50 protein-coding genes and 1 riboswitch (2 of these 51 running past the window's edge) are annotated in these 57671 nt (G+C 72.2%); of the genes, 16 read left to right on the top strand and 34 right to left on the bottom strand.

The window, feature by feature from the left end; all coding sequences use genetic code 11:
• Nucleotides 1-1536, top strand: the 3' portion of a protein-coding gene (locus OHA99_RS27705) for an alkaline phosphatase D family protein (RefSeq protein WP_405698281.1). Its footprint begins 138 nt before the window's first position; 1536 of the gene's 1674 nt are visible here — the last part of the coding sequence; the start codon falls outside the window, past its left edge; it ends in the stop codon at nucleotides 1534-1536.
• On the opposite strand, the gene OHA99_RS27700 is transcribed toward OHA99_RS27705, so the two are convergent.
• Complete coding sequence (locus tag OHA99_RS27700; RefSeq protein WP_381503106.1) at nucleotides 1521-2156, bottom strand: dienelactone hydrolase family protein; 636 nt, start codon at nucleotides 2154-2156, stop codon at nucleotides 1521-1523. The two genes, OHA99_RS27705 and OHA99_RS27700, sit on opposite strands and share 16 nt — an antisense overlap.
• Before the next feature lie 60 nt (nucleotides 2157-2216).
• On the opposite strand from OHA99_RS27700, the gene OHA99_RS27695 reads away from it, so the two are divergent.
• A complete protein-coding gene (locus tag OHA99_RS27695; protein ID WP_381550420.1) occupies nucleotides 2217-3371 on the top strand; it encodes a mechanosensitive ion channel family protein in 1155 nt (384 codons plus the stop codon).
• A gap of 72 nt (nucleotides 3372-3443) precedes the next feature.
• On the opposite strand, the gene OHA99_RS27690 is transcribed toward OHA99_RS27695, so the two are convergent.
• The 5 genes from OHA99_RS27690 to OHA99_RS27670 form a co-directional block, all read right to left on the bottom strand.
• A complete protein-coding gene (locus OHA99_RS27690; protein WP_366472057.1) occupies nucleotides 3444-5030 on the bottom strand; it encodes a Na+/H+ antiporter in 1587 nt (528 codons plus the stop codon).
• A gap of 88 nt (nucleotides 5031-5118) precedes the next feature.
• Entirely contained in the window at nucleotides 5119-5619 is a 501-nt protein-coding gene (locus tag OHA99_RS27685) for a GNAT family N-acetyltransferase (RefSeq protein ID WP_087791398.1), read from the bottom strand.
• Nucleotides 5616-6560: an RluA family pseudouridine synthase gene (locus OHA99_RS27680; RefSeq protein WP_153180295.1), complete on the bottom strand. Its 945-nt coding sequence runs from the start codon at nucleotides 6558-6560 to the stop codon at nucleotides 5616-5618. The genes OHA99_RS27685 and OHA99_RS27680 overlap by 4 nt, the downstream gene beginning before the upstream one ends.
• A gap of 60 nt (nucleotides 6561-6620) precedes the next feature.
• Nucleotides 6621-7235: a signal peptidase II gene (gene lspA, locus OHA99_RS27675; RefSeq protein ID WP_109031836.1), complete on the bottom strand. Its 615-nt coding sequence runs from the start codon at nucleotides 7233-7235 to the stop codon at nucleotides 6621-6623.
• Nucleotides 7236-7312: 77 nt separating this feature from the next.
• Nucleotides 7313-8065, bottom strand: a complete 753-nt coding sequence (locus tag OHA99_RS27670; protein ID WP_405698280.1) for a TraR/DksA C4-type zinc finger protein — start codon at nucleotides 8063-8065, stop codon at nucleotides 7313-7315.
• A gap of 553 nt (nucleotides 8066-8618) precedes the next feature.
• Here OHA99_RS27670 and ileS point away from each other — a divergent pair.
• Entirely contained in the window at nucleotides 8619-11762 is a 3144-nt protein-coding gene (gene ileS / locus OHA99_RS27665; RefSeq protein ID WP_405698279.1) for an isoleucine--tRNA ligase, read from the top strand.
• Nucleotides 11763-12021: 259 nt separating this feature from the next.
• Here the strand turns inward: ileS and divIVA are convergent, their stop codons facing one another.
• The 16 genes from divIVA to rsmH form a co-directional block, all read right to left on the bottom strand.
• Nucleotides 12022-13221: an apical growth/hyphal branching protein DivIVA gene (divIVA, locus tag OHA99_RS27660; RefSeq protein ID WP_153180291.1), complete on the bottom strand. Its 1200-nt coding sequence runs from the start codon at nucleotides 13219-13221 to the stop codon at nucleotides 12022-12024.
• 55 nt (nucleotides 13222-13276) lie between these two features.
• Complete coding sequence (locus OHA99_RS27655; RefSeq protein WP_007448661.1) at nucleotides 13277-13561, bottom strand: YggT family protein; 285 nt, start codon at nucleotides 13559-13561, stop codon at nucleotides 13277-13279.
• Nucleotides 13562-13642: 81 nt separating this feature from the next.
• Nucleotides 13643-14284, bottom strand: coding sequence for a cell division protein SepF (locus OHA99_RS27650; protein ID WP_007448662.1), 642 nt, complete (start codon nucleotides 14282-14284; stop codon nucleotides 13643-13645).
• Between the two features lie 128 nt (nucleotides 14285-14412).
• Nucleotides 14413-15132, bottom strand: coding sequence for a YggS family pyridoxal phosphate-dependent enzyme (locus tag OHA99_RS27645; protein WP_108987045.1), 720 nt, complete (start codon nucleotides 15130-15132; stop codon nucleotides 14413-14415).
• A gap of 6 nt (nucleotides 15133-15138) precedes the next feature.
• Entirely contained in the window at nucleotides 15139-15867 is a 729-nt protein-coding gene (gene pgeF / locus OHA99_RS27640; protein ID WP_405698278.1) for a peptidoglycan editing factor PgeF, read from the bottom strand.
• The gene (gene ftsZ / locus OHA99_RS27635) at nucleotides 15864-17063 is read right to left on the bottom strand and encodes a cell division protein FtsZ (protein WP_007448665.1); all 1200 of its coding nucleotides are present in this window, start codon (nucleotides 17061-17063) and stop codon (nucleotides 15864-15866) included. Before ftsZ ends, pgeF begins: the two co-directional genes overlap by 4 nt.
• A 288-nt stretch (nucleotides 17064-17351) precedes the next feature.
• Nucleotides 17352-18146 (bottom strand): cell division protein FtsQ, encoded by a 795-nt coding sequence (gene ftsQ, locus OHA99_RS27630; RefSeq protein ID WP_405698277.1) that lies wholly within the window; start codon nucleotides 18144-18146, stop codon nucleotides 17352-17354.
• 26 nt (nucleotides 18147-18172) lie between these two features.
• Nucleotides 18173-19267: an undecaprenyldiphospho-muramoylpentapeptide beta-N-acetylglucosaminyltransferase gene (murG, locus tag OHA99_RS27625; RefSeq protein ID WP_153180288.1), complete on the bottom strand. Its 1095-nt coding sequence runs from the start codon at nucleotides 19265-19267 to the stop codon at nucleotides 18173-18175.
• 6 nt (nucleotides 19268-19273) lie between these two features.
• Nucleotides 19274-20644, bottom strand: coding sequence for a putative lipid II flippase FtsW (gene ftsW / locus OHA99_RS27620; RefSeq protein ID WP_366472053.1), 1371 nt, complete (start codon nucleotides 20642-20644; stop codon nucleotides 19274-19276).
• A gap of 77 nt (nucleotides 20645-20721) precedes the next feature.
• Nucleotides 20722-22137, bottom strand: coding sequence for a UDP-N-acetylmuramoyl-L-alanine--D-glutamate ligase (murD, locus tag OHA99_RS27615; RefSeq protein WP_153180286.1), 1416 nt, complete (start codon nucleotides 22135-22137; stop codon nucleotides 20722-20724).
• 8 nt (nucleotides 22138-22145) lie between these two features.
• The gene (mraY, locus tag OHA99_RS27610) at nucleotides 22146-23237 is read right to left on the bottom strand and encodes a phospho-N-acetylmuramoyl-pentapeptide-transferase (RefSeq protein ID WP_042825995.1); all 1092 of its coding nucleotides are present in this window, start codon (nucleotides 23235-23237) and stop codon (nucleotides 22146-22148) included.
• Complete coding sequence (gene murF / locus OHA99_RS27605) at nucleotides 23237-24667, bottom strand: UDP-N-acetylmuramoyl-tripeptide--D-alanyl-D-alanine ligase (RefSeq protein WP_153180285.1); 1431 nt, start codon at nucleotides 24665-24667, stop codon at nucleotides 23237-23239. Before murF ends, mraY begins: the two co-directional genes overlap by 1 nt.
• Before the next feature lie 73 nt (nucleotides 24668-24740).
• Nucleotides 24741-26261 carry a UDP-N-acetylmuramoyl-L-alanyl-D-glutamate--2,6-diaminopimelate ligase gene (locus tag OHA99_RS27600; protein WP_153180284.1) on the bottom strand — a complete coding sequence of 507 codons (1521 nt, stop codon included), beginning with the start codon at nucleotides 26259-26261 and terminating at the stop codon, nucleotides 24741-24743.
• Between the two features lie 264 nt (nucleotides 26262-26525).
• Nucleotides 26526-28490, bottom strand: coding sequence for a cell division protein FtsI (gene ftsI / locus OHA99_RS27595; RefSeq protein ID WP_164385106.1), 1965 nt, complete (start codon nucleotides 28488-28490; stop codon nucleotides 26526-26528).
• On the bottom strand, nucleotides 28487-29068 hold the full coding sequence (locus OHA99_RS27590) for a septum formation initiator family protein (RefSeq protein WP_164385105.1): 582 nt from the start codon (nucleotides 29066-29068) through the stop codon (nucleotides 28487-28489). Before OHA99_RS27590 ends, ftsI begins: the two co-directional genes overlap by 4 nt.
• 73 nt (nucleotides 29069-29141) lie before the next feature.
• Complete coding sequence (rsmH, locus tag OHA99_RS27585) at nucleotides 29142-30098, bottom strand: 16S rRNA (cytosine(1402)-N(4))-methyltransferase RsmH (RefSeq protein ID WP_078581791.1); 957 nt, start codon at nucleotides 30096-30098, stop codon at nucleotides 29142-29144.
• Nucleotides 30099-30526: 428 nt separating this feature from the next.
• On the opposite strand from rsmH, the gene OHA99_RS27580 reads away from it, so the two are divergent.
• The 4 genes from OHA99_RS27580 to OHA99_RS27565 all read left to right on the top strand — a co-directional run bounded on the left by OHA99_RS27580 (nucleotide 30527) and on the right by OHA99_RS27565 (nucleotide 36178).
• A complete protein-coding gene (locus tag OHA99_RS27580) occupies nucleotides 30527-31075 on the top strand; it encodes a carbonic anhydrase (protein ID WP_042825966.1) in 549 nt (182 codons plus the stop codon).
• A gap of 287 nt (nucleotides 31076-31362) precedes the next feature.
• Nucleotides 31363-32430: an AAA family ATPase gene (locus tag OHA99_RS27575; RefSeq protein ID WP_381502411.1), complete on the top strand. Its 1068-nt coding sequence runs from the start codon at nucleotides 31363-31365 to the stop codon at nucleotides 32428-32430.
• Nucleotides 32430-33791 (top strand): DUF58 domain-containing protein, encoded by a 1362-nt coding sequence (locus tag OHA99_RS27570; RefSeq protein ID WP_366472050.1) that lies wholly within the window; start codon nucleotides 32430-32432, stop codon nucleotides 33789-33791. The genes OHA99_RS27575 and OHA99_RS27570 overlap by 1 nt, the downstream gene beginning before the upstream one ends.
• Nucleotides 33788-36178 (top strand): transglutaminaseTgpA domain-containing protein, encoded by a 2391-nt coding sequence (locus OHA99_RS27565; protein ID WP_405698276.1) that lies wholly within the window; start codon nucleotides 33788-33790, stop codon nucleotides 36176-36178. The genes OHA99_RS27570 and OHA99_RS27565 overlap by 4 nt, the downstream gene beginning before the upstream one ends.
• Nucleotides 36179-36404: 226 nt before the next feature.
• Here the strand turns inward: OHA99_RS27565 and OHA99_RS27560 are convergent, their stop codons facing one another.
• From OHA99_RS27560 to OHA99_RS27550, 3 genes are all read right to left on the bottom strand, one after another.
• Nucleotides 36405-36809, bottom strand: a complete 405-nt coding sequence (locus OHA99_RS27560; protein ID WP_153180278.1) for a spore wall synthesis complex protein — start codon at nucleotides 36807-36809, stop codon at nucleotides 36405-36407.
• Between the two features lie 276 nt (nucleotides 36810-37085).
• Entirely contained in the window at nucleotides 37086-37913 is an 828-nt protein-coding gene (locus OHA99_RS27555; protein ID WP_194280116.1) for a methyltransferase, read from the bottom strand.
• A 149-nt stretch (nucleotides 37914-38062) separates the two neighbouring features.
• The gene (locus tag OHA99_RS27550) at nucleotides 38063-38650 is read right to left on the bottom strand and encodes an SAV_6107 family HEPN domain-containing protein (RefSeq protein ID WP_405698275.1); all 588 of its coding nucleotides are present in this window, start codon (nucleotides 38648-38650) and stop codon (nucleotides 38063-38065) included.
• Nucleotides 38651-38832: 182 nt separating this feature from the next.
• On the opposite strand from OHA99_RS27550, the gene OHA99_RS27545 reads away from it, so the two are divergent.
• Both OHA99_RS27545 and OHA99_RS27540 read left to right on the top strand, forming a co-directional pair.
• Nucleotides 38833-39462, top strand: coding sequence for a TetR/AcrR family transcriptional regulator (locus OHA99_RS27545; RefSeq protein WP_381550437.1), 630 nt, complete (start codon nucleotides 38833-38835; stop codon nucleotides 39460-39462).
• Nucleotides 39463-39881: 419 nt separating this feature from the next.
• Nucleotides 39882-41402 carry an NAD(P)/FAD-dependent oxidoreductase gene (locus tag OHA99_RS27540; protein ID WP_153180276.1) on the top strand — a complete coding sequence of 507 codons (1521 nt, stop codon included), beginning with the start codon at nucleotides 39882-39884 and terminating at the stop codon, nucleotides 41400-41402.
• Between the two features lie 16 nt (nucleotides 41403-41418).
• Here OHA99_RS27540 and OHA99_RS27535 read toward each other — a convergent pair whose 3' ends face one another.
• The 6 genes from OHA99_RS27535 to OHA99_RS27510 form a co-directional block, all read right to left on the bottom strand.
• A complete protein-coding gene (locus OHA99_RS27535) occupies nucleotides 41419-42435 on the bottom strand; it encodes a hypothetical protein (RefSeq protein WP_405698274.1) in 1017 nt (338 codons plus the stop codon).
• A 56-nt stretch (nucleotides 42436-42491) separates the two neighbouring features.
• Nucleotides 42492-43415 carry a methylenetetrahydrofolate reductase [NAD(P)H] gene (metF, locus tag OHA99_RS27530; RefSeq protein ID WP_153180274.1) on the bottom strand — a complete coding sequence of 308 codons (924 nt, stop codon included), beginning with the start codon at nucleotides 43413-43415 and terminating at the stop codon, nucleotides 42492-42494.
• A 133-nt stretch (nucleotides 43416-43548) separates the two neighbouring features.
• Nucleotides 43549-44220, bottom strand: coding sequence for a thiamine phosphate synthase (gene thiE / locus OHA99_RS27525; RefSeq protein ID WP_108987037.1), 672 nt, complete (start codon nucleotides 44218-44220; stop codon nucleotides 43549-43551).
• 258 nt (nucleotides 44221-44478) lie between these two features.
• Nucleotides 44479-44844, bottom strand: coding sequence for an Rv2175c family DNA-binding protein (locus OHA99_RS27520; RefSeq protein ID WP_153180272.1), 366 nt, complete (start codon nucleotides 44842-44844; stop codon nucleotides 44479-44481).
• Between the two features lie 41 nt (nucleotides 44845-44885).
• Entirely contained in the window at nucleotides 44886-46163 is a 1278-nt protein-coding gene (locus tag OHA99_RS27515; RefSeq protein WP_366472045.1) for an FAD-dependent oxidoreductase, read from the bottom strand.
• 32 nt (nucleotides 46164-46195) lie between these two features.
• The gene (locus OHA99_RS27510) at nucleotides 46196-46546 is read right to left on the bottom strand and encodes a hypothetical protein (RefSeq protein ID WP_164385096.1); all 351 of its coding nucleotides are present in this window, start codon (nucleotides 46544-46546) and stop codon (nucleotides 46196-46198) included.
• Between the two features lie 52 nt (nucleotides 46547-46598).
• Nucleotides 46599-46710, top strand: a riboswitch (TPP riboswitch).
• On the opposite strand from OHA99_RS27510, the gene thiO reads away from it, so the two are divergent.
• From thiO to OHA99_RS27485, 5 genes are all read left to right on the top strand, one after another.
• The gene (gene thiO / locus OHA99_RS27505; RefSeq protein WP_405698273.1) at nucleotides 46708-47934 is read left to right on the top strand and encodes a glycine oxidase ThiO; all 1227 of its coding nucleotides are present in this window, start codon (nucleotides 46708-46710) and stop codon (nucleotides 47932-47934) included. Its footprint overlaps the riboswitch before it by 3 nt.
• On the top strand, nucleotides 47931-48131 hold the full coding sequence (gene thiS / locus OHA99_RS27500; protein WP_164385094.1) for a sulfur carrier protein ThiS: 201 nt from the start codon (nucleotides 47931-47933) through the stop codon (nucleotides 48129-48131). The genes thiO and thiS overlap by 4 nt, the downstream gene beginning before the upstream one ends.
• Before the next feature lie 2 nt (nucleotides 48132-48133).
• A complete protein-coding gene (locus tag OHA99_RS27495) occupies nucleotides 48134-48928 on the top strand; it encodes a thiazole synthase (protein WP_164244071.1) in 795 nt (264 codons plus the stop codon).
• A 222-nt stretch (nucleotides 48929-49150) separates the two neighbouring features.
• Nucleotides 49151-51103, top strand: coding sequence for a Stk1 family PASTA domain-containing Ser/Thr kinase (gene pknB / locus OHA99_RS27490; protein WP_194280114.1), 1953 nt, complete (start codon nucleotides 49151-49153; stop codon nucleotides 51101-51103).
• A gap of 34 nt (nucleotides 51104-51137) precedes the next feature.
• A complete protein-coding gene (locus OHA99_RS27485; RefSeq protein WP_405698272.1) occupies nucleotides 51138-52055 on the top strand; it encodes a deoxyribonuclease IV in 918 nt (305 codons plus the stop codon).
• A gap of 22 nt (nucleotides 52056-52077) precedes the next feature.
• Here OHA99_RS27485 and OHA99_RS27480 read toward each other — a convergent pair whose 3' ends face one another.
• Nucleotides 52078-52725, bottom strand: coding sequence for a sulfite oxidase-like oxidoreductase (locus tag OHA99_RS27480; protein WP_007448508.1), 648 nt, complete (start codon nucleotides 52723-52725; stop codon nucleotides 52078-52080).
• A 192-nt stretch (nucleotides 52726-52917) separates the two neighbouring features.
• Here OHA99_RS27480 and bfr point away from each other — a divergent pair, with 192 nt between their 5' ends.
• Nucleotides 52918-53421, top strand: a complete 504-nt coding sequence (bfr, locus tag OHA99_RS27475; protein WP_007448529.1) for a bacterioferritin — start codon at nucleotides 52918-52920, stop codon at nucleotides 53419-53421.
• 5 nt (nucleotides 53422-53426) lie between these two features.
• Here bfr and OHA99_RS27470 read toward each other — a convergent pair whose 3' ends face one another.
• Both OHA99_RS27470 and OHA99_RS27465 read right to left on the bottom strand, forming a co-directional pair.
• Nucleotides 53427-53660 (bottom strand): bacterioferritin-associated ferredoxin, encoded by a 234-nt coding sequence (locus tag OHA99_RS27470; protein WP_030869393.1) that lies wholly within the window; start codon nucleotides 53658-53660, stop codon nucleotides 53427-53429.
• 164 nt (nucleotides 53661-53824) lie between these two features.
• Nucleotides 53825-55177, bottom strand: coding sequence for a class II 3-deoxy-7-phosphoheptulonate synthase (locus tag OHA99_RS27465; protein WP_003976701.1), 1353 nt, complete (start codon nucleotides 55175-55177; stop codon nucleotides 53825-53827).
• Between the two features lie 169 nt (nucleotides 55178-55346).
• On the opposite strand from OHA99_RS27465, the gene OHA99_RS27460 reads away from it, so the two are divergent.
• Nucleotides 55347-57671: the 5' portion of an N-acetylmuramoyl-L-alanine amidase gene (locus OHA99_RS27460; protein ID WP_405698271.1), read on the top strand. It continues 504 nt past the right edge of the window; only the first 2325 of its 2829 coding nucleotides appear in the window; it begins with the start codon at nucleotides 55347-55349; its stop codon lies beyond the right edge, outside the window.

The following is a 57671-nucleotide window of genomic DNA, read 5'->3' as shown; positions in this document are numbered from 1 at the left end:
GCCGCCGACGCGGCCCCCGCCTTCCTGCACGGCGTCGCCTCCGGCGATCCCCTGCCCGACGGGATCCTGCTGTGGACCCGGGTGACACCGGTGCCCGAGGCCATACCGGGCTCCGGAACCGGCCCGGACACCGAGGTGAGCTGGGTCGTCGCCACGGACAAGGCCCTCACGAACGTCGTCGCCAAGGGCTCCGTCACCGCGACGGCGGCCTCCGACCACACCGTCAAGGCGGACGTGCGCGGCCTCGCGCCCGCCACGGACTACTGGTTCCGCTTCTCCGCGGGCCCCACCGACTCCCCCGCCGCCCGCACCCGCACGGCCCCCGCGCACGACGCGGCCGTCACCGGCCTGCGCTTCGGCGTGGTCTCCTGCGCCAACTGGGAGGCCGGGTACTTCTCCTCGTACCGGCATCTCGCGGCCCGCGGCGACCTGGACGCCTGGCTGCACCTGGGCGACTACATCTACGAGTACGGCACCGGCGAGTACGGCACCCGCGACACCGTCGTGCGCCCGCACGCCCCCGCCCACGAGATCCTCACGCTCGCCGACTACCGGATCCGGCACGGCCGTTACAAGACCGACCCCGATCTCCAGGCGCTGCACGCGACGGCGCCGGTGGTGGCGATCTGGGACGACCACGAGATCGCCAACGACACCTGGTCCGGGGGCGCCGAGAACCACACCGAGGGCGCCGAGGGGCCCTGGGCGGAGCGGCAGAGCGCCGCCAAGCGGGCCTACTTCGAGTGGATGCCGGTACGCCCCGCGATCGCCGGCACCACCTACCGGCGGCTGCGGTTCGGCAAGCTGGTCGACCTGTCGCTCCTGGACCTGCGCTCCTTCCGCTCGCAGCAGGTGGCGCTCGGCAACGGCGACGTCGACGACCCGGACCGCACCCTCACCGGCCGCGCCCAGCTCGACTGGCTCAAGTCGGGACTCGCCTCCTCCGACGCCACCTGGCGGCTGGTCGGCAACCCGGTGATGATCTCGCCGTTCGCGGTGGGCGCGCTCCCCGCCTCGCTGCTCGGGCCGCTCGCCGAGCTGCTCGGGCTGCCGAAGGAGGGCATCGCCCTCAACACCGACCAGTGGGACGGCTACACCGACGACCGGCGTGAGCTGCTGGCCCACCTGCGCGCGCACGCGATCCGCAACACGGTGTTCCTGACCGGCGACATCCACATGGCGTGGGCCAACGACGTGCCGCACCACGCCGGGACGTACCCGCTGTCCGCCTCGGCGGCCACGGAGTTCGTCGTCACGTCGGTGACCTCGGACAACCTCGACGACATCGTGAAGGTCCGCGAGGGCACCGTCTCGGCGATCGCCGCGCCGGTGATCCGGACCGCGAACCGGCACGTCCACTGGGTGGACACCGACCGGCACGGCTACGGCGTGCTGGACGTCACCGCGGAACGGACGCAGATGGACTACTACGTCGTCTCCGACCGCACCGACGCGGACGCCACGTCCGCCTGGGCCCGCTCCTACCGCACCCGCAGCGGCACCCAGCGGGTCGAGCGCGTCTACGCCCCGGTCTGAGCCTCCTGAAGGGACTCGAGGAAGCCGAGTGCCACCCGCCAGGTGGCCTCGGCCGCCTCGGCGTCGTAGTCGTCCAGCTCCGGGTCGGTGTACAGATGACCGGCGCCGGGATATCTGTGCACCTCGACGTCGGCGCCGATCCGGCCCATCTGGAGATACCAGGCGCTGAGCCAGTCGTCCGTCTCGAAGGGGTCCGGCTCGGCCACGTGCAGCTGGACCGGCAGCTCGTCGACCGAGGCGTTGGGCGCGAGGTCCGAGGTGCCGTGCAGGAGCAGCAGTCCGCGCGCCCGGTGGTCGCCGAGGGCGAGGGTCTGGGCGATGGAGGCGCCGAGCGAGAACCCGGCGTACACCAGCCCGCGCTCGGAGTAGGGCGCGGCGGCCAGCACGGCCCGCTTCAGCAGCTCCTCCCGGCCGATGCCGTCCTGATGGGCCATGCCCTCCTCGACCGAGTCGAAGGTACGGCCCTCGAAGAGGTCCGGGGTCCACACCTGGTGCCCGGCGTCGCGCAGCCGGTCGGCGGCCTGCCGCACCGCGGGCCTCGGTCCGAGGGTCGAGTGAAAGAGCACGATGTTCATGAGGCCATGGTGCCAGCCGGGGGTGACAGCGCGGCGCCGGGCGATACCCGGGGCAGGACGTAAGTCACAGGTTCACCGCACGGCGGTGGCGGTTACGTTCGAGGGATGGAGACGATACTCCGCCCGCTGATCGTGGTCGGCGGCTCGGTGCTGCTGACGCTGGTCATCGGCTGGGCCACCGACCTGTTGCTGCGCAAGGCCGACGGACGCCACCCCGAGACACCGCTGTGGGGACTGCTGCGGCGCGCCCGCGTGCCCTACCAGATCGCGCTCTGCGCGGGCCTGCTGAGAGGGTCGTACGTCGAGGCCGAGGTGTTCCCCGAGCACCAGACCGGGGTCGGCCGGACACTGACACTGCTGCTGATCGGCTCGGTGGCCTGGCTGGTGGTCCGGATCGCCGCGGCGGTCGTCGAGACGTCCTACTCCCGTTACGCGCACGCCCACGCCGAGCGCGACCCGGCCCGGGTGCGGCGCGTGCGGACCCAGGTGTCGCTGATCATGCGGGTGGTCACGGCGGTGGTCGGCGTGGTCGCCGTGTCGTCGATGCTGCTGACGTTCCCGGCGATGCGCGCGGCCGGCGCCTCGCTGCTGGCCTCGGCCGGGATCATCGGCATCGTCGCCGGTGTGGCGGCCCAGTCGACGCTGGGCAACCTGTTCGCCGGGTTCCAGATCGCCTTCGGCGACATGGTGCGCATGGGCGACACGGTCGTGGTGGACGGGGAGTGGGGCACCGTCGAGGAGATCACCCTGACGTATCTGACGGTGCGCACCTGGGACGAGCGCCGGATCACGATGCCGGTGTCGTACTTCACCTCGAAGCCGTTCGAGAACTGGTCGCGCGGTACCCCGCAGATGACCGGGACCGTCTACTGGCACCTCGACCACTCGGCGCCGACGGACCTGATGCGCGAGCGGCTGCGCGACCTCCTGCGCGAGTGCCCGGCCTGGGACGGGCGCAACTACAACCTGACCGTCACGGACACCACCCCGACCACCATGGAGGTGCGGGCCCTGGTGACGGCGAAGGACGCCGACGACATCTGGACGGTGCGGGTCACGGTCCGCGAGGGGATGATCCGCTGGCTGGCCGACGAGCACCCGTACGCACTGCCGCGGGTCAGTACGGCGGAGGCGGCGCCGCGTCCGCCGCGCGACGGCCTCCCGCACGCCCGCCGCTCCCCCGACGCGCGCTCCCACCCCTCCCCGGAGCCGTCCTCCCGCCACTTCACGGAACGGCCGACGAAGAGCCGGAGCCGGTGACCGGCGCCCGGCCGCTTCGGTGGGCCGGCGAAGGGCGGTGCCGGTGCCCGGCGCGGGGGCCGCGCCCGCGGGTCAGCGCAGGCTGCGTACGTCGAGGTGGCGCAGGACCCGGTCGACGATCTCCGGGTCGGCGCCGGGCTCGCTGCGGGCCGCCAGCACCTCGTGCCGGGCGGCGCTCAGCATCTCGCCCTGGATGCGCCGGACCCGTTTGATCCGCCGGGCCCGCTGCTCCTGCGCCTCCCGCCGTTCCTCGTCCCCGAGGTCCGGGCTGATGCGTATGCCGATGTCGAAGGCGCGCCGCAGCATCTGCTCGGACAGCTCCTCCGGCAGTTCCTCCACCGACTCGATCTCCTTGAGCCGCTGCTTGGCCGCCCTGGCCGCCCGCAGCGCGAGGTCCCGCTCGAACTCCTGCTCCCGCTCGGTGTCCGCCCGTACCCCGAGCCGGCCCACCAGCCAGGGCAGGGTCAGACCCTGTAGCAACAGGGTGCCCATGATCACGCCGAACGCGATGAAGACGATCTCCTCCCGGTGCGGGAAGGCCGCTCCGTCGTCCGTCTCCAGCGGGATCGCCAGGGCCAGCGCGACCGAGGCCACGCCCCGCATCCCGGCCCACCACATGACCACCGTCTCCCGCCAGCTCGTCGGGATGTCCTCGTCCTGGTCGCGTCTGGCGTGCAGCCGCTGGGTCAGCCAGGTGGCCGGCAGCAGGTACAGCAGCCGGACCAGGACGACGACGGCGAGGACCGCCGCCGACCAGCCGAGCAGTTCGGTCCACCGGCCGGAGGCGGTGCGGACGGCGTTGTGCAGTTCGAGTCCGATCAGCCCGAAGGCCACCCCGGTGACCAGGGTGTCGACCACGTCCCAGACGGTGTGGCCACCGAGCCGGGTCATCACGTCGTCGGCGTCCGAGGCGTACTCGGCGAGGAACATGGCGGTGGTGAGTACGGCGAGCACGCCCGAGCCGTGCAGTTCGTCGGCGGCGACGTAGCTCACGAACGGCACCAGCAGGGTCAGCCCGATCTGCAGCGTCGGGTCGCCGAGGACGCTCATCAGCTTGTTGGAGCCCCAGCCCAGGGCGAGCCCGATCGCGACGGCGACGACGGCGGACAGCACCAGGTCGAAGCCGGCCCGCCACGGCGAGAAGGAACCGCCGACCGCGGCGGCGATGGCCACGTGGTAAAGGACGATGGCCGTCACGTCGTTGAAGAGTCCCTCGCCCTCCAGGATGGACACCAGGCGGCGCGGCAGTCCCAGTTGCCCGGCGACGGCGGTCGCGGCGACCGGGTCGGGCGGCGCCACCAGCGCGCCCAGCGCGAAGGCGGCGGCGAGCGGCAGCCCCGGCACGATCGCGTGGGCCACGGAGGCCACGCAGACCATGGTGATGAAGACCAGCGCGACGGCCAGCAGGAAGATGGGGCGCTTGTTGGCCGCGAACTGCCGCCAGGAGGTGCGCCGCACGGCGGCGTACAGCAGCGGCGGCAGCAGCGCGGGCAGGATCAGTTCGGGCGGGATGTCGACGTTGGGCACGAAGTCGAGCAGGGCCAGGACGATCCCGAGGAGCGTCATCAGGACCGGCGCCGGCAGTCCGAGCCGGTCACCGATCGGGACGCTCAGCAGGGCCCCGAGCAACAGCATGAACAACAGGGCCAGCTGATCCACGGTCACCGCTCCGGTGGGGTCTCGGCGTTACACGGCGGACCTCAAGCGTGCCACGCGACCGGTCTCACCAGCCCGTTCGCCGCCCCGGCTACAGTGCTCGCCGCATCGCGCGGTGCGGAATCCCTGCGTCCGGGAATTCGGGTCCGTAGGCCTCGTACCCCAGACGTTCGTAGAATCCCAGGGCGTGGGTCTGTGCGTGCAGATCCACGGCGGTGAGTCCGCGCGCGCGGGCCGCGTCCTCCACGGCCCGCACCAGCGCGGCCCCGACGCCGAGACCGCGGGCCTTCGCGGTCACCGCGAGCCGTCCCAGGGAGCCGACGGCCCGGTCGCCGTCGCCGTTCTTCGCCGCGGCGGCCGCGCCGTGCAGCAGCCGGCCGGTACCGAGCGGCACGCCGTCCGCCCGGACCGCGAGGACGTGGACGGCGCCGGCGTCGTAGGCGTCGTACTCGATGTCCTCGGGGACCTGCTGCTCGGCCACGAAGACGTCCTTGCGCACCGCGAAGCAGGCCTCCCGGTCGGCGGGGTCCTCGGCGACGCGCACCTCGTAGGCGGCCGGGTCCCGGCCCGGGGCCGGGCTCGGGGCGCTCATCCGTAGGTCTCCTCGCGGACCAGGTCGAGGGCCTGCTGGAGGTCCTCGGGGTAGTCGCTGGCGAATTCGGCCCAGTCGCCGGTGCCCGGGTGCTCGAAACCGAGCCGTACGGCGTGCAGCCACTGGCGGGTCAGGCGCAGCCGCTTGGCGAGGGTGGGGTCGGCGCCGTAGGTCAGGTCGCCGACGCAGGGGTGGCGGTGGGCGGCCATGTGGACGCGGATCTGGTGGGTGCGGCCGGTCTCCAGCTTCACGTCGAGCAGGGAGGCGGCGCGGAAGGCCTCGATGAGGTCGTAGTGCGTGACGGAGGGCTTGCCCTCGGCGGTGACGGCCCACTTGTAGTCGTGCTGCGGGTGGCGGCCGATGGGGGCGTCGATGGTGCCGCTGGTCGGGTCGGGGTGGCCCTGCACGAGCGTGTGGTAGCGCTTGTCGACCGTGCGCTCCTTGAACTGGCGCTTGAGCGAGGTGTACGCGCGCTCCGACTTGGCCACCGCCATCAGGCCGGAGGTGCCGACGTCGAGGCGGTGCACGATGCCCTGGCGCTCGGCGGCGCCGGAGGTGGAGATGCGGTACCCGGCGGCGGCCAGTCCGCCGATGACCGTCGGCCCGGTCCAGCCCGGGGACGGGTGGGCGGCGACGCCGACCGGCTTGACGATCACGACCACGTCGTCGTCGTCGTGCACGATCTCCATGCCCTCGACGGGCTCGGCGACCACCTGCACGGGCGCGGGCGCCTGCGGCATCTCGACCTCGAGCCAGGCGCCGCCGTGGACCCGCTCCGACTTGCCGACCACCGACCCGTCGACCTGCACCTTCCCCGCCGCCGCCAGCTCGGCGGCCTTGGTGCGGGAGAAGCCGAACATGCGGGAGATGGCGGCGTCGACGCGCTCGCCCTCCAGGCCGTCGGGCACGGGCAGGGTACGGATCTCGGGAATCGTGCTCACCCGTCGAGTATGCCGGACGGCCCGGACACTCCCGAACGCGCGCTCAGTCCCGGTGCCCGCTCAGTCCTTGTGGACGGTCCCGTCCGGGTCCAGTCCCCGGAAGGAGAGGATCACGATCAGGATGCCGCCGCAGACGATCGCCGAGTCGGCGAGGTTGAAGACGGCGAAGTGCTTGGGCGCGATGAAGTCCACGACCGCGCCCTCGAAGACGCCGGGGGCGCGGAAGATGCGGTCGGTGAGGTTGCCGAGGGCACCGCCGAGCAGCAGGCCGAGCGCGATCGCCCACGGCAGGCTGTGCAGCTTGCGCGCGAGGCGGGCGATCACGACGATCACGGCCGCGGCGATCACCGTGAAGATGATCGTGAAGGCCTCGCCGAAGCCGAAGGCCGCGCCCGCGTTGCGGATCGCGGCGAACCGCAGCCAGTCGCCGATGATCTCGATCGGCTCGTGGTGCTCCAGCTTGGCGACCACCAGCATCTTGCTGCCCAGGTCGAGCAGGTACGCGAACAGCGCGACCGCGAACAGCACGGCGACCCGCCGCTTGCCCCGAGTGCGCTCAGGAGCCTGCTCCTGCTCCTGCTGCTCCCGCTCCGGCTCGGCGTCGGGCCGCTCCTGCCCCTCCCCCGCCGCGTCCGGGGTGTCCGGAGTACCGATGATGCGCTCCGCCTCTGCCACGTGAGTCCCTCAGCCTAGGTCCTTGACTGAGCACGAGGGTACGGCACGCCGCCCGTCCCGGCTGCTGCTCATACCGGCTAGTACCGGCGCTCCTGCTTCTGCTTGCACTCGACGCACAGGGTGGCGCGCGGGAAGGCCTGCATCCGCGCCTTGCCGATCGGCTTGCCGCAGTTCTCGCACAGGCCGTAGGTGCCCGCGTCCAGGCGGTCCAGGGCGCGCTCGGTCTGGGTGAGCACCTCGCGCGCGGTGGCGGCCAGCGCCAGCTCGTGCTCGCGCGTGATGTTCTTGCTGCCGGTGTCGGCCTCGTCGTCGCCCGCGCCGTCGCCGGAGTCCCGCATCATGCCCTGGAGCGACCGCTCGGAGGTGTCGATCTCGGTGCGCAGCCGGTCGGCCTCGGACTGCAGCTCGCCGCGCGCCTCCTCGACCTCTTCCGGGGTCCAGGGTTCCTCGCCGGGGCGTACCGCGAGGTCACCGGGGTCCGCGGCGGCGGTGCCGCGGGCCTTGGGGACAGCGGTCTTGGCCGCCGTGGCCGTGCCAGGAGTCTTCTTCGCAACCACCGTCGTGGCTCCCGTCTGCTCCGCGGCCTCGGCCGCGCCCACTTTCTTGGCCGTGCTCTTCTTCGCCGTGCTCTTCTTCGCGGTGCTCTTCTTCGCCGTGCTTCCGCCCGCCGCGGTCTTCTTCGCCGCGGTCTTCCCCTCCGGGCCCGTCTTCGCCTCGGCCTTCTTCGCCGGACTCTCGCTCGGCGCCGCCTTCTCCTCCGGGTCCTGCTCCGCGGCGCTCTCCTCGGCGGCGCTCTGCTTCGCGGCCGTCGTCTTCTTCTTCGCCACCATGGCCGCGGCCCCTTCACATATTGTGATCTTGCGCGCGAATCGTGCTGGGACGATAAATCGACTCCGGTCCCGCGGCAACGGGGCACGCCGCCCGACTCGCCGCCCACCGTGCGCCGCGCGGCGAGCATGCATGCGTTGTGCCCAGCTCCCCGCCCGGTAATCCGCCGGATCGCCCCCGGCCACCCCCTCCGCGGGCCGGCCCCCCGGACGGCGGCATTCGGGTCACGCCAAAACCGGTCGGCCGCTGTCCGCCCGGCGCCGTACACTGGGCGCAGCGAAAAGCGTGGATGGGGACGAGTAGCGGCGTCAGCAGCCCAGAGCGACCCGGGGACGGTGTGAGCCCGGGGGCGAGCGCGACGTGAAGATCACCCCGGAGCCGCCGGAAGAAAGCCGTGGCAGGACGGTCACGGTGAGTAGAGCCGGTTCGCGACCCCAATGAGGGGGCTCACCGGAGCACACGACGCGCCGGCCGGGCCAAGGAGGGTGGTACCGCGGGAGCACTGCTCTCGTCCCTCCGACGGAAGGCAGCACGTCCGCCGGAGGAAGCTCGCTGATGACAACGCCTCAGTACCGCCAGGTACCCGCCCAGGTCGACCTGCCCGCGCTCGAACACGCGGTGCTCGACTTCTGGCGCGAGCAGAAGATCTTCGCCAAGAGCCTGGAGCAGTCCGAGGGCCGCCCGGAGTGGGTGTTCTACGAGGGCCCGCCCACCGCCAACGGCATGCCCGGCGCCCACCACATCGAGGCGCGGGTCTTCAAGGACGTCTTCCCCCGCTTCCGCACGATGCGCGGCTACCACGTGGGCCGCAAGGCCGGCTGGGACTGCCACGGCCTGCCCGTCGAGCTGGCGGTCGAGAAGGAGCTGGGCTTCTCCGGCAAGCAGGACATCGAGGCGTACGGCATCGCCGAGTTCAACGCGAAGTGCCGCGAGTCGGTGACCCGCCACACCGACGCCTTCGAAGAGCTCACGACCCGCATGGGCTACTGGGCCGACCTCCAGGACCCGTACCGCACGATGGACCCGGAGTACATCGAGTCCGTCTGGTGGTCGCTGAAGGAGATCTTCGACAAGGGCCTGCTGGTCCAGGACCACCGCGTCGCCCCCTGGTGCCCCCGCTGCGGCACCGGCCTGTCCGACCACGAGCTGGCCCAGGGCTACGAGACGGTCGTCGACCCGTCCGTCTACGTCCGCTTCCCGCTGACCTCCGGCCCGCTGGCCGGCGAGGCCGCCCTGGTCGTCTGGACCACGACCCCGTGGACCCTGGTCTCCAACACCGCGGTCGCCGCGCACCCCGACGTCACCTACGTCGTCGCCACGGACGGCGAGGAGAAGCTGGTCGTCGCCGAGCCGCTGGTCGCCAAGGCACTCGGCGAAGGCTGGGAGACCACCGGCCAGTCCTTCACCGGGGCCGAGATGGAGCGCTGGACGTACCAGCGCCCGTTCGAGCTGGTGGAGTTCCCGGAGCCCGCCCACTACGTGGTGAACGCCGACTACGTCACCACCGAGGACGGCACCGGCCTCGTCCACCAGTCCCCCGCCTTCGGTGAGGACGACCTCAAGGTCTGCCGCGCGTACGGCCTGCCCGTGGTCAACCCGGTCCGCCCCGACGGCACCTTCGAGGAGGACGTCCCTCTCGTCGGCGGCGTCTTCTTCAAGAAGGCCGACGAGAAGCTGACCGAGGACCTGGACACCCGGGGCCTGCTCTTCAAGCACATCCCGTACGAGCACAGCTACCCGCACTGCTGGCGCTGCCACACCGCGCTGCTCTACTACGCCCAGCCGTCCTGGTACATCCGCACCACGGCGATCAAGGACCGACTCCTCCAGGAGAACGAGAAGACCAACTGGTACCCGGACGCGGTCAAGCACGGCCGGTACGGCGACTGGCTGAACAACAACATCGACTGGGCGCTCTCCCGCAACCGCTACTGGGGCACCCCGCTGCCCATCTGGCGCTGCGAGGAGGACCACCTCACGGTCGTCGGCTCCCGCGCGGAGCTGACCGGGCTGACCGGCACCGACCAGTCGGCCCTGGACCCGCACCGTCCGTTCATCGACGACGTGACCTTCACCTGCACCCACGAGGGCTGCTCCCTCGAAGCGGTGCGCGTGCCGGAGGTCATCGACGCCTGGTACGACTCGGGTTCGATGCCGTTCGCGCAGTGGGGCTACCCGTACAAGAACAAGGAGCTGTTCGAGAGCCGCTACCCGGCGCAGTTCATCTCCGAGGCCATCGACCAGACCCGCGGCTGGTTCTACACGCTGATGGCGATCGGCACCCTGGTCTTCGACAAGTCGTCGTACGAGAACGTGGTATGCCTCGGCCACATCCTCGCCGAGGACGGCCGCAAGATGTCCAAGCACCTGGGCAACATCCTCCAGCCGATCCCGCTGATGGACCAGCACGGCGCCGACGCGGTCCGCTGGTTCATGGCGGCCGGCGGCTCCCCCTGGGCGGCCCGCCGGGTCGGCCACGGCACGATCCAGGAGGTCGTCCGCAAGACGCTCCTCACCTACTGGAACACGGTCGCCTTCCAGGCCCTGTACGCCCGCACCACGGGCTGGGCCCCGAGCGAGGCCGACCCGGCCCCCGCCGACCGCCCGGTCCTGGACCGCTGGCTGCTCTCGGAGCTGCACGCGCTGACCGACCAGGTCACCCAGGCGTTGGACGCGTACGACACCCAGCGCGCCGGCAAGCTGCTGTCCGCGTTCGTCGACGACCTGTCCAACTGGTACGTGCGCCGCTCCCGCCGCCGCTTCTGGCAGGGCGACAAGGCCGCGCTGCGCACCCTGCACGAGGTCGTCGTGACGGTCACCAAGCTGATGGCGCCGCTGACCCCGTTCATCACCGAGCGGGTCTGGCAGGACCTGGTCGTGCCGGTCACCCCCGGCGCGCCGGAGTCGGTCCACCTGTCCTCCTGGCCGGAGGCCGACCTCACGGCGATCGACCCGGAGCTGTCGAAGCAGATGGTCCTGGTCCGCCGCCTGGTCGAGCTGGGCCGGGCCACGCGCGCGGAGTCCGGCGTCAAGACCCGGCAGCCGCTGAGCCGCGCACTGATCGCGGTGGCGGGCTTCGGGGCGCTCTCCCCCGAACTGCACACGCAGATCACGGAGGAGCTGAACGTCGAGTCCCTCGCGTCGCTGAGCGAGGTCGGCGGCTCCCTGGTCGACACGACGGCGAAGGCCAACTTCCGGGCGCTGGGCAAGCGGTTCGGCAAGCGGGTCCAGGACGTGGCGAAGGCCGTCGCGGGCGCGGACGCCGCCGCGCTGTCCCTCGCGCTGCGCGAGGGCACGGCGTCGGTGGAGGTCGACGGTGAGACGATCACCCTCGCTCCGGACGAGGTGATCATCACGGAGACGCCGCGCGAGGGCTGGTCGGTCGCCTCCGACTCGGGCGCGACGGTGGCGCTCGACCTGGAGCTCACGGAGGAGCTGCGCCGCGCCGGCCTCGCCCGGGACGCGATCCGCCTGATCCAGGAGGCCCGCAAGAACAGCGGCCTCGACGTCGCCGACCGGATCGCCCTGCGCTGGACGGCCACGGACCCGGCGACGATCGCCGCCCTGACCGACCACTCCGGTCTGATCGCCGACGAGGTCCTGGCGACGGACTTCGCGCAGGGGGAGGCGGACGACACGTACGGCACGCCGTTCACGGACGAGGGCCTGTCCCTGGTGTTCCGCCTGCGCAAGCAGTAGCCCCCTGGCAGCACCTGGGCCCGGCCTCCCTCACGCGAGGGGCGCCGGGCCCAGTGCTGTCCGTCGGTGCGGGCCGAGGGCGGGGTTCGCTCACCGGCGCTCGCCGGGTGCCGCTGCGCCCACCCGTGCCGCCCCAGCGGCACGACTGCCCGCAGCTGCGTAGACACAAGGGCGGGCCCCGGGTCAGAAACCCGGGGCCCGCCCTGAACGTTGCCGAAGGCTACGCCGTACTACCTACCGGACGTCAGTCCGACACAGCTCAGTTGTCGTCCTCGTCGATCAGGAACCCGCGCATCGGCGAGGGCGCCTGCCCCATCGGCGACGGCCCCTGCGGCCGCACCGGCGCCATCGGCTGGGTCATCGCCGGCGACATCTGCTGCTGCCCGCCGTAGGACGGACCGGACTGGCTCGGACCGCTGCCCATCGACTGGTTGCCGCCGTAGGACGGGGCGCTCGCGCCGGCCGGTGCCATCGAGGGCGCCGGGGACGGCGGCAGCGAGGCCGTCGCGGGCGTACGCGGCGGGGCGAGCGAGTCGTCCGCCTGCGTCTCCAGCTGGCGCAGCTGCGACTCCAGGTACGACTTCAGCCGCGTCCGGTACTCGCGCTCGAAGCCGCGCAGGTCCTCGACCTTGCGCTCCAGCGTGGCGCGGGCGGACTCCAGGGAGCCCATCGCGACGCGGTGCTTCTCCTGCGCGTCCCGCTCCAGGGCGTCCGCCTTGGCACGGGCGTCCCGCTCCAGACCCTCGGCACGCGAACGCGCCTCGCCGACGATCTTGTTGGCCTCGGAACGGGCCTCGGCGATCGCCTGGTCGGCGGTCTGCTGGGCCAGCGAGAGGACACGGGCGGCGCTGTCGCCACCGGGGCCACCCTGACCGGGCATGCCGGGACCACCAGGGCCACCGGGACCCTGCGGACCGCCCATGGGGCCGCCCATCGGACCGGGACCCATCTGGCCCTGCATCGGACCCGGGCCCTGGCCCATCGGCCCCGGACCCTGACCCATCGGGCCGGGACCCTGCGGGCCACCCTGTCCGCCGGGACCGGCGGGCAGCTGCGGGGCACCGCTAGGCAGCTGGGGCGGACCACCCATGGGGCCACCCATCTGCTGCTGCGGCGGGCCCGATATGCCGGCGGGCACCGGAGCGCCGGGACCTCGCATGCCCTGCTGCGGCATACCGCCCTGCTGCGGGTGCCCCTGCTGGTGCTGGGGCGGCCCCTGCTGCGGCGGCTGCTGATCCTGCGGAGGTTCCGGAGGCTTGCGCATGTTCTGCTGGTTCTGCGCGGCCGCGCGCGTGGCGGCGGCCAGCTTGGCGCGCAGGTCCTCGTTCTCGCGCAGCAGGCGCGTCAGTTCGGCTTCGACCTCGTCGAGGAAGGCATCGACCTCGTCCTCGTCATAGCCTTCTCGGAGGCGGACGGTCGTGAACTGCTTGTTCCGCACGTCCTCGGGGGTCAACGGCATCTCTTCACCTCAACGTTGTCGTCGGCATTCGGCAAGCCCGTATCTCTCTCATCGATCACAGCCGGCTCACGATCGAGATCAGGATGTAGACGATGATCATCAGTACGAAGAAGGACAGGTCGAGCGCCACGCCCCCGAGACGCAGCGGCGGGATGAACCGCCGCAGAAGCTTCAACGGTGGATCGGTGACAGTGTAGGTGGCCTCAAGAACGACCACCATCGCCTTGCCGGGTTGCCACGAGCGGGCGAACTGGAAGACGTAGTCCATGACCAACCGGAAGATGAGCACGATGAGGAAGCACATCAGCGCGATGTAGACGACATCCAGGACCACGCTCATGACCTGTGCTTCCCTCTCCCCTGAACCATCTCTCGGACCCTCCGTCGGGCCCGGGTTCTTGCTCTGTACCGGTGGTGCGTCTCAGCTCTGGTTGAAGAACCCGCCCTCTGCGATGCGGGCCTTGTCCTCCGCCGTGACATCGACGTTAGCAGGAGACAGCAGGAACACCTTCTGCGTCACCCGCTCGATACTGCCGTGAAGACCAAACACCAAACCGGCCGCAAAGTCGACAAGTCGCTTCGCATCTGTGTCATCCATCTCAGTGAGATTCATGATCACCGGAGTGCCCTCACGGAAGTGTTCCCCGATGGTACGGGCCTCGTTGTAGGTCCGGGGGTGAAGCGTGGTGATCCGGTAGGGCTCTCGTTCGGACACGACCTTGGGCATGATGACCGGTGCGCTCTTTTCCAGGCTTGCGCGTTCTTGTGTGATGGACGCCACGGGCGCGATGCGCGCCGGACGACTCGATTCCGCCGCGAGCGAAGCGGAACGGGGCATCGGCTCGCGCTGCGCGGGCGGTTGGACGACTCGTACCTCTTCGTCCCTTTGGGGCTGATGTGAACCATGTGACTGGTGCGCCGGTTCATGGCGCCGGTGATCCCGCTCGGGCTCCGGGTCCAGTTCGGGTTCGAAGTCGTCGTCGGGGTCGAACCCCCGGCCGTCGTACCCGTCGTCCTCCACGAGGCCGAGGTAGACCGCCATCTTGCGCATCGCGCCGGCCATGCTCTGAGTCCTCCGCTCTGTGGTGGATCTGCTGACGACTCCAAGTGCCTGCGATCCACGAGGTCGTTGCGTCCGCCTTTCGGCGGTAATGACCATATTTTCTGCTGTGGTCCGACTTCTTGGCGACGTTACCCGAGCCTGGGTCGGACTCCGAGTACCGCAGTGCCGACGCGTACATGTGTCGCTCCGGCGGCCACGGCCTGCTCGAGGTCCGCACTCATCCCCGCGGAGACCATGGTGGCAGCCGGATGGGTTCGGCGCACGCAGGTCGACAGATCCATGAGGTGCTCGAACGCCGCCCGTTGGCGCCCCGCGTACGCGCCGGTGAGCGGGGCGACGGTCATCAGCCCGTCGAACCTCAGCCCCTCCGATCCGGCGACCAGGTCGGCCAACTCTTCGATTCCGTCGGGCGAGACGCCGCCGCGTTCTCCCCGCCCGCCCTCCCCCGCGTCGAGCGCGACCTGGAGGAGGCAGCCCAGTTCGCGCCCGGTCCGCACGGCCTCCTTCGACAGGGCCGCGACCAGCCGGGCCCGGTCCACGGACTGCACGACGTCCGCGTAACCGACCACGGAACGCACTTTGTTGGTCTGCAACTGACCGACGAAATGCCACGAAAGCGGCAGATCCGAACATGCGGCGGCCTTGGGCGCGGCATCCTGGTCGCGGTTCTCCGCGACGTGGCGCACGCCGAGTTCCGAGAGAATGCGCACATCGTCCGCCGGGTAGGTCTTGGTGACCACGATGAGGGTCACCTCTTCGCGCGGGCGGCCCGCGGCCGCGCAGGCGGCGGTGATGCGCTCTTCCACTGCCGCCAGGTTCGCGGCGATTTCCTGCTTACGGTCCGTCATGCCCCATCAGTCCAGCCACACATAGCCCGCGAGCCGCCCGGTGGTGCGGTCGCGTCGGTACGAGAAGTGGTCCTTCGACTCCCGGGTGCACACCGGTGACTGCGCCCGGTCGCGCACTCCGAGGCGCTCGAGCTGTGCGTGCACTCCGGCGCTCACGTCCACCGCCGGCGTGCCCCAACTGGTGTCGGCGTACGCGGCCGGCTCGACGGCGGCCACCTCGGCGCGCATCTCCTCGGGCACCTCGTAACACCGGCCGCACACGGCGGGTCCGGTGCGGGCGACGATCCTGGCCGGTTCCGCGCCGAGTTCGGCCATCGCCCGTACGGCGGCGGGGACGACCCCGGCGACCAGTCCGGGCCGGCCCGCGTGGGCCGCGGCGGCGACACCGGCGACCGGGTCGGCGAGCAGGACCGGCACGCAGTCGGCGGTGAGGACGGCGAGAGGGAGACCGCGTTCGGCGGTGACGACGGCGTCGACCCGCGGGACCGGCCGGTCCCCCCAGGGTGCGTCGACCACGGCGATGTCGGCCCCGTGCACCTGGTTCATCCAGACCACCCGGGCCGGGTCGACGCCCAGCGACTTGGCCGCCAGCTCCCGGTTGGCCGTGACGGCGCCGGGGTCGTCGCCGACCGCGCCGCCGAGGTTGAGCTCCTCGTACGGAACGGCGCTCACTCCGCCCCACCGGTCGGTGAAGCCGAAGTGCGCGCCGTTCACGGTGTCGCGCTGTCCTATCACTTCAGGAAGTCCGGCACGTCCAGTTCCTCGGCCGCGCTGTCCGAGTAGGTCCGCGACGGCGGGACCGGCGGCGGGGAGACCGGCAGGTCGGCGACCGGCTCCGGCGCGGGGGCCGGCTCCGGCTCCTCCTTCGGCTTGACGCTGCCGAGCGAGCCGAAGGACGGGCGGCTCTCGGACGGCCGGGCCGGGGTGGGCTCCTCGCGCTTGGCCGAGGAGGACCCGAGGACGTTGTCCCGCTTGGACGGCGGCTGGCCCCCGTCGAAGCCGGCCGCGATCACGGTGACCCGCACCTCGTCGCCGAGTGCATCATCGATGACCGCGCCGAAGATGATGTTGGCCTCGGGGTGGGCGGCCTCGCTGACCAGCTGGGCGGCCTCGTTGATCTCGAACAGGCCGAGGTCGGAGCCGCCGGAGATGGAGAGCAGCACACCGCGGGCGCCGTCGATGGACGCCTCGAGCAGCGGCGAGGAGATCGCCATCTCGGCGGCGGCCACCGCGCGGTCGTCGCCGCGGGCCGAGCCGATGCCCATGAGGGCCGAACCCGCCTCGGACATGACCGACTTCACGTCGGCGAAGTCGAGGTTGATCAGGCCGGGAGTGGTGATGAGGTCGGTGATGCCCTGCACACCGGACAGCAGCACCTGGTCGGCGGACTTGAACGCGTCGAGCACGCTGACCTGGCGGTCCGAGATGGACAGCAGCCGGTCGTTGGGGATGACGATGAGGGTGTCGACCTCTTCGCGGAGTTCCGCGATGCCGTCCTCGGCCTGGTTGGCCCGGCGCCGTCCCTCGAAGGTGAACGGGCGGGTGACCACGCCGATGGTGAGGGCGCCCAGGGAGCGGGCGATGTTGGCCACGACGGGCGCGCCGCCGGTGCCGGTGCCGCCGCCTTCTCCGGCTGTCACGAAGACCATGTCGGCCCCCTTGAGGACCTCCTCGATCTCCTCGCGGTGGTCCTCGGCGGCCTTGCGGCCGACGGCCGGGTTGGCTCCGGCGCCGAGTCCGCGGGTGAGTTCGCGGCCGACGTCGAGCTTGACGTCGGCGTCGCTCATCAACAGCGCCTGTGCGTCGGTGTTGATGGCGATGAACTCGACGCCCTTGAGACCGACCTCGATCATCCGGTTGATGGCATTGACACCACCGCCGCCGACACCGATGACTTTGATGACTGCGAGGTAGTTCTGCGGTGCTGCCACGTCGAAGGCCTCTCGCCTCGAGTTACGTGTCGCCCGACCGCCGAAGCACTGATGCCCCCGCGACCCGACGACTGATGCCGATTGGGACGGTCCGTAGCGCCGACCCGAACCCTAACGCTGAAGTTTAGGGTTACCAGTGTGTCTGTTCCTTGGACTCTTCCGAACAGGACACTAAGTCGACAAGTGGCGCACGTTCAACGAACACGCCGAACCTCCCGTTTTTCTTTTCACCCTATGTGATCAGCCGTAGCGCTGCCCAACCAGGGTGCTGGCCTGCACGTATACCCGTCAACTCCCGGATGACGCGGGGGCGGTGGGAACACTCACGTCGAAGTGCCGCGCGTCGGGCGTCGCTTTCGTGAGCGCGGTGAGTGCGCGGGCCTTCTGCACACCCTGCTCACCGCTCCCCCACGACACGGTCCGCCCGCCGCTCAACTCCAGCGAGATGTCGTCGTAGGAACGGACCTTGACGACCCGTGTGTCCCGGGCGACCTTGTCCGGGAGCCGGCCGGCCACCCGCACCGCCTCGCGCACCAGGCGGTCGTCGTCGAAGCGGCGCAGGCTCGCCGCGGCGGAGCCGGAACGGGCCGGTTCCAATTCGAGCTCGGGCACGCCTTTCGGGGCCTTGGAAACCGTGGCGAAACGGACGCCTTCATCGTCCACTTCCACGAACTTTCCGCCCTTTTGCGCAATCAGGACGGGAGTACGCTCCGTCACTTTCAGCCTGATTCCGTGCGGCCAGGAACGCTCCGCCTCGACCTCGTCAATGCGTGGCAATTCCCGGCGCAGCCGGGCCTCGACCGCTTCCGTGTCGACCGAGACCAGCGGGTCCCCGACCGGCACGTCGGCGGCCTCGCGCACCTGCGCGGGCGTCAGGACGCGGGTTCCGGAGACCGACACGTCTTCCAGACGCGTCCAGTTGGAGCCGTAGAGCACCCAGAGGGTTCCGCCCACGGCGAGTACGAGCGCGACGGCGAGAATGATGATCGTACGAAGACGGGGCGGGCGGAACCGGCGTGGCCGGGGCGGGCCGGACGACTCCTGCTGGCGTGCACCGCGCTCGGCGGTGGTCGGTCCGGCCACGCTCCCCTGCCTTCCGTCAGACGTGTCTAGCGGTGCGCACGGGCGGCGATCGCCTCGTACACCATGCCGACGAGGAGGTCGTCGGCGTCCCGGCGGCCGAACTCGGCGGCGGCGCGGGACATCTCGTACAGCCGGTGCGGGTCGGCGAGCACGGGCAGGACGTTCTGCTGGAGCCACTCGGGCGTGAGGTCCGCGTCGTCGACCAGCAGTCCGCCGCCGGCCTTGACCACCGGCTGGGCGTTGAGCCGCTGTTCGCCGTTGCCGATGGGCAGCGGGACGTAGGCGGCCGGGAGCCCGACGGCGGAGAGTTCGGCGACGGTCATCGCGCCCGCGCGGCAGAGCATCATGTCGGCGGCGGCGTACGCGAGGTCCATCCGGTCCAGATAACTTACCGGGATGTACGGGGGCATGCCCGGCATCTGCTGGACCTGCGGCAGTTCGTTCTTCGGCCCGACCGCGTGCAGGATCTGGATGCCGGCCTGCTGGAGCCAGGGCGCGACCTGCTGGATGACCTCGTTGAGGCGGCGGGCGCCCTGCGAGCCGCCGGTGACCAGCAGCGTCGGCAGGTTGGGGTCGAGCCCGAACAGGGCGCGGGCCTCGGGACGGGCGGCGGCCCGGTCGAGGGTGGCGATGGAGCGGCGCAGCGGGATGCCGATGTAGCGGGAGTTGCGCAGCTTGCTGTCGGGAGTGGAGACGGCGACCTGGGCCGCGTAGCGCGAGCCGATCTTGTTGGCCAGGCCGGGGCGGGCGTTGGCCTCGTGGACGACGATCGGCACACCGAGCCGCTTGGCCGCGAGGTAGGCGGGCAGCGCCACGTAGCCGCCGAAGCCGGCCACGGCGTCCGCCTTGGTGCGCTCCAGGATCTGCTCGGCGGCCTTGATCGTCCCGCGCAGCCGGCCCGGGACGGTGATCAGCTCGGGGGTGGGCTTGCGCGGCAGCGGTACGGCCGGGATCAGCGCCAGCTCGTAACCCCGCTCGGGCACCAGGCGGGTCTCCAGGCCGCGTTCCGTGCCCAGGGCCGTGATCCCCACGGTCGGATCCTGCCTGCGCAGGGCGTCCGCGAGGGCGAGCGCGGGCTCGATGTGGCCCGCGGTTCCTCCGCCGGCGAGTACGACATGCACCGAAATTCACCGCTCTCCGGACGAGCGCGCCTTCGAGGCACGCCGTCGCATCGTGTTCCAACTCCGGGGGCTCCGCTTGGCCGCGGGTCCCCTGGCCCCCCGCTTTCTACCAAAGCGAGGTTGCCGCAACGCAAGCGCCGCCCGCGCACCGGGTTCGTCACGCGCGAAGGCGATCAGCAGACCGATGGCGAACATGGTCGGCAGCAGGGCGGAACCCCCGTAGGAGAACAGCGGGAGCGGGACACCGGCGATCGGCAGCAGCCCGAGGACCGCACCGATGTTGATCACGGCCTGGGCCGTGATCCAGGTGGTCACGCCTCCCGCGGCATACCTCACGAAGGGGTCCTCCGTGCGTCCGGCCACGCGGATACCCGCATAGCCTAGAGCCGCGAACAGGGCGAGCACCGACAGCGTCCCCGCCAGGCCCAGTTCCTCACCGGTGACGGCGAAGATGAAGTCGGTGTGCGCTTCGGGGAGTTGGCCCCATTTCTCCACACTGGCACCGAGTCCGGAACCGAAGAGTCCGCCCGAGGCGAGGGCGTAGATGCCGTGCACGGCCTGCCAGCAGGAGTCGCCGGGGCCGGGGTCGGTGGCACCGAGGCAGTTGAGCCGGGCCATGCGGTTCGCGCTGGTCTTGATGAGGATGAAGCCGAGCAGCACGGCGATGGACAGCACGCCCGCGAACAGCCGGGTGGGCGCGCCGGCCAGCCACAGCAGGCCGAACAGGATCGCCGTGAGGATGATCGCGGTCCCCATGTCGCCGCCGATCATGATCAGCCCGAGCAGCATGAACGCGGCCGGCACCAGCGGCACCAGCATGTGCTTCCACTGCGTCAGCAGCTTCTTGTCCTGCTTGCGGGCGAGCAGGTCCGCGCCCCACAGCACCAGGGCCAGTTTGCCGAACTCGCTGGGCTGGATCTGGAAGGAGCCGCCCAGCGCGATCCAGTTCTGGTTGCCGTTGACCGCGACTCCTATCCCCGGCACCTGCACGAGGATCATCAGAAAGACGGCACCGGCGAGGATGGGGTAGGCGAGCGCCCGGTGCAGCTTCACCGGCATCTTCATGGCGGCGAGCAGGAGCCCGGCGCCGATCAGCGCGGCGAGTGCCTGCTTGCGGAAGAAGTACGAGCCGGGCAGCGACAGCTGGAGCGCGGTGATCTGGGAGGCCGAGTAGACCATCACCAGGCCGAGCACGGTGATCAGCGCGCTGCCGCCGCAGATCAGGTAGTACGCGGTCAGCGGCCGGTCCCAGGCGCGGCGCAGCCGCAGGTACAGGCGGAGCACCGGGTTCTCGTGCGGCGGCCCCGGCGTGGCGGGTCGCCGCACGGTCCGCTGCACGGGCGGACGTCCGGTGCGGCTCTGGGGACTACCGGCCATCGCGGCCTCCGCTGTACGTCGGCATGGACCGTCCCACGCGTCCTCCCGAGTTCACCCGGCGCGGGAGCGCGGCCGGGTCAGGCGCCGAGTTCGCGAACGGCCTGCGCGAACGCGTCACCGCGCTGGTTGTAGTTGGTGAACATGTCCATGGAGGCACAGGCCGGGGCCAGCAGCACCGTGTCACCGGGCCGGGCGAGCCGCCGCGCCTCCTGGACGGCCTGGAGCATCGCACCAGTGTCGGTCCGGTCGAGGTCGACCACGGGTACTTCGGGGGCGTGTCGCGCCAGGGCTTCGCGGATCAGGGCGCGGTCGGCGCCGATGAGGACGGCACCGCGCAGCCGCTTCGCCGCGCCCGTGACCAGTTCGTCGAAGGTCGCGCCCTTGGCCAGTCCGCCGGCGATCCACACGATCGACTCGTAGGCCGCCAAGGAGGCTTCGGTGGCGTGGGTGTTGGTGGCCTTGGAGTCGTCCACGTACGCCACCCCGTCCACGTCGGCGACGTGTGCGATGCGGTGGGCGTCCGGCGTGAAGGCGCGCAGTCCGTCCCGTACGGCGGCGGCGGAGACGCCGAAGGCGCGGGCGAGGCCCGCGGCGGCGAGGGCGTTGGCGATGTTGTGCGGGGCGGGCGGGTTGACGTCGGAGACCTCGGCCAGCTCCTGGGCGTTCTTCTGCCGGTCCTCGACGAAGGCGCGGTCGACCAGCAGGCCCTCCACGACGCCGAGTTGGGAGGGTCCCGGGGTGCCGAGGGTGAAGCCGACCGCCCGGCAGCCCTCCTCGACGTCGGCGGCGCGGACCAGGTCCTCGGTCGCCCTGTCCGCGACGTTGTAGACGCAGGCGACGCGATTGCCCTCGTAGATGCGGCCCTTGTCGGCGGCGTAGGCCTCCATGGAGCCGTGCCAGTCGAGGTGGTCCGGGGCGAGGTTGAGCACGGCGGCGGAGTGGGCGCGCAGGGAGGGCGCCCAGTGCAGCTGGTAGCTGGACAGCTCGACCGCGAGGACGTCGTACTCGGTGTCGCCGGTGACGGCGTCGAGGAGGGAGACGCCGATGTTGCCGACGGCGGCGGTGCGCAGGCCGGCCGCCTTCAGGATCGAGGCGAGCATCTGGACGGTGGTGGTCTTGCCGTTGGTGCCGGTGACGGCGAGCCACGGCGCGGCCTTCCGGCCGTCCAGGCCGCGCAGCCGCCAGGCCAGTTCGACGTCGCCCCAGACCGGGACGCCGGCCTGTCCGGCCGCCGTGAACAGGGGCTTGGTGGGCTTCCAGCCGGGTGCGGTGACGATCAGCTCGGTGCCTTCGGGCAGCGTGTCCCCGTCGCCGAGGCGCACGGTGACACCGAGCGACTCCAGCTCCGCCGCCTGCGTCCGGGCGCGCTCGTCGTCGCCGTCGTTGACGACGGTCACGTGCGCGCCGAGGCCGTGCAGGACCTTGGCGGCCGGGACGCCGGAGACGCCGAGTCCGGCGACGGTGACGTGCTTGCCGGTGAATTCCGAAGGCACCGAGGAGGTCACTTGTCCGCTGCCCATCCCGCGTAGAAGAGGCCGAGTCCGACGATCACACAGATGCCCTGGATGATCCAGAAACGGACCACGACGAGGACCTCGGACCAGCCTTTGAGTTCGAAGTGGTGCTGGAGTGGCGCCATCCGGAAGACCCGCTTGCCGGTGAGGCGGAAGGAGCCGACCTGGATGACCACCGACATGGTGATCAGGACGAACAGGCCGCCGAGGATGGCCATCAGCAGTTCGGTGCGCGAGCAGATCGCCAGACCCGCGAGCACACCGCCGAGCGCGAGCGAACCGGTGTCGCCCATGAAGATCTTGGCCGGCGAGGTGTTCCACCACAGGAAGCCGAGGCAGGAACCCATCAGCGCGGACGCGACCACCGCGAGGTCGAGCGGGTCTCTCACCTCGTAGCAGGCGCCCGGGTTGGTCAGGGTCAGCGCGTTGGCGCAGGACTCCTGGAACTGCCACACGCCGATGAAGGTGTAGGCGCCGAAGACCAGGACGGAGGCGCCGGTGGCCAGGCCGTCCAGGCCGTCGGTGAGGTTCACGCCGTTCGACATCGCGAGGATCATGAACAGCGCCCAGATGACGAACAGCACCGGGCCGATCGACCAGCCGAAGTCGGTGATGAACGACAGCTTGTCGGAGGCAGGGGTGTTGCCCCGGTTGTCCGCGAACTGCAGCGAGAGCACGGCGAAGGCGATGCCGACGAGCAACTGGCCGGCCATCTTCGCCTTGGCCCGCAGGCCCAGTGAGCGCCGCTTGACGATCTTGATGTAGTCGTCGAGGAAGCCGACCAGGCCCATGCCGACCATCAGGCCCAGCACCAGCAGACCGGAGAAGGTCGGCCCCGCGTCGATGTCCGGGTCCAGATAGCTGGTGATGCCCTTGGCCAGGAAGTAGGCGGCGACCGTGGCGAAGATGAAGGCGATGCCGCCCATGGTCGGCGTACCGCGCTTGCTGGCGTGCTCGCGCGGTCCGTCGTCGCGGATGTACTGGCCGTAGCCCTTGCGGGCGAGCAGCTTGATCAGCAGCGGGGTGCCGACCAGGGTCAGGAAGAGGCCAATGACTCCTGCGAACAGGATCTGCTTCATCATCGGGCGGCAACCTCACCCTCGGCGCCGGTCTCGAGCAGCGCCGAGGCGACGCTCTCCAGACCCACCGAACGGGACGCCTTCACGAGCACGACGTCTCCTGGGCGCAACTCGCTGCGCAACAGGTCGACCGCCGCCTGTGCGTCGGACACGTGCACCGACTCCTCACCCCACGAACCCTCGTTATATGCGCCCAGTTGCAGCCATCGGGCTTCCCTGCCCCCGACCGCGACGAGCTTGCTGACGTTGAGCCGGACGGCGAGCCGTCCGACCGCGTCGTGCTCGGCGAGCGCCTCGTCCCCGAGCTCGGCCATCTTGCCGAGCACCGCCCACGTACGGCCCCCTTTCGCCTGTGCGGCTCCGCCCATGGCGACCAGCGCACGCAGCGCGGCCTTCATGGACTCGGGGTTCGCGTTGTAGGCGTCGTTGACGACCGTCACGCCGTCCGGGCGCTCGGTGACCTCCATCCGCCAGCGGGAGAGGGAGCCCGCCTCGGAGAGCGCGGTGGCGATCTCGTCTGCGGACATGCCCAACTCGTGGGCGACGGCGGCCGCGGCGAGCGCGTTCGACACGTGGTGCTCACCGTACAGGCGCATGGTCACATCGCTTGCACCGGAGGGTGTGTGAAGGCTGAAGGAAGGCTGTCCGGTGTCCGTGAGTCGCACGTTCTCGGCTCGAACGTCCGCTTCGCCGGACTCTCCGAAAAGGATCACCTTCGCCTTCGTTCGGGAGGCCATGGCCCGTACGAGCGGGTCGTCCGCGTTGAGGACCGCGGTGCCGCCCTCCTCGGCCGGCGGCAGCGCCTCGACGAGCTCGCCCTTGGCCCGGGCGATCTGCTCCCGGCCGCCGAACTCGCCGATGTGCGCGGAGCCGACGTTGAGGACGAGGCCGATCTTCGGCGGGGTCAGCTCGCACAGGTACCGGATGTGGCCGATGCCGCGGGCGCCCATCTCCAGGACGAGGAACCTCGTCTCGTCGGTGGCGGTGAGCGCGGTGAGCGGCAGCCCGACCTCGTTGTTCATGGAGCCGGGCGTGAACACCGTGGGCGCCTTGCGGCGCAGGACCTGGGCGATCAGGTCCTTGGTGCTGGTCTTGCCGGCCGACCCGGTGAGGGCCACGAGGGTGGTGCCGAGGCGGCGTACGACGTGCCGGGCGAGGGCGCCCAGGGCGGCCTGGACGTCGTCCACGACGATCGCGGGCACGCCGACGGGGCGGGAGCCGAGGACGGCCGCGGCTCCCGCTTCGACGACCTGCGCGGCGAAGTCGTGGCCGTCCACCCGTTCGCCGACGAAGGCGACGAAGAGACTGCCGGGCCCCGCTTCCCGGGAGTCCCGGACGACCGGCCCGGTGACCTCGGCGGACGCGTCCGGTATGTCGTGCATCCGCCCGCCGACGACTTCTGCGATCTCGGCGAGTGAGAGGGTGATCACAAGTTCGTCCCCTGGATCAGGATCAGGATCGGCTGGATCCTTCGGGATCTCGTCCCTCGGATCGTTCGGGATTTCATCCCTGGGTCTTCTTGATGGCTTCGCGCAGCACCTGTCGGTCGTCGAAGGGACGGACGACCCCGGCGATGTCCTGGCCCTGCTCGTGGCCCTTGCCGGCCACCAGCACGGTGTCGCCGGGCTCGGCCCGGGCGACGGCGGCGGCGATCGCGGCGGCCCGGTCCTCGAAGACCTGCACCTCGCCGCGCTCGTGCGCGGGCACGGACGCCGCGCCCTGGAGCATGGTGGCGAGGATCGCGAGGGGGTCCTCGGAGCGGGGGTTGTCGGAGGTCAGTACGGCGGTGTCGGCGAAGCGGGCCACGGCGGCGCCCATCGGCTCCCGCTTGGTGGTGTCCCGGTCGCCGCCGCAGCCGAGCACGGCGTGCAGCTTGCCCTCGGTGACCTTGCGCAGGGCGCGCAGGACGGACTCGACGGCGTCGGTCTTGTGGGCGTAGTCGACCACCGCGAAGTAGGGCTGGCCCTCGTCCACGCGCTCCAGGCGGCCCGGTACGCCCGGTACGGCGGCGACGCCGTCGGCGGCGGCCTGCGGGTCGAGCCCGGCGGCGGCGAGGGAGACGATCGCGGCGAGGGTGTTGGCCACGTTGAACGGTCCGGCCAGCGGGGACTTGGCGGCGATCCGCTCGCCCTTGGGCCCGAGCACGGTGAACGTGGAGTCCAGCGGGCCGACCTCGACCTCGTCGGCGCGCCAGTCGGCGTCCGGGTGGCCCTCGGCGGAGTAGGTGACGACGGGGACGGTGGCCTCGTTGGCGAGGCGGCGCCCGTACTCGTCGTCGACGTTGACCACGCCGAGCTTGCTGCGCTTCGGGGTGAAGAGCTGCGCCTTGGCCTGGAAGTAGTCCTCCATGCCGGAGTGGAACTCCATGTGCTCCGGGCTGAGGTTGGTGAAGACCGCGATGTCGAAGACGCAGGCGTCGACGCGGCCGAGGACCAGGGCGTGGCTGGAGACCTCCATGGCGACCGCGTCGGTGCCGCGCTCGCGCATCACCGCGAACAGCGCCTGGAGGTCGGTGGCCTCGGGCGTGGTCCGCTCGGACTTGATGCGCTCGTCGCCGATGCGCATCTCGACCGTGCCGATGAGCCCGGTGGACTTCGCGGTGCGCAGACCGCCCTCGACGAGGTAGGCCGTGGTGGTCTTGCCGGAGGTGCCGGTGATGCCGATCTGGAGGAGGTCGCGGCCGGGGTGGCCGTAGATCGTGGCCGCCAGTTCGCCCATCCGCGCGCGCGGGTCGTCGACGACGAGCGCCGGCAGCCCGGTGGCGGCGACGCGCTCCGCGCCGGCCGGGTCGGTCAGCACGGCGGCCGCGCCGAGGCCCGCGGCCTGGGTGACGAAGTCGGCGCCGTGGGCGCGGGCTCCGGGGAGGGCGGCGTACAGGTCGCCGGGGCGCACGGCGCGCGAGTCGTGGGTGATCCCCGTGACCTCGGCGGAGCCGTCCGGAGCGGTGGCACCCAGCTGATCGGCGAGTTCCGCGAGGGGTGTGGCGGAGATCCGCACCGGCCGGGGCGGTCCCGGGTATGTCACGGGGTGGCCCTTCTGGGTGGTTTGGGACTGATCAGGGTGTGGCACGGCGGTGAGCGTACCGGGAGTACCCGCCTGGGGGCCAAAGAGGGCTCCGCGCGCAGCGCGGTCCGGCAAGGGCGTGGGTGGGAGACGGGTGGGCGAGGTGCGGGGGCTGTTCTGGTTCCCGGGGTCGGGGGTGATCGTCGTCACGGGTGGTTCCTGGTGGCTCGGTACTGAAACGGCGCTGGCTCGGTACGGGCTCGGTGTCTGTGGGGGCGGTGCGGCTCAGGGCTTGAAGGTGACCGGGAGGTTCGCGGGATCGGCGCCGGTCGGCGGTACCTGGAGGGTCTTCAGGGCGAACTCCATGACCTGCTTGTAGATGGGTCCGCAGATCTGGCCGCCGAAGTAGCTGCCCTCGGTGGCGTTCTGGATGGCGCAGTAGACGGTGACGCGGGGCTTGTCGGCGGGCGCGAACCCGGCGAAGGACGAGGTGTAGCCGTGGTACTTGCCGGTGGCCGGATCCACCCGGTTGGCCGTGCCCGTCTTGCCCGCCACCCGGTAGCCGGGGATGCGCGCCTTGGTGCCGGTGCCCTCCTCGTCGTCGACGACGGACTCCAGCATCCGCGCGAGGGTCTTCGCCGTCTTCTCGCTGGTCACGCGGGTCTTCTTGGGCTCGGGGGCCGGAGTGAAGCGTCCGTCGGCGCCCTTGGTGCCGCGCACCAGCGTGGGTTCGATCCGGACGCCGCCGTTGGCGACGGTCGAGTAGATGGAGGCCGCCTGGAGCGCGTTCACGGAGACGCCCTGGCCGAAAGGAATCGTGTACTGCTGCGAGGTCGACCACTGGTCGGGCGGCGCGAGGATGCCCTTGGTCTCGCCGGGGAAGCCGAGCCCGCTGTAGCCGCCGAGGCCGAACTTGCGCAGGTAGGAGTAGAGCACCTTGTTGGCCTCGGCCTGGGTCTTGCCCAGTTCGCCGGTGGCCATGATGGTGCCGATGTTGCTGGACTTGGCGAGCACGCCGTTGAGCGTCAGGTACCAGGTCGGGTGGTCGATGTCGTCCTTGAAGAGCCGGTCGCCGCGCTTGAGCCGGTTGGGCACGGTGATGTGGGTGCCGGGGGTGGCGGCGTTCTCCTCCAGTACGGCCGCCATCGACAGCACCTTGGCGGTGGAGCCCGGTTCGAAGGCGTCCTGGAGCGCGGCGTTGCCGAGCGCGTCGGGGTCGGCGTGGGCGAGGTCGCCCGGATCGAAGCTCGGGGCGTTGGCCATGGCGAGGATCTCGCCGGTCTGCGTGTCCTGGACGATGACGTAGCCGCCGTCGGCCTTGGACTTCTCCACCTGCTCGCTGATGGCGTGCTGCGCGGCCCACTGGATGTCACGGTCGATGGTCAGCTCCACGTCGCTGCCGGGCACGGCGGGCGTCTCGGTGGAGCCGGCGGTCGGCACCTGGCGTCCGCCGGACTGCGCGTAGCGGATCTTGCCGTCCTCGCCGGCCAGCGTCTTGTCCAGCTTCCGCTCCAGGCCGCCGCCGCCCTTGCCGTCGGCGCCGACCCAGCCGAGGACGCCGGCCGCGAGGTCGCCGCCCGGGTACACACGCTTGCTGCTGGGGTCGGCGAAGACGCCCGCGAGCACGTTGACCGCGGACTTGTCGGTCTCCGACTTGGTGGTGAGCGCGGTCTTCAGGTCCTTGATCTGGTTCCAGACCTGGGGGGTCTGCCGGCGCGCGAGGCGGACGTAGCGCAGCTTCTTGTTCTTCGGGCGGAGCACGTCGGCCAGGTGTGCCTGGTCCTGGCCGAGGATGGGCGCGAGGAGGGCCGCCGCCTGCTCGGGTCCGTCGTCGACCTCGAGCTGTTCGCGGGTGAACATCGTGGGGTCGGCGGTGATGTCGTAGGAGTCCACGGTGGTCGCGAGGGCGACCCCGTTGCGGTCGGTGATCCCGCCGCGCTCGGCGGGCAGGGTGTGCACGACGTAGCGGTTCTGCTCGGCCTTCGCGGAGTACGTACCGGCGTCGACGGCCTGCACCTGGAGGAGCCGTACGACGAAGGCGACCAGCACCAGGGTCAGCGCGAGGCCGATCATGCGCAGGCGGGGGCGCGGGCTGCCCAGCCGGAAGGCGCGGGGCGCGGGGCGGGCCGGGCCGGGCCTGCGGGCCGGCCGGGCGCCGGGTCCGGGGCGGCGCCCGCCGGCGGGGCGGACGGGCCTGGCGGGTCCGGGCACACGGCGCCGCGGCGGTTCCCTGTCGGACACTTCCGTCACCTGCCGGGAGTCGGGGTCGGGGTGGGCGTCGCCGCCGTCGTGGGGGTGGCGGCCGTGCCGGCAGTGGCTGTCGTGCCGGGAGTGGCCGCGGTGGCGGACGTGGGGGCCTGGGCGGACGGTTCGGCGTAGGGGGACGGCGTGGGCGCGGACGGGCTGCCGGACGTCGGGATCAGCGCCTCGGGGGCGAGCACGAGCGGGGTGGCCGCGGCGGGCGCGGGGCTGGGCGAGCCCTTGACCCTCCCGTCGGGGTCGAGGAAGGCGGGGTCGCCGCCGGGCACCATGCCCAGTTCGCGGGCGCGGCGCTGGAGGGCCCTGGGGGCGGAGTAGGCGTCGATGTCCCGCTGGAGCGCCTGCTCCTCGTCGGTGAGTTCCTTGGTCCGCTGCTTGAGGTCGTCGAGCTGGAAGGAGCCCTCGCTCAGGGCGGAGTTGAGCACCAGGAGCCCGATGAGGCCGCCGCCGAGGAGGACGACGACGAGGAGGACGAAGGGGGCCCGGGCCGCCTGGCCGCGGGCGCTGCCCGCCGGGAGCAGCCGGGCGAGGCGGGCCGCCCTGCCCTTCAGCTCGGGTTTCCTGCTCACTCGCCCTCCCCCAGGGGGTGTCGTCCGCCCCCGTGCCTGGCCTGCCTCGCTCGGTCCACCCCAGGGACTCCCTTCACCCGAGGGACTCCCTGATGCGCTCGGCGCCACGCAGCCGTGCCGGTGCCGCCCGCCGGTTCTCGGCGATCTCCTCCTCTGTGGGAAGTTCGGCACCGCGCGTCAGCAGCTTGAGGCGCGGCGCGTAGCGCTCGGGTACGACGGGCAGACCGGGCGGCGCGGTGTTGGCGGCGCCGGCCGCGAACACCTGCTTGACCAGCCGGTCCTCCAGCGACTGGTAGGACAGCACGGCGATCCGCCCGCCGACCGCGAGGGCCTCGACGGCCGCCGGGATCGCCCGCTCGAGCACGGACAGCTCGCCGTTGACCTCGATGCGCAGGGCCTGGAAGGTGCGCTTGGCCGGGTTGCCGCCGGTGCGCTTGGCGGCCTGCGGCAGCGCCGCGCGGATGAGCTCGACGAGGCGGGCGCTGTTGGTGAACGGCTCCTTCTCGCGTTCGCGCACGACGGCGGACACGATCCGCTTGGCCTGCTTCTCCTCGCCGTACGCCCGCAGGATGCGGACGAGTTCGCCGGGCGGGTAGGTGTTGAGGACCTCGGCGGCGCTCATGCCGGTGCTCTGGTCCATCCGCATGTCGAGCGGGGCGTCCTGGGCGTAGGCGAAGCCGCGGTCGGCCTCGTCGAGCTGCATGGAGGAGACGCCGAGGTCGAAGAGCACGCCCTGGACGCGGGGGACGCCGAGCCGGTCGAGTACGTCGGGCAGCTCGTCGTAGACGGCGTGCACGAGGGTGGCGCGCTCACCGTGGGGGGCGAGCCGCTCGCCGGACAGGCGCAGGGCCTCCTTGTCGCGGTCGAGAGCGACGAGCCGGGCCTCGGGGAAGCGTTCGAGAAGTGCCTCGCTGTGCCCGCCGAGTCCCAGCGTGCAGTCGACGACCACGGCTCCCGGCTCCTGAAGGGCGGGCGCCAGCAGGTCCAGACACCGCTGGAGCATCACCGGGACGTGTCGACTCTGGCTCAAGTGGGGCGGCCTCTCAGCTCCGGCGCGACGTCACGCACCGCCGGGTCCCCTCCCGCTCGCATCCGACGGGGAGGCCTGCCGGCGCCAAAAGCGTCGGCCGGCCGGAAGCGGGAGGAGGCCGAGCCGTACGTACGCGCCGCGCACGTGGGGAGATCTGGCGGGACGTCGTCCAGGTCTCCGGGGAATTCAGTCCAGCAGGGAGATCCTCGCCTCCCGCTTCGCGTCACTTTAGTCCACCGTGTCGCCCGGTCAATCAACCGGCCTGCGCGTCGCGGTCGCCGGCGCCCGCAAACCGGCATCGCACGGCTTTTCACTCTTACGGCCCCCTTTGCACCACCCTGTGGGTTGGCTCACAACAGACCTCGATGACGTTCTTTGTCCCGCTTCACAGCGGGCCGCCGGGCCGGGCGGCCAGTAACGTCATGGATATGACGACTTCTGCATCGGTACCCGCAGGCTCCGAATCCGCCACCGTGGCCGACCACACCGTCACCGACCGGCTCGTCGAAGCGAACGGGCACTACGCCTCGGCGTTCAGCGACCCCGGCATGGATGCCCGCCCCGTCCAGCGCGTCGCGGTCGTGGCCTGTATGGACGCCCGTCTCGACCTGCACGCCGCGCTCGGCCTGAAGCTCGGCGACTGCCACACGATCCGCAACGCGGGCGGTGTGGTCACCGACGACGTGATCCGTTCCCTGACGATCAGCCAGCGGGCGCTCGGTACCCGCAGCGTGGCCCTCATCCACCACACGAACTGCGGCATGGAGTCCATCACCGAGGACTTCCGGCACGACCTGGAACTCGAGGTCGGCCAGCGGCCCGCGTGGGCGGTGGAGGCCTTCCGGGACGCCGACCAGGACGTGCGGCAGTCGATCGAGCGGGTGCGCACCTCGCCGTTCCTGCTGCACACCGAGGACGTGCGCGGTTTCGTCTTCGACGTGAAGACGGGTCTGCTGCGCGAGGTCGACCCCGCCTGACCCGGCGGCACGCCCCCGATCCCGCCGGGCAGGCGCCGCCGCCAGGGCCGCCGCCGGGGCCGTACGAGCCGTGGGTGCCGTAAGGGCCGACATGTCGGGGCCAGTTGTCCACAGGCAGTGACACGAATCGGTAACGGCGGCAAGAATGCGGGAAGTGGTGTCGCACGGAACTTTTTCCGGGCGGCGTCCGTGATTCGGGGTGGGCCGGTCCGCTCAGTGGGGCCGGCCCGGCAAGTTGGGGTACCCCCATTCCTCAGGGAGTGCGGGGAAGGGCCGAGGAGGGCCGGGTGACGACCTATGACGATCAGGCGAGCCGTGGGGGCGCCGCCGCGCGAACGTACGGGAGCGTGGGGGAAGATCTGACCGCCGTGGTCGAGCGGGTCCGCGGTTCGGTGGAGGACGTGATCGAGGGCAAGCCCGAGGTCGTACGGCTCTCGCTGACCGTGCTGCTGGCCGAGGGACACCTGCTGATCGAGGACGTCCCGGGCGTCGGCAAGACGATGCTGGCCAAGGCGCTGGCGCGGTCCATCGACTGTTCGGTGCGCCGGATCCAGTTCACGCCGGACCTGCTGCCCTCGGACATCACGGGCGTGTCCATCTGGGACCAGCAGCGCCGGGACTTCGAGTTCAAGCCGGGTGCGATCTTCGCGCAGGTGGTGATCGGCGACGAGATCAACCGCGCGTCGCCGAAGACGCAGTCGGCGCTGCTCGAGTCGATGGAGGAGCGCCAGGTCACCATCGACGGCCAGACCTACGAGCTGCCCAGCCCCTTCATGGTGGTGGCGACGCAGAACCCGGTCGAGATGGAGGGCACCTACCCGCTGCCGGAGGCCCAGCGGGACCGTTTCATGGCCCGGGTCTCCATCGGCTATCCGAGCGCGGACGCCGAGTTGCAGATGCTCGACGTGCACGGCGGGGCCAGCCCGCTGGACGATCTTCAACCGGTGGCCCACGCGCACGACATCCTGAAGCTGATCGAGGCGGTCCGCGGCGTCCACGTCGCGGAGCCGATCCGGCGGTATGCGGTGGATCTGGTCGCCGCGACCCGCACCCACCCGGACCTCAGACTCGGCGCCTCGCCGCGTGCCACGCTGCATCTGCTGCGCGCGGCGAAGGCGTCCGCCGCCCTGAGCGGCCGGGACTACGCGCTGCCGGACGACGTGCAGGCCCTCGCGGTCGCCGTCCTGGCCCACCGGCTGCTGCCGACCGCGCAGGCCCAGCTCAACCGCCGCACCGCCGAGCAGGTGGTCCAGGAGATCCTCCAGCGCACCCCGGTGCCGGCGGAGCCCCGCCAGGGCATCGGTACGGGCCGCGGCACATCGGCGTACGGTCAGCAGCCGCCGCGGAGGCTGTGATGGACGCCGGGGGGACGGCCGGGGCCGGGGAGGACCGGGGCGAGGGCGGCGTCCGGACCGCTCTGGCCGGGCTGACCACCCGCGGGCGCTCCTTCCTGGCCGCGGGCGTCGCGGCCGCCGTCTGCGCCTATGTCCTCGGGCAGAGCGACCTGCTGCGCGTCGGGCTGCTCCTGGGTGTGCTGCCCCTGGTCTGCGCGGCCGTGCTCTACCGGACGCGCTACCGGGTCGCGGGCAGTCGCCGGCTCTCCCCCGGCCGGGTGCCCGCGGGCAGCGAGGCCCGGGTCCATCTGCGCGTCGACAACGTCTCCCGGCTGCCCACCGGTCTGCTGATGCTCCAGGACCGGGTGCCCTACGTGCTCGGGCCGCGGCCCCGCTTCGTCCTCGACCGGGTCGAGCCGGGCGGTCGCCGCGAGGTGTCCTACCGGGTCCGTTCCGACCTGCGCGGCCGCTACCCGCTGGGTCCGCTGCAACTGCGCCTGACCGACCCGTTCGGCCTGTGCGAGCTGACCCGCTCCTTCTCGGCGCACGACACGCTGACCGTGATCCCGCGCGTGGAGGCGCTGCCGCCGGTGCGGCTGAGCGGGGAGGCGAAGGGGTACGGCGAGGGCCGGCAGCGTTCGCTCGCCCTGGCCGGCGACGACGACGTGATCCCGCGCGGGTACCGGTACGGCGACGACCTGCGCCGCGTGCACTGGCGTTCCACCGCCCGCTACGGCGAGCTGATGGTGCGCCGCGAGGAGCAGCCGCAGCGGGCCCGCTGCACGGTGCTCCTGGACACCCGGGTGGTGGCCTTCGACGGCACGGGCCCCGACTCGGCCTTCGAGTGGGCGGTGTCGGGCGCGGCGTCCGTGCTGGTGCACATGCTGGAGCGGGGCTTCTCGGTCCGGCTGCTCACCGGCACCGGCGACTCGGTGCCGGGCGAGGGCGCCGACGGCTTCGCCGGGGCGGGCCAGGGCACGGCCGACGCGGCCGGCCTGATGCTGGACACGCTCGCGGTGATCGACCACTCCGACGGCACCGGGCTGTCCTCGGCCTACGACACGCTGCGCGGCGGGAACGAGGGGCTGCTGGTGGCCTTCTTCGGCGACCTGGACGAGGAGCAGGCCGCGGTGGCCGCGAAGATGCGGCAGCGCAGCGGCGGCGCCCTGGCCTTCGTCCTGGACAGCGAGACCTGGTCCCGGGAACCGGCCGACGTACCCGGTCCGTCGGAGGCAAGTGCGGGGCGGCTGCGCATGCTCCGGGAGTCGGGCTGGACCGCCGTGACCGTCCCCCGTGGCGCCACGGTGGAGGAGGTGTGGCGGATGGCCGACCACGAACGCACCACGCTCTCGGCCCCGGCCGGCGGAGAGGCGGCGCGATGAGCGGGCGGGCGCGGTTGGCGTTGTGTGCTTGGGCGGCCACCTTGATGACGGCGTGCGCGCTGTTGCCGTTGGTCGACCCGGCCACGTGGATCCTTCAGGCGGCGGTCCTGCTGGCGGTGCAGTCCGGGGTGGGCGCGGTGGCGCGGCGGGTGCCGCTGGCGCGGCCGCTGACCATCGCGGCCCAGGCCGTGGTCACGCTGATGCTGCTGACCCTGGTCTTCGCCCGGGAGCAGGCGATCGCCGGGCTGATCCCCGGGCCGCAGGCCTTCCAGCACTTCGCCGACCTGTTTCAGCAGGGCGGCGACGACATCGCCCGGTACGCGATCCCGGCGCCGTTGGAGTCCGACGGCATACGGCTGATGCTGGTCGGCGGTGTCCTGGTGATCGGGCTGCTGGTGGACACCCTCGCGGTGTCCTTCCGCAGCGCCGCCCCGGCCGGCCTGCCGCTGCTCGCGCTCTACTCGGTGGCCGCGGGGTTGTCCGAGGGCGGCGCCGACTGGCTGTGGTTCCTGGTCGCGGCGGCCGGCTATCTGATGCTGCTGCTGGCCGAGGGCCGGGACCGGCTGTCGCAGTGGGGCCGGGTCTTCGGCGGCTCGTCGCGCGGCCCGGGCACGGACCAGGGGCGCGCGCTCGCCCCGGTCCGCACCGGACGGCGCATCGGCGCCTTCGCGCTGGGCATCGCCCTGGTGGTGCCGCTCGCCCTGCCCGCGATGGACGGCGGGCTGCTGGACGGCGCCCGCGGCGGCGTGGGTTCCGGGACCGGGGGCGGCGGCACGATCTCCGCCGTGAACCCGCTGGTCTCCCTGCGGGACAACCTCAATATGAACGAGGACCGCGAGGTCCTCAGCCTCCAGACCGACTCCGAGAGCCTGTCCGACCTGTACCTGCGCATCGTCTCCCTGGACGACTTCGACGGCACCACCTGGAAGCCGTCCAAGCGGCACATCACCGCCGTGCCGGACGGCACGTTCCCCACCCCCGTCGGCCTCGGCCCCCAGATCAAGCGCACGGAGATCCGGACCCTGATCTCGGCCGCGGACGGGTTCGCCCAGGACTGGCTGCCGATGCCCTACCCGCCCAGCGGCGTACGCGTCGCGGGCAACTGGCGCTACGAGCCCGTCGGCATGACCCTGGTCGGCGACCACGGCCAGAACACCCGCGGGCTGACGTACGAGGTGCGGAGCCTGAGCCTCCAGCCGACCGCGGAGCAGCTCGCCTCGGCGCCCCAGGCGTCGGCGGCGTTCAGGCGCGAGTACACGGAGCTGCCGGACAGCCTGCCCGAGGTGGTCGCCCGGACCGCCCGCGAGGTGACCGCCGGTGCCTCGAACCCGTACGAGCAGGCCGTCAAACTCCAGGAGTACTTCGCGATCAACGGCGGCTTCGAGTACGACACACAGGTCGACATCGGCAGCGGCTCGGAGGCGATCGCCCGGTTCCTGAAGCAGAAGGAGGGCTTCTGCGTCCACTTCTCCTTCGCCATGGCGGCGATGGCCCGCTCCCTGGGCATCCCGGCCAGGGTCGCGGTGGGCTTCGCGCCCGGTTCCCCGCAGGCGGACGGCTCGGTCTCGGTGGGGCTGCGGGACGCGCACGCGTGGCCCGAGGTGTACTTCGAGGGCGTGGGCTGGACCCGCTTCGAGCCGACACCGACGCGTGGCTCGACCCCGGCGTACACCATCACGGACCGGCCGGGCAGCTCGGTGCCGGACCCGGCCCTGCCCTCGCGGAACACCGGGACGGAGCCGTCGGCGGCGCCCTCGGAGAGCGACACCTGCTCCCCGCAGGACAAGAAGCTGGGCGCCTGCGCCAGCGAGTCCGCGGTGGCCGTCCCCGTCACCGGCGGCGACGGACCGAAGTGGTACGCGCTGCTGGCCTGGGCCGTGGCCGGACTCGTCGTGCTGCTGGTCCCGCTGGCGCCGATGCTGTGGCGGCTGCGCGTCAGGTCGGTCCGGCTCGGGGCGCACGGCCGCGGTGAGGCGGACGCCGGCCCGCACACCCTCGCGGTCTGGCAGGAGCTGACCGACACGGCGTGGGACCTCGGGATCCTGCCGGAGGAGTCGCAGACGACGCGCAAGGCGGCGACCCGCGTCGTCCGGCTGGGCCGGCTCGATCCGGCGGCCGCGGCGGCGGTGCACCGGGTGGCGGACGCCGTGGAGCAGGTCCTCTACGCGCCGCGCCCGCGTCCGACGGCCGGGCTGACCGAGGACGTCCGGCTGGCCACCGCCGGTCTGCGGGCCACGGCCGGTCGCGGCACGAGGTTGCGCGCACTGCTCGTGCCGCGTTCGGCCGTACGGGTGGCCTGGGCGGCGTCGGCCCGGTGGGCGGCCGTGAAACGGCGGGCCGCGGCGGCCCGCCCGGCGTGGCGCAGCACGTCGGACCAGCAGGGCTGAGCCGAGTGGGCGCCGTTCCCTGCGGGGCGGCGCCCACCACGCCCTCGGCCGACTCTAGGCACCCGCCACGCCCACCGGGGCGCTCACGGCCCCTCTCAGGGCGGGCGTGGTGGGGCGACCGCACGACCGGGCCCCGCAAGGGGCTCACCGGCGTGCGTGAAGGGGTGACCACCCGGATGGTGGTCACCCCTTCACGCGGATGTCCTGGTGAACGGTGGCTCGGGCGCTACTGGCCGCCCTGCTCGTCTCTGCGACGCTGCCAGCGCTCGTCGATACGGTCCATCATGGAGCGTTTCTGTCGTCCTTGGCGGCGCGCAGCCTGCGGTCCGGCACCGGCCGCCTGCTGCTGCTCGCCCGGTTTGGGGGCCTTGCGCCAGCCGGTCACGGCGAGAACCGCGCAGCCCAGCATGACCAGGAAGCCCACCACACTGAGCCAGACCTGCTGGGCGACCATTCCGGCCATGAGGAGCGCAATACCTACGAGGAAGCCCGCGACCGCCTGGTAGACCCGTCGCCGGGTGTACGTACGCAGCCCGCTTCCCTCGAGCGCTGTCGCGAACTTGGGATCTTCGGCGTACAGCGCTCGCTCCATCTGCTCGAGCATGCGCTGCTCGTGCTCCGAGAGCGGCACGGAGTCCTCCTCATCGTGCAGTCGCCGGGGCGACCCGGGGGGTCCCTTCAGGATAGGCAGGGAATCGCCCCCGTGAAACCCGCCCCTCTGCGCCAATTGACCAACCGGACTCCGTCATGGCCGTGCCGGCTCGCTGAAGTTCCCATTCCCCAGCGGCCGACCCGTCATGCCGGGCCGTCTCCCTCGATCATACGGCGACTGCCCCCCGTTCGGGGGGCCTGTGGCGTACTCCATCTGCAGTCGCGTCCCTGATCAGGGCCTTACCCCACCGGGCGCTCAGGCCTCGTCGGCACCTCGCGTCTCACCGAGCACATGGAGCTGGGTGGCCACGGAGTGGAACGCGGCGAGTTCGGCCGCCGCCGCCTCCAGCTTCAGCAGCGCTTCCATGGCGCCCGGCTCGGTGTCCACCAGCACGCCGGGGACGAGGTCGGCGAAGACCCGTACGCCGTGCACGGCGCCGATCCGGAGCCCGGCGGCCTCGACCAGCCCGGTGAGCTGTTCGGCGGTGAACCGGCGCGGCACGGGGTCGGCCGTGCCCCAGCGGCCGTCCGGGTCGTCCAGGGCCTGCCGGGCCTCCGTGAAGTGGCCGGCGAGGGCGCGCGCCAGCACGGCACCGCCCAGGCCCGCGGCGAGCAGGCTGAGGACGCCGTCGGCGCGCAGGGCCGCCACCGCGTTGCCGACGCCCTCCGCGGGGTCGTCGACGTACTCCAGGACGCCGTGGCACAGCACCGCGTCGTAGCCGCCGCGCTCGACCACCTCGAAGAGGCCGCCGGCGTCGCCCTGGACGCCTCGCACCCGGTCGGCGACGCCGGCCTCGGCGGCGCGGCGCTCGAGGGCGAACAGGGCGTTGGGGCTCGGGTCGACGACGGTGACGCGGTGGCCGAGGCCGGCCACGGGCACCGCGAAGTTGCCGCTGCCGCCGCCGGTGTCGAGGACGTCCAGCGCCGGCCGGCCCGTGGCCTTGACCCGGCGGTCCAGGGCGTCCTGGAGGACGTCCCAGACCACGGCGGTACGAAGGGCCGCCCGGGAGCGGGAGGGATCGGAGCGCGGCGACGCCGTCTGCGGTCGGGGATGGGAGGCGGGCGGGCGCATCGGGTCCGACACGGCAGTTGACTCCTCGGCGCGGCACCGCCCCGGACACGGGCGGAGCGAACGGGCTGCCGCCCCCGCCCGGTGCGGGAAGGGGGTGGCTTCAGGCTTCTCCCACCCTATTGCTTCCGCCGCGCCCGCCGGTCACCCGCTCGTCGCCCCGCTCATCCCGCGTCCGGCAGGTCCCGGCCCGGGTGACCCGCGTCGAAACGGTCGGGGTGCTCCGCGCCCGGCGGGTCCGTGTCGGGACGCGGCTGGGGCAGCACCGGCTGGAGGACCAGCATCCGCTCCACCAGGCGCAGGAACATCGCCACGTCGCGTATCAGGTCGTCGGCGTCCCGGGTGCCCGCGGCGCCCCGGATGCCCGCCTCGGCCCGGGCCCGGCGGTGTGCGCCGGAGGCGAACAGCGCGCTCCAGTCGGCCAGCTCGGGTGCGATCTCCGGCAGCACCTCCCAGGCGCTGCGGATGCGGGCCCTGGCCCGTGGGCCGGTCTCCGGGCGGCCGCGCGCGGCCAGCACCGCGGCGGCGGTGCGCAGGGCGGCGAGATGGGCCGTGGCATAGCGCTCGTTCGGCGTTTCGAGGACGGCGGCCTCTTCCAGTCCTGACCGGGCCTGGGCGAGCAGGTCGAGGGCGGCGGGCGGGGCTGTTGTCCGGCGGAGCACGGGGTGCACGTCGCTCGCCGGTCCGGTCAGTGAGGGTGCAGGGCCGGCTGCGCGGCGCCGCCGGGCGGCGGCTGCGGACGAGTGGGCCATGACGATCCTCCTGTCGTCTCCGTGACGGCACGTCCGGGCAGGAGGTGCCGTATGTGCCCATCGTGAGGTATGCCACTGACAATCCGCTCTGACCTGGACTTTTGGTTCGATCGGCCGTTCGGTTCACTCCTCGGCGGGCCTGCGGTGACCTCGCCGCGCGGGGTGCTGTGAGAATCGGGACCATGGAAAGCAGCAGCACCGCCTCACAGAGCGGCGGTCGTCGCGAGGCCACCCGGCAGAAGCTGTACGAGGCGGCGGTCACCCTCATCGCCGAGCAGGGCTTCTCCGCCACCACCGTGGACGAGATCGCCGAGCGGGCCGGGGTCGCGAAGGGCACGGTCTACTACAACTTCGCCAGCAAGTCCGTCCTCTTCGAGGAGCTGCTGCGGCACGGTGTCGGCCTGCTGACCGCCTCGCTGCGCCAGGCCGCGGAAAGCACGGCGCGGGAGGGGCTCGGCCGGGTCGACGCCCTGGACGCGATGATCCGCGCGGGGCTCGTCTTCATCGACCGCTACCCGGCCTTCACCCAGCTGTACGTGGCCGAGCTGTGGCGCACCAACCGGGCCTGGCAGTCCACGTTGCTGGTGGTCCGGCAGGAGGCCGTGGCGGTGGTGGAGGGCGTGCTGCGCGAGGGTGTGGCGAGCGGTGAGTTCAGTGAGGAGATCGACGTGCCGCTGACCGCCGCCGCGCTCGTCGGCATGGTCCTGGTGGCCGCGCTGGACTGGCAGGCGTTCCAGCCGGAGCGCTCCCTGGACGACGTGCACTCCGCGCTGTCGCGGCTGCTCCAGGGGCGTGTGAGCGGCCGCCCCTGAGACACGAAGAACGCCGGTCCGTGGTGGCCGCGTCCCCCGCGGGCCGCCGTCGGACCGGCGCCTTCTCCTGCTCCCCCGTACGTCCCCCCGTCGGAACTCCCGTCACCGGTCGTCCCTCCGGGCTCCCCCGTCTCGCTCCCGCCGACCGTGGCCGGCGGAAGGAGCGGATCGCGGGCCCGGCTCCGTTCCGGCGCCCCGTGCCGCCGGTTCCGGAGCCGTGCCCCTCTCCGTGCCTCCACTCTCTCGTTCCCGCAGGTCGCGGCCCATCCGTGCGCGTACTCATCTGCCGCACTAGGTACACCTACTCAGCCCTGCGCACCCCGCCCCACGGCGCGGTCCGCCGGCCGGTCACCCGGACGTCCGTCGTGGTACTCAGCCCTCGCACGGGAGTGTCGGTGGTGGCGGATAAAGTCCCTGGCATGGCACGGATTGCGGTGATCGGCGCCGGGACGGGCGCGATGGCGGCGGCCGCCCGGCTGGCCGTCGCGGGCCACCGGGTGGTGGTGTACGAGCGGAGGCGGACCTACGGCGGAGCCCTGGGCCGCTTCGAGCGGGACGGGTTCTCCTTCGACACCGGCCCCGGTCTGCTCCCGCTGCCCGCGGTCTGGCGCGACCTGTTCGTGAAGACCGGCAAGGAGCCACTGGAGTCCCGCGTCGAGCTGGTCCAGGTCGACCCGTCGTCCCGGCACGTGTTCGCGGACGGCACGGAGGTCTCGCTGCCGAACGCCTCGCGCGCGGGCGTCGTCGCCGCCCTGGACGCCGCGCTCGGTGCGGGCGCCGGGCAGCGCTGGGGCGACTTCCTGGTGCGGGCCCGGGAGACCTGGGACCGGACCCGCCGGCCCCTCCTGGAGGAGCCCCTCTGGCCGAACTGGGGGGTGCTGGCCGAGCGCGAGCCCTATCCGGCGGTCCCGCACAAGCGGCTGCTGCGCACCCGCCGGGCCGGCACGCTCGCCGAGGTCGGCGCCCGGGAGCTGCGCGACCCCCGGCTCGCCGCCCTGCTGGAGAGCCACGCCCTCGCGTACGGCCTGGATCCCCGAACCGCTCCGGCGAACGCCGCCGTGCTGCCGTACATGGAGTACGCGTTCGGCGTGTGGTACGTGCGGGGCGGCGGTCTGCGGGAGCTGGCGCGGGCGGTGTACGAGCGGTGCCTGGCCCGTCGCGTCGAGTTCCGCTTCGGGGCCGAGGTCACCGGGATCGTCGAGAAGGACGGCCGGGTGGTGGGCGTGGAGCCGGCCGAAGGGGCCGTCGAGGAGGCCGAGTTCGTCGTCTCCGGGGTGGCGCCGGACGTCCTGGACCGCCTCCGCGGGGGATCGCCGGTGCGGGGCGAGGGCGAGGTGCCCGCACAGCGCGGCGGGGCGAGCCGGCTGACGGTGCTGCTGGCGCTGCGGGGCGGGCGTCCCGAGGGCACGGCGCACCGGACGGTGGTGCACGCGGCGGACCGCGAGACCGAGTTGGACCGCCTGTTCGGCGCCGCTCCCGGGATGGCCGCGCGGCCGACCGTCACCGTCCTGCGGCCCGACGACCCCGCGCTGGTCCCGGACGCGGACCATGAGGCGGTCACGCTCTCCGCGACGGTGCCCGCCCTGGGAGGCGGGCCGGACCGGGCCACGGCGGAGGAGACCGCCCACCGGGCCGAGCGGCTGATCGACGTCGCCGGGCGGGCGGTGCCCGGCCTGCGCGACCGGCTCCTGTGGCACGAGGTGCGCACCCCGGCCGAGGTCGCGGCGGACACCGGCGTGCCGGACGGGGCGATTCCGGTGCCCGCGCTGGCGGGGGCCGCCGGACGTCTGCTGCACGCGGCGAACAGCACGCGTACGGAGGGCCTGTTCACGGTCGGCGGCTGGTCGCACCCCGGCGGAGGGCTTCCGCACGCGGGCATGTCGGGCGCGCTGGTCGCCGGACTGGTGGTGGAGGGACCGGAGTTCCGCGGCTCCCAGTGAGCGGCGGACGCGGTCCTCAGTAGCGGTACTGCTCGTCGTAGCCCTGGTTCTGGCCCTGGTTCTGGCCGTGGTTCTGACCCTGCGTCTGGTCGTTGCCCTGGTAGGGGTACGGCTGCTCGGCGGGGAGTTCGCCGCCGTAGGGGTCGTCGGTGCTGCGCTGCTGCGGCACCCACACTCCGCCCGCCGGGGTCTCGCCGCCGTAGCCGCCGGGGGCACCGGTGGCGTACGGGTCCTGCCCGTAGCCCTGCTGGCCGTACTGCGGCTGCCCACCCATCGTGTCGTAGCCGCCGGTGTCGTACGTCCCGCCGCCGTAGGTGTGGGTGCCGATGTACGGGTCGGAGTAGGCCGCGTACTGCTGCTGCGCGCCGGTGTCGTAGCCGTAGCCCTGCTGCTGCCCGTAGCCCGAGTAGTCGTAGGCGTAGGCCTGGTCGGCGTCCGGCGCCGCTGCCGCCGCCTGCTGCTGGCCGGTGCCGTAGCCGGAGTCGGCGTAGACGCCGTAGGAACCGGTGTCGTCGGGCATGGGCTGCGGCGCGTAGACGGCGGTGGTCTCCGCGGCCGTGGGGTCGGCGGCGGGGCGGGCCGGGGTGAAGACGTCGTCGCGGTCGTGGTCGTCGGCCGCGTACGACGGGTCGTCCTGGCCCGGGGCGTGGCCCTGGGCGCGCTCGTCGTAGTCGTCGTGGTGCTCCTGGCCGCCTTCGGCGCGTTCGAGCCCGGAGACCTCCAACGTCGGTTCCTGGCGGCCCCGTTCGGGACGCCCGCGCTTGCCGACCAGGCTCACCGGGGCGTTGACCGCCCAGCCCGCCTCGAAGCCGCGGCGGAACGACAGGGTGACGTAGGTCTGGCCGACCGCGAAGGCGGCGGCGCCGACACCGATGACCAGCACGTTGGACATCAGCACGCCGGCCACGACGCCGACGAAGCCGCCGAAGGCGAGCAGCCGCCAGCGCAGCCGCGCCTTGTACTGCAACAGCACCTCGCCGAGCAGCCACAGCGCGACGACGCCGAACGCGATGTAGAGGACCGTCCAGCCCATGTACGCCCCTCTCCCAGTGGCCGTTACGCAGTGTGTCGCAAATACGTGCGGCCGGTCTAGGCCCGCGGTGGGTGGTGCAGGCCCAGGTTCTCGTAGATTTCCAGCGTCGCCGTGGAGTTGTTGAGCGTGATGAAGTGCAGTCCGGGCACACCCTCGGCCAGCAGCCGCGCGCAGAACTCCGTGGCGAACTCGATCCCGATCGAGCGTACCGCCGCCGGATCGTCCTTGACGGCGAGGATCCGCTCTTTCAGCTCCGCGGGGAACGAGGCGTTGCTGAGCTTCGGCAACCTCTCCAGCATCTTCACACTGGTCACCGGCATGACCTCGGGGATGACCGGGGTGTCGCAGCCGGCCGCGGCGACCCGGTCGCGCAGGCGGAAGTAGGAGTCGGGCTGGAAGAACATCTGCGTGACCGCGTAGTCGGCGCCGGCCCGGCACTTGTCGACGAAGTGCGCCACGTCCGTGTCCCAGGCGGCGGAACGCGGGTGCATCTCGGGGAAGGCCGCGACGCCGACGCAGAAGTCACCCGACTCCTTGATGAGCCGGACCAGTTCGGCGGCGTACGTCAGTCCCTCGGGGTGCGCGATCCAGTCGGCGTTCGGGTCGCCGGGCGGGTCGCCGCGCACGGCGAGCATGTTGCGGATCCCCGCGTCGGCGTACTGGCCGATGATGTTGCGCAACTCGGCGACGGAGTGGTCGACGGCGGTGAGGTGCGCCACGGGGGTCAGCGTGGTGTCGGCGACGATCTGCTCGGTCTCCCGGACCGTGCCCGCGCGCGTGGAGCCGCCGGCGCCGTAGGTCACGGAGACGAAGTCCGGGGCCACGGCCTCGACCCGCCTCAGCGCGCTCCACAGGTTCTTCTCGCCCTTGGGCGTCTTCGGCGCGGAGAACTCGAACGAGTACGTCGTCTTGCCGGTGGCGAGGATGTCGCGCACCGTGCGGGCGCGATCAGTCCTCGTGCTTGCGGTTCCGAGGGCCATACCGGCAGGTTAGCCAGGGCGCGGCGGTCACCCAACCGGATGCGGGATATTTGTCCATATTGTCTAGTTGTTGTCCATCTTTTGGACACCTGCTCGCCTGCGGCGAAGCCCCTCGACGCCCTGCGAGGTGCGGCTATCCCCGCGCCGGGGCCTGTCGCAGGCGCTTGGTGAACTCGGCCGCCGCCGCACCCGGGTCGTCGGCGGCGGTGATCGCGCGGACGACGACCACGCGCCGGGCGCCGGCGTCCAGCACCTCGTCGAGGTTGCCGAGGTCGATGCCGCCGATCGCGAACCAGGGGCGGTCGGTGCCCAGCGCCGCCGTGTACCGGACCAGGTCGAGGCCGGGGGCGTGCCGGCCCGGCTTGGTGGGGGTCGGCCAGCACGGACCGGTGCAGAAGTAGTCCACGCCGTGCTGGACGGCGGCCGCGGCGGCCTCGGACTCGGCGTGCGTGGAGCGGCCGACGAGGACGTCGTCGCCGAGGATCGCCCGGGCGGCGGGCACCGGGAGGTCGCCCTGGCCGAGGTGCAGCACGTCGGCGCGGGCGGCGTGCGCGACGTCCGCCCGGTCGTTGACCGCGAGGAGCTTGCCGTGGCGGGCGCAGGCGTCGGCGAAGACCTTCAGGTGCTCCAGTTCCTCGGCCGCCTCCATGCCCTTGTCCCGCAACTGCACGATGTCGACCCCGCCGGCCAGCACGGCGTCCAGGAACTCGGGCAGGTCGCCCTGGCTGCGGCGGGCGTCCGTGCACAGGTAGAGCCGGGCGTCGGCGAGCCGGGCGCGGGCGGTGGTCGGAGCGGTGTCGGGCATGCGGGTGTCCCCCGGTTCGATGGCGTGGGCCCACGACGGGCCGCGCGATTCTGGCATACGGGCCGCGGACCGGGCCTCTCCCGGGCCGTGGTCCGCGGCTCGTACGCCGGGCGGTGCGGCGGATCGCGGATCGGCGACGCGGCGGGTCGCCGGTGCCGCGGATCGGCGACGCGGCGGATCAGCGATGCCGCAGATCAGCGGTGCCGCAGATCAGCGACGCGGCGATTCAGCGATGCCGCGGATCAACGATGCGGCGGGTCAGACGGCGAGCGCCTGGGCGCGGCGCTTCACCTCCGTACCGCGGTTCTCGGTCAGCGCCTGGGCGGGGGTGCCGGGCAGGCTCGGGTCCGGCGTGAAGAGCCACTCCAGCATCTCCTCGGCCGTGAAGCCGTCGTCCCGCAGCAGCGTCAGGGTCCCGACCAGGCCCTTGACGACCTTGTCCTCGTCGATGAAGGCCGCGGGGACGTGCAGCGCGCGGTTCTCACCGCGGCGGACGGCGATGAGCTGGCCTTCCTTGATCAGCTGGCGTACCCGGGTCACCTCGACGCCGAGCATCTCGGCGATGTCGGGAACGGTGAGCCAGGCGGGCACGAGAGCATCGGTCTTTGCGTCAATCTCGGTCACGCCCCCAGCCTGCCACCTGGCACTGACACTCGGAAACCGGACTACGCCGCCGCCGTCGCCGCCTTCAGCGGCTTCGCCGGGTCGGCCAGCAGGTCCGGGTCCATCGCCGTACCCGCCTGGATCAGACGCTTGCCCTGCGCCAGGTCGCGGGGACGGCCCACCGCCAGCAGGGCGACCAGGCGGCCCTCGCGCAGCCAGCAGACCGTCCAGGCCGGGCTCGCGGGATCGCCGCGCCACAGGGTGGTGTCGGCGGCCGTGTGGTGACCGGCGTACTGGACGAAGCGGCCGAACTGCTCGGACCAGAAGTACGGCACCGGGTCGTAGGCCGCCGGGTCCTCGCCGCCCGGGGTGCCGACGATGTCGGCGGCGACCGTGCGCGGTCCCTGGAGGGCGTTGTCCCAGTGGTGCACCAGCAGCCGCTCGCCGTAGCGGGCGGACGGGAAGGAGGCGCAGTCGCCCACCGCGTGGACGTCCGGCGCGGAGGTGCGCAGGCGGTCGTCGGCCAGGACCTCGCCGTGCGCGCCGAGGGCGATGCCGGAGCCGGCGAGCCAGCCGGTGGCCGGGCGGGCGCCGATGCCGACGACGACCGCGCCGGCGGGCAGCCGGGTGCCGTCGTCCAGGAGGACCCGGGCGGGCTCGCCCGGTCCACCCGGCTCGACGCGCTCCACGCGCGCGCGGGTGCGCAGTTCGGCGCCCGCGTCGGCGTACCAGGCGGTCATCGGCGCGGCCACCTCGGCGGGCAGCGCGTCGGCCAGCGGCCGGTCGGCGGCCTCCACCACGGTCACCGCGCAGCCCGCCTCGCGCGCGGCGGTGGCGAACTCGGCGCCGATCCAGCCCGCGCCCACGACCACGACGTCGTGCTGCCGGGCCAGCACCGGGCGCAGCCGTTCGGCGTCGTCCAGGGTGCGCAGCAGGTGCACGCCGGGCACGCCGTCGGCGCCGGGGAGCCGGACCGGCTCGGCACCGGTCGCCAGGACGAGGCGGTCGTACGGCACGGGTCCCTCGGAGGTGTCCAGGACGTGGTCGCCGGGGCGGACGCCCAGGGCCTCGCAGCCCAGCCGCAGGGTGATGCCGAGGGCCTCGAAGTCGACGTCGAAGGCGGAGCCCTCGGCGGTGCCGAGCAGGACGGCCTTGGAGAGCGGGGGGCGGTCGTACGGCTGGTGCGGCTCCGCGCCGATCAGGGTCACCGGGCCGGTGAAGCCCTGTTCCCGCAGGGCGACCGCGGTCTGCACGCCCGCCATCCCGGCGCCCACCACGACCACCCGGCGTTCCGCGTCCGCCGCCGGCCCCTGTCCCCGTTCCCGCGTCTGCTCGCTCACCTGATCACCATAGACACCCGGCGTTCCGCCGGTCAGTGCCCGTGCTCGGTGAGCTGCTCCACAACGCTCGTACCGCTGCCCGGCCGCGACTCCCACTCCCAGGTCTCGTCCAGGCGCACCCGCCCGTCCGGCAGGTCCACGACGACCGACACGCAGTGCCCCGACGACGTGCTGCCGTCGGTCCCCAGCTGCACGTACCGGAAGTCGAGGCGGTCGCCCTCCCGGGTGCCCACCAGCCGACCGCGGACGATGTCGCCGCCCGCGTACTCGGCCCACACGGCGCCGTCCTGCTCGTGGTAGGTGAACCGGGTGCGGGCGCCCACCTGACCGGGCGCCTGGTCGGCGACGGGGGCGAGGACGAGACCGTCGACCGAACGGGCCATGGGTACGGGCTCCCTTACAGGTGCGCAGCTCTGCGGGCTAGGGTGGCCAACGTAAGGCACTCGCGGGAGCCCGGACGCACCGGGCTGAGAGGGAGGCTGGCGGCCTCCGACCGTACGAACCTGATCCGGGTCATGCCGGCGAAGGGAGGGGCTGGACGCCCATGTCGTCTCCACCACACACGCCTCCGCACACGCCTCGTACGTCTCGAGCACCCGACGTCCTCGTCGTCGGCGGCGGGATCGTCGGGCTCGTCACCGCCTGGCGAGCCGCGCGGTGCGGGCTGGTCACCGCCCTCGTGGACCCCGAGCCGGGCGGCGGCGCGGCCCAGGTGGCGGCCGGGATGCTGGCCGCCGTGACGGAGCTGCACTACGGCGAGGAGACGCTGCTCGCGCTGAACCTCGCCTCGGCCCGCCGCTACCCGGAGTTCGCGGCCGAGCTGACCGAGGCGACCGGCCAGGACCTCGGGTACCGGCGCTGCGGCACACTCGCCGTCGCGCTGGACGCCGACGACCGCGCCCACCTGCGCGAGCTGCACGCACTCCAGCAGCGCTGCGGCCTGGAGTCGGAGTGGCTGTCGGGGCGCGAGTGCCGGCGTCTGGAGCCGATGCTCGCGCCGGGCGTGCGCGGGGGGCTCCGGGTGGACGGCGACCACCAGATCGACCCCCGCCGCCTCGCCCGCGCGCTGGTGACCGCCTGCGAACGGGCGGGCGTCGTCTTCCACCGGGTGTGGGCCGCCCGGCTCGGCGTCGGGCGCGGCGGCGAGCGGGCCACGGGCGTCGTCACGGCCGACGGGACCGTGCTGGAGGCCGGGCGGGTGGTGCTGGCCGGGGGCAGCCTGAGCGGGCGGCTCGCGGGCGTGCCGGAGGCCGTACTGCCGCCGGTGCGGCCCGTGAAGGGGCAGGTGCTGCGGCTGACGATGCCGGGGGCGCACGGACCGCTGCTGAACCGGACCGTGCGCGCCGTGGTGCGCGGCAACCACGTCTACCTGGTGCCCCGGGAGAGCGGCGAGCTGGTCGTCGGCGCCACCAGCGAGGAGCTGGGCTGGGACACGACGGTCACCGCGGGCGGCGTCTACGAGTTGCTGCGCGACGCCCACGAGCTGGTTCCCGGCATCACGGAACTGCCGCTGACGGAGACCCGCGCGGGTCTGCGCCCGGGCTCCCCGGACAACGCCCCGCTGCTCGGCCCGACCGCTCTGGACGGCCTGCTGCTGGCCACCGGCCACTACCGCAACGGCGTCCTGCTCACCCCCGTCACCGGCGACGTCATGGCGCACGCGCTGACCACCGGGGAGCTGCCGGCCGAGGCCCGCCCCTTCACCCCGCGCCGCTTCGGCGCCGACGCCGCGCTTTCACCACTCCCGCACCTCTCGGAGCAGCCCGCATGAACATCTCCGTCAACGGCGAGCCTCACGAGGTGGCTCCCGGCACGGCCCTGGACGCGCTGGTGGGCACGCTCACCGCGGCACCGTCCGGAGTGGCCGCCGCCCTCAACGAAACCGTCGTCCCGCGCGCGCGGTGGGCCGCCACCACGCTGGCCGAGGGCGACCGCGTCGAGGTCCTCACCGCTGTCCAAGGAGGCTGACCATGGCCGACGATCCCTTCGTCCTCGGCGGTACGTCGTACGGGTCCCGCCTGATCATGGGTACGGGCGGGGCGCCCAGCCTGGACGTGCTGGAGCGCGCGCTGGTGGCCTCCGGGACGGAGCTGACGACCGTCGCGATGCGGCGGGTGAACGCCTCGGTGCACGGCTCCGTGCTGTCCGTGCTGGAGCGGCTCGGCATCCGCGTGCTGCCGAACACGGCCGGTTGTTTCACCGCCGGGGAGGCCGTCCTCACCGCGCGGCTGGCGCGGGAGGCGCTCGGTACGGACCTGGTCAAGCTGGAGGTCATCGCCGACGAGCGCACGCTGCTGCCGGACCCGGTCGAGTTGCTGGACGCGGCGGAGACGCTGGTCGACGACGGCTTCACGGTGCTGCCGTACACGAACGACGACCCGGTGCTCGCGCGGAAGCTGGAGGACGTCGGGTGTGCGGCGGTCATGCCGCTGGGCTCGCCGATCGGGTCCGGGCTCGGGATCCGCAACCCGCACAACTTCCAGCTGATCGTGGAGCACGCGCGCGTGCCGGTGATCCTGGACGCGGGGGCCGGTACGGCGTCGGACGTGGCGCTGGCGATGGAGCTGGGGTGTGCGGGTGTGATGCTCGCCTCGGCGGTGACGCGGGCGCAGGAGCCGGTGCTGATGGCTTCCGCGATGCGCTCCGCGGTGGAGGCGGGGCGGTTGGCGCGGCGGGCGGGGCGGATTCCCCGGCGGCACTTCGCCGAGGCGTCGTCTCCTGCGGAGGGCCTGGCGGTGCTGGATCCGGAGCGACCCGCCTTCTAGGCACCGGCGTCGCAGAGGGCCCGGGGGGGGTGGGCACGCAGCCCGGCGTAGCGGGGTGCCGCTGGGCCCACCCGTGCCGCCCTGGGGGGTACCTCCCAGGCCGTTCAGGCACTGGGGGAGGCACGACTGCCCGCAGCCATGTACGTCACAGATGCGCTTCAGTACCGGCCCGAATCCGCTCGGCGACGTGGGGTGTCGGTGGCGGCTCGTAGACTCGCCTGCGTGGACACGACCCTTCAGGACCCTCTCGTCGGGCAGGTGCTCGACGGCCGGTACCGCGTCGAGGCGCGGATCGCGGTCGGCGGGATGGCCACGGTCTACCGGGCCGTGGACACCCGCCTGGACCGCGTGCTCGCGCTGAAGGTGATGCACCCGACACTCGCGACCGACGCCACCTTCGTCGAGCGGTTCATCCGCGAGGCCAAGTCGGTGGCCCGGCTCGACCACCCCAATGTCGTCCAGGTCTTCGACCAGGGGGCCGAGGGGGCGTACGTCTACCTGGCGATGGAGTACATCGCGGGCTGCACCCTGCGGGACGTGCTGCGCGAGCGCGGGGCGCTCAGGCCGCGGGCCGCGCTGGACATCCTGGAGCCGGTCCTCGCCGCGCTCGGTGCCGCGCACCGGGCGGGCTTCGTGCACCGGGACATGAAGCCGGAGAACGTGCTGATAGGGGACGACGGCCGGGTCAAGGTCGCCGACTTCGGCCTGGTCCGCGCCGTGAACACCGTGACCAGCACCACCGGCGCCGTCCTCGGCACCGTCTCCTACCTGGCGCCCGAGCAGATCGAGCACGGCACCGCCGACCCCAGGGTCGACGTGTACGCGTGCGGCGTCCTGCTGTACGAGATGCTGACCGGCGACAAGCCGCACGACGGCGACTCGCCCGCCGCGGTGCTCTACAAGCATCTGCACGAGGACGTGCCGCCGCCGTCGGCCGCCGTGCCGGGGATGGCGTTCGAGCTGGACGAGCTGGTCGCCGCCGCCACGGCGCGCAACCCGGAGATCCGGCCGCACGACGCCGTGGCGCTGCTCGCGCGGGCCCGCGAGGCGCGCGAGGCACTGAGCGCGGACCAGCTGGACGCGGCGCCGCCGCAGGCGCTCGCCGCGGAGCACGACAACGCCGAGGACCGCACGAGCGTGATCCCGCGCGCCCTGACGATGCCCCGTCCGCTGCCCGTCAACGAGGACGAGGGCGACGGCGCGCACGGCGGCTTCCCCGCGGACGGCGTCCACCGCACCAGCCGGCTGACGGCTCCCCCGCCGGCCCCGCCCCGCTCCCGCCTGCCGCGCCCGCGCCGCGGTCCGCTGGCGATCGTGGTGGCCGTCCTGCTGGTGCTCGGGGTCGGCACGGGCGTCTGGTACATCAACTCCGGCCAGTTCACCAAGGTGCCGCCGCTGCTGTCCAAGACCGAGGCGCAGGCCCGGGACCGGCTGGACGACGCCGGTCTCGACGTCGGCAAGGTGAAGCACGCCTACAGCGACACCGTGGAGCGCGGCAAGGTCATCAGCACCGACCCCGGGGTGGGCGACCGCATCCGGAAGAACGACTCGGTGTCGCTCACGGTCTCCGACGGCCCCGACACCGTGAAGCTGCCGGACGTGTCGGGATACCGGCTGGACAAGGCACGGACGCTGCTGGAGGACGAGGGGCTGGAGCCCGGCATGGTGACCCGGGCGTTCAGCGGCGAGGTGGCCAAGGGCTTCGTGATCTCCACCAAGCCCGGATCGGGCACCACGGTGCGCGCGGGTTCCGCGGTCGCCCTGGTGGTCAGCAAGGGCAGCCCGGTCGACGTCCCGGACGTCACCGGCGACGACCTGGAGGACGCGAAGGCCGAGCTGACGGAGGCCGGCCTGAAGGTGAAGGTCGCCGAGGGGCGGGTGAACTCGGACTACGACAGCGGCCGGGTGGCCCGGCAGACGCCGGACCCGGGCGGCCGGGCGGCCGAGGGCGACACGGTGACGCTCACGCTGTCCAAGGGCCCCCGGATGATCGAGGTCCCGGACGTGGTCGGCGACAGCGTGGACGACGCCAAGCGGAAGCTCGAGGACGCGGGCTTCGACGTGGACGAGGACCGCGGGCTGCTCGGGCTGTTCGGCGACACCGTCAAGAAGCAGTCCGTGGACGGCGGGGACACGGCTCCCGAGGGGTCCACCATCAAGATCACCATCAGGTGACGGGGCACCGCCGGCCGCATGACACCCTGGATGGGTGAAGAGTCAACAGTCCACCCCCTCCCCCACGGCCCCGTCACCCGCCGTCCGGACCGGCCTCCCCCGCAACCCCGTCGGCGGCCACGTCCCGGTGGCCGGCGGACTGCACTCCGTGGGGCTGTCCTACGCCCGTGAGCTGCGGGCGGAGACCGTGCAGGTCTTCGTCGCCAACCCGCGCGGCTGGGCCACCCCGGCCGGCAACCCGAAGCAGGACGAGGCCTTCCGCGAGGCCTGCGCGGCCGGGTCAATCCCGGCGTACGTGCACGCCCCGTACCTGATCAACTTCGGTTCGCACACCGAGGCGACGGTGGAGCGGTCGGTGGAGTCGCTGCGGCACTCGCTGCGGCGCGGGCGGGCCATCGGGGCGCTCGGCGTGGTCGTGCACACCGGGAGCGCCACCGGCGGACGGGACCGGTCGGTGGCGCTGAAGCAGGTGCGGGAGCACATGCTTCCCCTGCTCGACGAGCTGACCCACGACGACGACCCGTACCTGCTGCTGGAGTCGACGGCGGGGCAGGGCGCCTCCCTGTGCTCGCGGACCTGGGACTTCGGGCCGTACTTCGAGGCGCTGGACGCCCATCCGAAGCTGGGCGTGTGCCTGGACACGTGCCACATCTTCGCGGCGGGCCACGACCTGACCGGCCCCTCCGGCATGCACCAGACCCTCGACCTGCTGGTGGACACGGTCGGCGAGGGCCGGCTGAAGCTGATCCACGCCAACGACTCCAAGGACGTGGCGGGAGCGCACAAGGACCGGCACGAGAACATCGGCGCCGGTCACATCGGTGAGGACCCCTTCCGGGCGCTGATGACGCACCCCGCGACCGAGGGCGTGCCGCTGGTCATCGAGACGCCCGGCGGCAAGGAGGGGCACGCGGCGGACGTGGAGCGGCTGAAGAAGCTGCGCGACGGCTGACCCCCGAGGGCGCCGCGACGGGTCACAGCTCGGGGCCGTCCCCGGGCTCCTCCTGGTAGGAGTAGCGCTGCTCGCGCCACGGGTCGCCGATGTTGTGGTAGCCGCGCTCCTCCCAGAAACCGCGCCGGTCGGCGGTCATGTACTCGATGCCGCGGACCCACTTGGGCCCCTTCCAGGCGTACCGGTGCGGGACGATCAGCCGCAGCGGGAAGCCGTGCTCGGCGGTGAGCAGCTCGCCGTCCTTGTGGGTGGCGAAGAGGGTGCGCTCAGCGGCGAAGTCGGACAGCGTGAGGTTGGAGCTGAAGCCGTACTCGGCCCACACCATCACGTGGGTGACGGCGGGCGCGGGCGGGGCGAGGCCGAGGATCGTGGTGGCCGGGACGCCGCCCCATTCCGAGCCGAGCATGCTGAACTTCGTGACGCAGTGCAGGTCGGCGACGACCGTGGTGTACGGCAGGGCGGTGAACTCGTCGTGGGTCCAGGCGTGCTTCTCGTCGTCGGTGGTGGCCCCGAACACCCGGAACTCCCAGCGCTCCGGCCGGAACTTGGGGACCGGGCCGTAGTGCGTGACCGGCCAGCCGCGCTGGAGTCGCTGCCCCGGCGGGAGCTCGAACCGCGACGCTCCTTGCGAACCGTCTTCTCCCGATCCGTGTTCCACCGGCTGACCCATGCCTCCATCCTGACAGACCCGGACCGATGCCCCTGACCCGCCCCACTTACATTCGGGCAAACCTCTGCCAATCCCCACCAAGGCGACTAAGCCTGTACTTACTTACTAAGTCAACACTTACTGGACGATCTTCGACGCCGGTGCAATCATGCCGCGCAACACGCCTGTTCCCGTTCGAAGGAGCGTCAAGCGATGCAGGGCGACCCGGAAGTCATCGAGTTCCTCAATGAGCAGCTGACCGCCGAGCTCACGGCCATCAACCAGTACTTCCTGCACGCGAAGCTGCAGGACCACAAGGGCTGGACCAAGCTCGCGAAGTACACGCGCGCGGAGTCCTTCGACGAGATGCGCCACGCGGAGGTGCTCACCGACCGCATCCTGCTCCTGGACGGCCTGCCGAACTACCAGCGGCTCTTCCACGTGCGGGTCGGCCAGAGCGTGACCGAGATGTTCCAGGCCGACCGGGAGATCGAGCTGGAGGCGATCGACCGGCTGCGCCGGGGCATCGAGGTGATGCGGGCCAAGCACGACATCACGTCGGCCAATGTCTTCGAGGCGATCCTCGCCGACGAGGAGCACCACATCGACTACCTGGAGACCCAGCTCGACCTGATCGAGAAGCTGGGCGAGTCGCTGTACCTGTCGACGGTGATCGAGCAGACCCAGCCGGACCCGTCGGGACCGGGATCCCTTTAGGGGGTCTAGGCCGCCTCGGGAAGCTCCGCGAGGACCGGCGCGCCCTGGTCGGCCAGCTGCCGGCGGGGGCAGGCGCCGCGGCCGAGCAGGGCCTGGATGCGGCGTACGCAGCCGCCGCAGTCGGTGCCCGCCTTGCAGGCGGAGGCGATCTGCCGGGGCGTGCACGCACCGGCCTCCGCGTGACTCTTCACCTGTTCCTCGGTGACACCGAAGCAGCTGCAGACGAACACGCGGTTCACCTCCCGGGCGGGGTACAAGGTCGTGCCGTACCGACGACCGGAGGGCCCGTTGATCGGTGAGGCAAACCTAACCTTACCCATCACGCAAGATCGACAAAAGGGAAGGGGGCGCGGATCGTGTGTGACCCGCGCCCCATTCACCGGCCCCGGGCGGGGGCCGGCCGTCACTGGTCCCGGTACATCTCCGCCACCAGGAACGCCAGGTCGAGCGACTGGCTGCGGTTCAGCCGCGGGTCGCAGGCCGTCTCGTAGCGCTGGTGCAGGTCGTCGACGAAGATCTCGTCGCCACCGCCCACGCACTCGGTGACGTCGTCGCCGGTCAGCTCGACGTGGATGCCGCCCGGGTGGGTGCCGAGCGACTTGTGCACCTCGAAGAAGCCCTTGACCTCGTCGAGCACGTCGTCGAAGCGGCGGGTCTTGTGACCGGAGGCCGCCTCGTAGGTGTTGCCGTGCATCGGGTCGGTGATCCAGGCGACGGTGGCGCCGGACGCGGTGACCTTCTCCACCAGCTCCGGGAGCTTGTCGCGGATCTTGTCCGCGCCCATCCGGACGATGAAGGTCAGCCGCCCGGGCTCGCGCTCGGGGTCCAGGCGCTCGATGTACTGGAGCGCCTCCTCGGCCGTGGTGGACGGGCCGAGCTTGATGCCGATCGGGTTGCGGATCCGCGAGGCGAACTCGATGTGCGCGTGGTCCAGCTGCCGGGTGCGCTCACCGATCCACACCATGTGGCCGGAGACGTCGTACAGCTGCCCGGTGCGCGAGTCGACGCGGGTGAGGGCCGACTCGTAGTCCAGCAGCAGCGCCTCGTGCGAGGAGAAGAACTCGACGGTCTGGAACTCGGCCGGGTCCGTCCCGCAGGCCCGCATGAAGTTCAGCGCGTTGTCGATCTCCCGGGCGAGCTGCTCGTAGCGCTGGCCGGAGGGGGAGGACTTCACGAAGTCCTGGTTCCAGGCGTGCACCTGCCTGAGGTCGGCGTAGCCGCCGGTGGTGAAGGCGCGCACCAGGTTCAGCGTGGACGCCGAGGCGTGGTACATGCGCTTGAGCCGCTCGGGGTCCGGGATCCGGGCCGCTTCGGTGAAGTCGAAGCCGTTCACCGAGTCGCCGCGGTAGGTCGGCAGCGTCACGCCGTCGCGGGTCTCGGTCGGCTTGGAGCGCGGCTTGGAGTACTGGCCGGCGATCCGGCCGACCTTCACCACGGGCACGGAGGCGGCGTAGGTGAGGACGGCGCCCATCTGGAGCAGCGTCTTGAGCTTGTTGCGGATGTGGTCCGCGGACACCGCGTCGAAGGCCTCGGCGCAGTCGCCGCCCTGGAGGAGGAACGCCTCTCCCTTGGCGACGGCCGCCATCCGGGCACGCAGCTGGTCGCACTCGCCCGCGAAGACGAGCGGCGGATACGACTCGAGGTCCGCGATCACTGCGCGCAGAGCCTCGGTGTCGGGGTACTCGGGCTGCTGCGCCGCGGGCAGGTCTCGCCAGGTGTTGCCAGCGCTCGGGCTGGTCTTAGCGTTCACGGTCACCCCTTAACACTACGGGGTCGCGCAACGCGGTTTTCCCCTCGCCCGACAGGTGAGACGGGACCCCGCCGCGGCCCGCCGCCGCAGGATTGGTAACCTCACGCGCCTCCGAAGTTCACAGCACGGACGACGTACATACATATTCATATCGAGGGCATACCGGGGTGGGGTTTTGAGCGCGGATCACCGAAGAGACCGCAAGAAGAAGAAACTGCTCGTCTACGGCATAGCCTCGGCGGTGGCCGTCGCCGCCACGGCCGGTGGCCTGGCCCTGGCCTCGCCGGGTCTGCTCGGCTCGGACGCCGCCCAGGCGGCCGTGGCCCCGGGCGCCCGGTTGCAGAGCGAGTTCGAGCAGGCCGCCGAGGAGTTCGACGTCCCGCAGAGCGTGCTGATGGCGGTCTCGTACCGGCAGACGCGCTGGGAGGACCACGACGGGCTGCCGAGCACCACCGGCGCGTACAACGTCATGGGCCTCACGGACGTCGACGCGGACAGCCTGGAGAACAAGGACGCGGCCGAGGAGCGCGAGCACCGGCTCGAGCACATGAACCGCAGCGGCGACCCGGTCGTCGAGAAGCACTTCGACGCCGACAAGGCCCTCGAGAGCCTCGACGAGGAGCCCGTCGACACCGACGACCCGCGGCTGCACACCCTGGACGAGGCGGCCGGCCTCATCGACGCGTCCGCCGAGAAGGTGCAGAGCGACACCGGCGAGAGCATCCGGGCGGGCGCCGCGCTGCTGGCCAAGTACCAGAAGGACGCGACCGGTTCGCTGCCCGAGGACCCCGGCGCCTGGTACCCGGCGGTGGCCCGCGCCAGCCAGGCCCCGGACCACAAGGGCGCGCAGCTCTTCGCCAAGCGCGTGTTCGAGTCGATCAAGACCGGTGAGAAGCGCGTCACCGGCGACGGCCAGTCCCTCACGCTGCCTGCCGACCCGGCGGTGAAGCCGAAGAAGACGACGGACCTGGAGCTGGCCGCGGGCTCCGCCGCCCCCACCCCCGAGTGCCCGTCCGGTCTGAACTGCGACTTCCGTCCCGCCGCCTACAAGCAGAACGGCGGCATCGACGACTGGGGCAACTACAACGTCGCGAGCCGCCCCACGGCCGGCCACGAGATCACCTCGATCGTGATCCACGACACCGAGGGCAGCTACAGCAGCGCCCTGGGCGTCTTCCAGAACTCGTACTCGTACGCCAGCGCCCACTACCTGATCCGGGCCTCCGACGGTCTGGTCACCCAGATGGTCGAGACGAAGAACGAGGCGTGGCACGCGGCCAACAAGACCCTCAACATGCACTCGATCGGCATCGAGCACGAGGGTTACGCGATCAAGGACGGCAGCTGGTACACCGAGCCGCAGTACGAGTCCTCGGCCGCGCTGGTGAAGTACCTGGCCGGCAAGTACGACATCCCGCTGGACCGTGAGCACGTCCTCGGCCACGACGAGGTCCCGGGCGTCCTGGACGGCAACGTGAAGTCCCAGCACTGGGACCCGGGCCCGTTCTGGGACTGGAACCACTACATGGACCTGCTGGGCGCCCCCACCGGCGCCGAGGGCCCGGGCGGCCCGTACAGGGCGGGCCAGGTGATCCGCGTCGTCCCGCCGTTCACCACGGCCAACCAGCCGAAGATCACCAACGGCGGCTCCTCGGTCCCCAAGCAGCCGGCGAACTTCACCTACCTGTACTCCTCGCCGTCCACCTCCTCGGCCACGCTCACCGACCCGTACCTGGGCAGCCAGACCTGGACCGAGGGCTGGAACTGGGGCAACAAGGTCCTGGCCGGCGGCGAGTTCGTGGTCGCCGAGGCCCGACAGGACTGGACGGCCATCTGGTACGGCGGCAAGAAGGCCTGGTTCCACAACCGGGGCGGCCAGTTCGCCACCCCCGCCGGCACACCGGACGTGGTCACGGCCAAGGCCGGGGCGAGCTCCATCCCGGTGTACGGGCGCGCCTACCCCGAGGACGGCGCGTACACGGGCACCGGAGTGCCGGTCCAGAGCAAGAACAACGAGTCGCTGACCAAGTACGGCGTCCTGGCCGGGCAGAAGTACGCCCTGGCCGGCGGGGCCATGAAGGGCTCGTACTACAACAGCGGCAACATCGACGGTTCGGGCGAGGGCTCGCGCACGGTGGTGGTGGGCGACACCACGTACTACCCGATCCGCTACAACCACCGCATCGGCTACGTCCGCACGGCCGACGTCCAGCTGGTCAAGGGCACCGCGCCCGACCCGGGCACCGACCGGTACGACGTCCTCGGCCGGGACTCCTCGGGCGTGCTGTGGCAGTACCAGGGCACCGGCAGCGCGTCCGCGCCGTTCTTCGGCCGCTTCCGCATCGGCGGCGGCTGGAACACCTACAACGCGGTGACGACGCTCACGGCGCTGCGCGCCGACGGCACCGGCGACGCGGTGGCCCGCGACAAGAGCGGTGTGCTCTGGTACTACAAGGGCAGCGGCGACATGACGGAGCCGTTCGAGTCCCGCACCCGGGTC

It is taken from the genome of Streptomyces coelicoflavus, assembly GCF_045041415.1.
GTDB lineage: Bacteria > Actinomycetota > Actinomycetes > Streptomycetales > Streptomycetaceae > Streptomyces > Streptomyces coelicoflavus.
This window is presented reverse-complemented; position numbering and strand designations above follow the sequence as displayed.

What these genes read in the sequence shown, in the direction of transcription:
- OHA99_RS27570 (WP_366472050.1), top strand. Translation starts at nt 32,430, where the DNA reads ATGGACGCCGGGGGGACGGCCGGGGCCGGGGAGGACCGGGGCGAGGGC.
- OHA99_RS27510 (WP_164385096.1), bottom strand. Translation starts at nt 46,546, where the DNA reads ATGGCCCGTTCGGTCGACGGTCTCGTCCTCGCCCCCGTCGCCGACCAG.
- OHA99_RS27645 (WP_108987045.1), bottom strand. Translation starts at nt 15,132, where the DNA reads ATGACGGACCGTAAGCAGGAAATCGCCGCGAACCTGGCGGCAGTGGAA.
- OHA99_RS27495 (WP_164244071.1), top strand. Translation starts at nt 48,134, where the DNA reads ATGGCCGACGATCCCTTCGTCCTCGGCGGTACGTCGTACGGGTCCCGC.
- divIVA (WP_153180291.1), bottom strand. Translation starts at nt 13,221, where the DNA reads ATGCCGTTGACCCCCGAGGACGTGCGGAACAAGCAGTTCACGACCGTC.
- bfr (WP_007448529.1), top strand. Translation starts at nt 52,918, where the DNA reads ATGCAGGGCGACCCGGAAGTCATCGAGTTCCTCAATGAGCAGCTGACC.
- OHA99_RS27535 (WP_405698274.1), bottom strand. Translation starts at nt 42,435, where the DNA reads ATGGGCTGGACGGTCCTCTACATCGCGTTCGGCGTCGTCGCGCTGTGG.
- OHA99_RS27695 (WP_381550420.1), top strand. Translation starts at nt 2,217, where the DNA reads ATGGAGACGATACTCCGCCCGCTGATCGTGGTCGGCGGCTCGGTGCTG.
- OHA99_RS27550 (WP_405698275.1), bottom strand. Translation starts at nt 38,650, where the DNA reads ATGGCCCACTCGTCCGCAGCCGCCGCCCGGCGGCGCCGCGCAGCCGGC.
- metF (WP_153180274.1), bottom strand. Translation starts at nt 43,415, where the DNA reads ATGGCCCTCGGAACCGCAAGCACGAGGACTGATCGCGCCCGCACGGTG.
- thiE (WP_108987037.1), bottom strand. Translation starts at nt 44,220, where the DNA reads ATGCCCGACACCGCTCCGACCACCGCCCGCGCCCGGCTCGCCGACGCC.
- OHA99_RS27545 (WP_381550437.1), top strand. Translation starts at nt 38,833, where the DNA reads ATGGAAAGCAGCAGCACCGCCTCACAGAGCGGCGGTCGTCGCGAGGCC.
- thiO (WP_405698273.1), top strand. Translation starts at nt 46,708, where the DNA reads ATGTCGTCTCCACCACACACGCCTCCGCACACGCCTCGTACGTCTCGA.
- OHA99_RS27480 (WP_007448508.1), bottom strand. Translation starts at nt 52,725, where the DNA reads ATGGGTCAGCCGGTGGAACACGGATCGGGAGAAGACGGTTCGCAAGGA.
- ftsW (WP_366472053.1), bottom strand. Translation starts at nt 20,644, where the DNA reads ATGGCCGGTAGTCCCCAGAGCCGCACCGGACGTCCGCCCGTGCAGCGG.
- OHA99_RS27655 (WP_007448661.1), bottom strand. Translation starts at nt 13,561, where the DNA reads ATGAGCGTGGTCCTGGATGTCGTCTACATCGCGCTGATGTGCTTCCTC.
- OHA99_RS27670 (WP_405698280.1), bottom strand. Translation starts at nt 8,065, where the DNA reads ATGGTGGCGAAGAAGAAGACGACGGCCGCGAAGCAGAGCGCCGCCGAG.
- OHA99_RS27580 (WP_042825966.1), top strand. Translation starts at nt 30,527, where the DNA reads ATGACGACTTCTGCATCGGTACCCGCAGGCTCCGAATCCGCCACCGTG.
- OHA99_RS27685 (WP_087791398.1), bottom strand. Translation starts at nt 5,619, where the DNA reads ATGAGCGCCCCGAGCCCGGCCCCGGGCCGGGACCCGGCCGCCTACGAG.
- ileS (WP_405698279.1), top strand. Translation starts at nt 8,619, where the DNA reads ATGACAACGCCTCAGTACCGCCAGGTACCCGCCCAGGTCGACCTGCCC.
- thiS (WP_164385094.1), top strand. Translation starts at nt 47,931, where the DNA reads ATGAACATCTCCGTCAACGGCGAGCCTCACGAGGTGGCTCCCGGCACG.
- OHA99_RS27650 (WP_007448662.1), bottom strand. Translation starts at nt 14,284, where the DNA reads ATGGCCGGCGCGATGCGCAAGATGGCGGTCTACCTCGGCCTCGTGGAG.
- mraY (WP_042825995.1), bottom strand. Translation starts at nt 23,237, where the DNA reads ATGAAGCAGATCCTGTTCGCAGGAGTCATTGGCCTCTTCCTGACCCTG.
- OHA99_RS27540 (WP_153180276.1), top strand. Translation starts at nt 39,882, where the DNA reads ATGGCACGGATTGCGGTGATCGGCGCCGGGACGGGCGCGATGGCGGCG.
- OHA99_RS27565 (WP_405698276.1), top strand. Translation starts at nt 33,788, where the DNA reads ATGAGCGGGCGGGCGCGGTTGGCGTTGTGTGCTTGGGCGGCCACCTTG.